This is a genomic window from Pseudoalteromonas sp. S2755, from assembly GCF_005886535.1.
In the GTDB taxonomy this organism is placed as follows: Bacteria; Pseudomonadota; Gammaproteobacteria; order Enterobacterales; family Alteromonadaceae; genus Pseudoalteromonas.
The window spans coordinates 1-42,465 of record NZ_PNDS01000138.1 but is presented as its reverse complement, the minus strand read 5'-3'; the positions used below and the strand labels follow the sequence as shown (position 1 = coordinate 42,465).

Annotated in this window: 42 protein-coding genes and 1 other RNA gene; 27 read left to right on the top strand and 16 right to left on the bottom strand. The window is 43.9% G+C overall.

What is annotated here, in order from left to right:
• Positions 1-592: hypothetical protein (locus tag CWC03_RS23680; RefSeq protein WP_212748164.1), on the bottom strand; the 592-nt coding region annotated here is incomplete at its 3' end.
• Positions 593-948: 356 nt separating this feature from the next.
• Here CWC03_RS23680 and CWC03_RS19725 point away from each other — a divergent pair.
• From CWC03_RS19725 to CWC03_RS23905, 12 genes are all read left to right on the top strand, one after another.
• Complete coding sequence (locus CWC03_RS19725) at positions 949-1,791, top strand: major capsid protein P2 (protein WP_010606456.1); 843 nt, start codon at positions 949-951, stop codon at positions 1,789-1,791.
• Positions 1,791-2,096 (top strand): hypothetical protein, encoded by a 306-nt coding sequence (locus CWC03_RS19720; RefSeq protein WP_138583327.1) that lies wholly within the window; start codon positions 1,791-1,793, stop codon positions 2,094-2,096. The genes CWC03_RS19725 and CWC03_RS19720 overlap by 1 nt, the downstream gene beginning before the upstream one ends.
• A 2-nt stretch (positions 2,097-2,098) precedes the next feature.
• Positions 2,099-2,245 carry a hypothetical protein gene (locus tag CWC03_RS23540; RefSeq protein WP_157782808.1) on the top strand — a complete coding sequence of 49 codons (147 nt, stop codon included), beginning with the start codon at positions 2,099-2,101 and terminating at the stop codon, positions 2,243-2,245.
• Entirely contained in the window at positions 2,245-2,448 is a 204-nt protein-coding gene (locus tag CWC03_RS19715) for a hypothetical protein (RefSeq protein WP_138583326.1), read from the top strand. The genes CWC03_RS23540 and CWC03_RS19715 overlap by 1 nt, the downstream gene beginning before the upstream one ends.
• Positions 2,417-2,809, top strand: a complete 393-nt coding sequence (locus CWC03_RS19710; RefSeq protein ID WP_249314087.1) for a hypothetical protein — start codon at positions 2,417-2,419, stop codon at positions 2,807-2,809. Before CWC03_RS19715 ends, CWC03_RS19710 begins: the two co-directional genes overlap by 32 nt.
• Complete coding sequence (locus tag CWC03_RS19705; protein ID WP_138583325.1) at positions 2,799-3,746, top strand: hypothetical protein; 948 nt, start codon at positions 2,799-2,801, stop codon at positions 3,744-3,746. The genes CWC03_RS19710 and CWC03_RS19705 overlap by 11 nt, the downstream gene beginning before the upstream one ends.
• 2 nt (positions 3,747-3,748) lie before the next feature.
• Positions 3,749-4,345 (top strand): hypothetical protein, encoded by a 597-nt coding sequence (locus tag CWC03_RS19700; RefSeq protein ID WP_138583324.1) that lies wholly within the window; start codon positions 3,749-3,751, stop codon positions 4,343-4,345.
• Entirely contained in the window at positions 4,342-4,662 is a 321-nt protein-coding gene (locus CWC03_RS19695; protein ID WP_138583323.1) for a hypothetical protein, read from the top strand. The genes CWC03_RS19700 and CWC03_RS19695 overlap by 4 nt, the downstream gene beginning before the upstream one ends.
• Positions 4,659-5,486 (top strand): hypothetical protein, encoded by an 828-nt coding sequence (locus CWC03_RS19690; RefSeq protein ID WP_138583322.1) that lies wholly within the window; start codon positions 4,659-4,661, stop codon positions 5,484-5,486. Before CWC03_RS19695 ends, CWC03_RS19690 begins: the two co-directional genes overlap by 4 nt.
• Before the next feature lie 12 nt (positions 5,487-5,498).
• A complete protein-coding gene (locus tag CWC03_RS19685; RefSeq protein ID WP_138583321.1) occupies positions 5,499-5,822 on the top strand; it encodes a hypothetical protein in 324 nt (107 codons plus the stop codon).
• A 66-nt stretch (positions 5,823-5,888) separates the two neighbouring features.
• Complete coding sequence (locus CWC03_RS19680) at positions 5,889-6,299, top strand: hypothetical protein (protein ID WP_138583328.1); 411 nt, start codon at positions 5,889-5,891, stop codon at positions 6,297-6,299.
• 113 nt (positions 6,300-6,412) lie between these two features.
• Positions 6,413-6,547 carry a hypothetical protein gene (locus tag CWC03_RS23905; RefSeq protein ID WP_274517155.1) on the top strand — a complete coding sequence of 45 codons (135 nt, stop codon included), beginning with the start codon at positions 6,413-6,415 and terminating at the stop codon, positions 6,545-6,547.
• A 175-nt stretch (positions 6,548-6,722) separates the two neighbouring features.
• On the opposite strand, the gene ssrA is transcribed toward CWC03_RS23905, so the two are convergent.
• The 3 genes from ssrA to CWC03_RS19665 all read right to left on the bottom strand — a co-directional run bounded on the left by ssrA (position 6,723) and on the right by CWC03_RS19665 (position 9,235).
• Positions 6,723-7,079, bottom strand: a transfer-messenger RNA (tmRNA) gene (gene ssrA / locus CWC03_RS19675).
• A 209-nt stretch (positions 7,080-7,288) separates the two neighbouring features.
• On the bottom strand, positions 7,289-7,756 hold the full coding sequence (locus tag CWC03_RS19670; RefSeq protein WP_138583320.1) for a hypothetical protein: 468 nt from the start codon (positions 7,754-7,756) through the stop codon (positions 7,289-7,291).
• Positions 7,757-8,083: 327 nt separating this feature from the next.
• On the bottom strand, positions 8,084-9,235 hold the full coding sequence (locus tag CWC03_RS19665; protein WP_138583319.1) for a Card1-like endonuclease domain-containing protein: 1,152 nt from the start codon (positions 9,233-9,235) through the stop codon (positions 8,084-8,086).
• 331 nt (positions 9,236-9,566) lie between these two features.
• Between CWC03_RS19665 and CWC03_RS19660 the strand changes: the two genes are divergently transcribed.
• Positions 9,567-11,219, top strand: coding sequence for a flagellar assembly protein A (locus tag CWC03_RS19660; protein WP_138583318.1), 1,653 nt, complete (start codon positions 9,567-9,569; stop codon positions 11,217-11,219).
• A 46-nt stretch (positions 11,220-11,265) separates the two neighbouring features.
• Here the strand turns inward: CWC03_RS19660 and rnt are convergent, their stop codons facing one another.
• Positions 11,266-11,940, bottom strand: coding sequence for a ribonuclease T (gene rnt / locus CWC03_RS19655; RefSeq protein ID WP_138583317.1), 675 nt, complete (start codon positions 11,938-11,940; stop codon positions 11,266-11,268).
• A gap of 164 nt (positions 11,941-12,104) precedes the next feature.
• On the opposite strand from rnt, the gene CWC03_RS19650 reads away from it, so the two are divergent.
• Entirely contained in the window at positions 12,105-13,010 is a 906-nt protein-coding gene (locus tag CWC03_RS19650) for a flagellar protein MotY (RefSeq protein ID WP_138583316.1), read from the top strand.
• Between the two features lie 93 nt (positions 13,011-13,103).
• On the opposite strand, the gene CWC03_RS19645 is transcribed toward CWC03_RS19650, so the two are convergent.
• The gene (locus CWC03_RS19645) at positions 13,104-13,577 is read right to left on the bottom strand and encodes a DUF4352 domain-containing protein (RefSeq protein ID WP_039492389.1); all 474 of its coding nucleotides are present in this window, start codon (positions 13,575-13,577) and stop codon (positions 13,104-13,106) included.
• Positions 13,578-13,680: 103 nt separating this feature from the next.
• Between CWC03_RS19645 and CWC03_RS19640 the strand changes: the two genes are divergently transcribed.
• Together CWC03_RS19640 and CWC03_RS19635 are read left to right on the top strand one after the other, a co-directional pair.
• The gene (locus tag CWC03_RS19640; protein WP_138583315.1) at positions 13,681-13,998 is read left to right on the top strand and encodes an Mpo1-like protein; all 318 of its coding nucleotides are present in this window, start codon (positions 13,681-13,683) and stop codon (positions 13,996-13,998) included.
• Positions 13,999-14,021: 23 nt separating this feature from the next.
• Positions 14,022-15,128 carry an amidohydrolase family protein gene (locus tag CWC03_RS19635; protein WP_138583314.1) on the top strand — a complete coding sequence of 369 codons (1,107 nt, stop codon included), beginning with the start codon at positions 14,022-14,024 and terminating at the stop codon, positions 15,126-15,128.
• Here CWC03_RS19635 and CWC03_RS19630 read toward each other — a convergent pair.
• The gene (locus tag CWC03_RS19630; protein ID WP_138583313.1) at positions 15,112-19,317 is read right to left on the bottom strand and encodes a DEAD/DEAH box helicase; all 4,206 of its coding nucleotides are present in this window, start codon (positions 19,315-19,317) and stop codon (positions 15,112-15,114) included. The genes CWC03_RS19635 and CWC03_RS19630 overlap by 17 nt on opposite strands.
• A 208-nt stretch (positions 19,318-19,525) precedes the next feature.
• Positions 19,526-20,782 carry an aromatic amino acid transport family protein gene (locus CWC03_RS19625; RefSeq protein ID WP_138583312.1) on the bottom strand — a complete coding sequence of 419 codons (1,257 nt, stop codon included), beginning with the start codon at positions 20,780-20,782 and terminating at the stop codon, positions 19,526-19,528.
• Positions 20,783-21,060: 278 nt separating this feature from the next.
• On the opposite strand from CWC03_RS19625, the gene CWC03_RS19620 reads away from it, so the two are divergent.
• Entirely contained in the window at positions 21,061-21,822 is a 762-nt protein-coding gene (locus tag CWC03_RS19620) for a peptidylprolyl isomerase (protein WP_138583311.1), read from the top strand.
• Positions 21,823-21,947: 125 nt separating this feature from the next.
• On the opposite strand, the gene CWC03_RS19615 is transcribed toward CWC03_RS19620, so the two are convergent.
• Complete coding sequence (locus CWC03_RS19615) at positions 21,948-22,178, bottom strand: hypothetical protein (protein WP_039492375.1); 231 nt, start codon at positions 22,176-22,178, stop codon at positions 21,948-21,950.
• A gap of 152 nt (positions 22,179-22,330) precedes the next feature.
• Positions 22,331-23,926, bottom strand: a complete 1,596-nt coding sequence (locus tag CWC03_RS19610; RefSeq protein ID WP_138583310.1) for an ABC-F family ATPase — start codon at positions 23,924-23,926, stop codon at positions 22,331-22,333.
• A 247-nt stretch (positions 23,927-24,173) separates the two neighbouring features.
• On the opposite strand from CWC03_RS19610, the gene CWC03_RS19605 reads away from it, so the two are divergent.
• Positions 24,174-26,240, top strand: coding sequence for a T6SS phospholipase effector Tle1-like catalytic domain-containing protein (locus CWC03_RS19605; RefSeq protein ID WP_138583309.1), 2,067 nt, complete (start codon positions 24,174-24,176; stop codon positions 26,238-26,240).
• On the top strand, positions 26,237-26,764 hold the full coding sequence (locus tag CWC03_RS19600; protein WP_138521845.1) for a hypothetical protein: 528 nt from the start codon (positions 26,237-26,239) through the stop codon (positions 26,762-26,764). The genes CWC03_RS19605 and CWC03_RS19600 overlap by 4 nt, the downstream gene beginning before the upstream one ends.
• Positions 26,765-26,863: 99 nt before the next feature.
• Here CWC03_RS19600 and CWC03_RS19595 read toward each other — a convergent pair whose 3' ends face one another.
• From CWC03_RS19595 to CWC03_RS19585, 3 genes are read right to left on the bottom strand one after another with little or no spacing between them, the layout of a single operon-like run.
• Positions 26,864-27,478 carry a lysophospholipid acyltransferase family protein gene (locus CWC03_RS19595; RefSeq protein ID WP_205125738.1) on the bottom strand — a complete coding sequence of 205 codons (615 nt, stop codon included), beginning with the start codon at positions 27,476-27,478 and terminating at the stop codon, positions 26,864-26,866.
• A gap of 39 nt (positions 27,479-27,517) precedes the next feature.
• On the bottom strand, positions 27,518-28,450 hold the full coding sequence (locus CWC03_RS19590) for a phosphatidate cytidylyltransferase (protein WP_128727800.1): 933 nt from the start codon (positions 28,448-28,450) through the stop codon (positions 27,518-27,520).
• Positions 28,443-29,105: a CDP-alcohol phosphatidyltransferase family protein gene (locus tag CWC03_RS19585; protein ID WP_128727799.1), complete on the bottom strand. Its 663-nt coding sequence runs from the start codon at positions 29,103-29,105 to the stop codon at positions 28,443-28,445. Before CWC03_RS19585 ends, CWC03_RS19590 begins: the two co-directional genes overlap by 8 nt.
• Positions 29,106-29,380: 275 nt before the next feature.
• Between CWC03_RS19585 and CWC03_RS19580 the strand changes: the two genes are divergently transcribed.
• Positions 29,381-31,540 (top strand): S46 family peptidase, encoded by a 2,160-nt coding sequence (locus tag CWC03_RS19580; protein ID WP_138583308.1) that lies wholly within the window; start codon positions 29,381-29,383, stop codon positions 31,538-31,540.
• 165 nt (positions 31,541-31,705) lie between these two features.
• Here the strand turns inward: CWC03_RS19580 and CWC03_RS19575 are convergent, their stop codons facing one another.
• Together CWC03_RS19575 and soxR are read right to left on the bottom strand one after the other, a co-directional pair.
• A complete protein-coding gene (locus CWC03_RS19575) occupies positions 31,706-33,490 on the bottom strand; it encodes a DUF885 domain-containing protein (RefSeq protein WP_138583307.1) in 1,785 nt (594 codons plus the stop codon).
• Between the two features lie 13 nt (positions 33,491-33,503).
• The gene (gene soxR / locus CWC03_RS19570) at positions 33,504-34,010 is read right to left on the bottom strand and encodes a redox-sensitive transcriptional activator SoxR (RefSeq protein ID WP_138583306.1); all 507 of its coding nucleotides are present in this window, start codon (positions 34,008-34,010) and stop codon (positions 33,504-33,506) included.
• 81 nt (positions 34,011-34,091) lie between these two features.
• Between soxR and CWC03_RS19565 the strand changes: the two genes are divergently transcribed.
• Positions 34,092-34,547 carry a flavodoxin family protein gene (locus tag CWC03_RS19565; RefSeq protein ID WP_138583305.1) on the top strand — a complete coding sequence of 152 codons (456 nt, stop codon included), beginning with the start codon at positions 34,092-34,094 and terminating at the stop codon, positions 34,545-34,547.
• A 198-nt stretch (positions 34,548-34,745) separates the two neighbouring features.
• Here the strand turns inward: CWC03_RS19565 and CWC03_RS19560 are convergent, their stop codons facing one another.
• Positions 34,746-36,380 carry a methyl-accepting chemotaxis protein gene (locus tag CWC03_RS19560; RefSeq protein ID WP_138583304.1) on the bottom strand — a complete coding sequence of 545 codons (1,635 nt, stop codon included), beginning with the start codon at positions 36,378-36,380 and terminating at the stop codon, positions 34,746-34,748.
• Between the two features lie 392 nt (positions 36,381-36,772).
• Here CWC03_RS19560 and CWC03_RS19555 point away from each other — a divergent pair, with 392 nt between their 5' ends.
• The 6 genes from CWC03_RS19555 (at position 36,773) to cyoE (ending at position 42,287) form a co-directional block, all read left to right on the top strand.
• The gene (locus CWC03_RS19555) at positions 36,773-37,183 is read left to right on the top strand and encodes a hypothetical protein (RefSeq protein ID WP_138583303.1); all 411 of its coding nucleotides are present in this window, start codon (positions 36,773-36,775) and stop codon (positions 37,181-37,183) included.
• Between the two features lie 383 nt (positions 37,184-37,566).
• Positions 37,567-38,427 (top strand): ubiquinol oxidase subunit II, encoded by an 861-nt coding sequence (cyoA, locus tag CWC03_RS19550; protein ID WP_502705376.1) that lies wholly within the window; start codon positions 37,567-37,569, stop codon positions 38,425-38,427.
• A 2-nt stretch (positions 38,428-38,429) separates the two neighbouring features.
• On the top strand, positions 38,430-40,412 hold the full coding sequence (cyoB, locus tag CWC03_RS19545) for a cytochrome o ubiquinol oxidase subunit I (protein WP_138583301.1): 1,983 nt from the start codon (positions 38,430-38,432) through the stop codon (positions 40,410-40,412).
• Positions 40,413-40,415: 3 nt separating this feature from the next.
• Entirely contained in the window at positions 40,416-41,036 is a 621-nt protein-coding gene (cyoC, locus tag CWC03_RS19540) for a cytochrome o ubiquinol oxidase subunit III (protein WP_138583300.1), read from the top strand.
• Positions 41,036-41,395 (top strand): cytochrome o ubiquinol oxidase subunit IV, encoded by a 360-nt coding sequence (gene cyoD, locus CWC03_RS19535; protein ID WP_017218861.1) that lies wholly within the window; start codon positions 41,036-41,038, stop codon positions 41,393-41,395. The genes cyoC and cyoD overlap by 1 nt, the downstream gene beginning before the upstream one ends.
• A 13-nt stretch (positions 41,396-41,408) precedes the next feature.
• A complete protein-coding gene (cyoE, locus tag CWC03_RS19530; RefSeq protein ID WP_138583299.1) occupies positions 41,409-42,287 on the top strand; it encodes a heme o synthase in 879 nt (292 codons plus the stop codon).
• Positions 42,288-42,465: the final 178 nt, after the last annotated feature.

The window sequence follows — 42,465 nt, the reverse complement described above, 5'->3', positions numbered from 1 at the left end:
CAAATGCTTCAACTTCTTCAAGTTCTTCAGCTTCTTCAAGTTCTTCAGCTTCTTCAAGTTCTTCAGCTTCTTCAGCTTCTTCAGCTTCTTCAGCTTCTTCAATGTCTTCAACTTCTGTTGGCGCGGCAGAGCTTTCCTGTAATTTAGCTGCTTCTGACTTTAAACGTTTATTTTCATCTAGCGCCAAATCTAAATCTCTCTCAAGTTCTCTGTTTTTGTATTTCAGAGCATTACTTTCTTCAAGAGCTTTGTCTAACTCATCACTTGGTACGTAATCTCGCCAGCCAACTCGTTTAAAGAACCAAGCTAATACTAAATCCCAAAAACGTTTACATAGTTCTGCAAAGTTATTAAGTGAGTGACCAAAAACAACCACAAGAAATGTCATGATCAGAGGCCACCAAAAATAAAGTTCAAGACCTGTGTATTGAAATCGTTCTAGTTTTAAACTGAATTTAAGCGGTTCAAACATAAACCAACCGAATGCCTTCCAGTTCCAAACAACGAACAACCAAGAAAAGGTAAAAAGAAATGGATTTGATACTCGCTCTTTGAGCGAATCCACGAACCCTTGTGTATCAAAAGCAGACATTTGATTCCTTCATAAATGTAAATTTCTGTTAATTTAACCTAATAGGTTACCCCTGCCAACTCCCCATTGACGCTAACCGAAACGCTTCTCTACGTTAAAAAGCACATTCACCACAACGAGAGAACACTTAACCATGAATCAAATATATCTAGCAGTAAGTACGGGCTCTGCGGTTGTGGCGTTTGTACTCGTAAAACTTCTATCAGGAAAGCAACAACCAAAGGGACATGAACCAAATGAATAAAGCGATGAAAGGACACTTGATTACTGCTGGTATTGCGGCGGTTATCGCAGCGGCAGTGGTATGGGCATCAAACAACGTTGATGCAGTTGAAGACGTAATTGGGTAATTCATCATGAGTGTAATTAAGCATTTTAGACCGTCGGTATTGCAGTTGCCATCGCCAACGGGCAGCAACTACAGTGAAGAGTGGACAATCAAGCTTCAGGCGGGTTTAACCTATCATTCGATTGAGTTAGAAACCAACCTAAAGCACGTTGAGACCATTAAAAAAATCACGCTGGATATTGGCGGTACACCTATCGTGCAAGTGACTAACAAAATGTTGGATTTACTAGACACGATGTATGAAAAGTTCAAACAAACAGGACGTTTTGTATTGGACTTTAGCCAACACGAGTACCGTACACATGGCGGTATCTTTATGACTGAGCTGGTTACGTTGCTAACTGATGACGTCACCCTAAAAATTGAAGTTGGCACTAAAGGCGCTAGTGACCCAACGTCACCCGTGATTATGGGTAAGGCGTTCGTGACGGACACTAACCAGTTAGGCCGTATCTTTAAACCAACACGATACGAGTTAACGCAACATGCGGCGGCGGCGGGTGAGCACTCTTGGACAATGCCAAACACGGGTCCTAATCGTTGGGTGCAAAAAATGGTGTTTGACGAGTCAGAAGTCAAAATCACCAAAGTGCGCGTTAAGCGTGGTGGCCGAACAGTTGAAACGCTAACCCGTGAAGACATCGACTATCAATTGCAGCGCTACAAAGGCGTGAAGCCTCAAGCAGGTTATCTGCTGTTGGATTTCACACTATTTCGCTTTGGCTCTGCCAACGCAATGCCAACACTCGGCCTTAACTTTGAATTTGAAGTGGACAGCAACGGCGCGATTAAAACCTATGTTCAAGGTTTTGACCAAGTAAAGCCGTTTCCCGTTCCTAAGGGGGCGTAATGTCTAATTTTTTGCCTGAGTTCCTATCAGACGGATTTGAGAGCGTATCAGGCTGGTATAACGAGTATGTTGATCCACACCTAGGCAAAATTGACGAGTTACTTGGGATTGGTCGCACAGCATACGAGCAAGAAGCCGCGAAAGACCCTGAGGTGTTGAAGCGAGCTGAGCCAGTCAAAGGTCGAAATAAGGATGGTTCGACAGTGGTCGCGCAACCAAGCGTACAAATGCCGTTTAGCCAAAACACCATGATCTTTGGTGGTATTGGTGCGGCAATTATATTGGTCTTACTACTAAGGAAATAGTTATGCCTGTATTTGTTTGGCCGCTTGTAACAGGGATTGGTGGTTTAATCGTGGGTAGCTCAATGGGCAGTTTGATGCGCTCCGTGGTTAAAATCGCCACCGTTGCAGGGCTGGCCTATGGTGCATTTTTGTTATGGGGGCAAGGCTAATGCTTCCCCTGCCACAAAACTTTACCAATACGGGGCAAATGCCGATTAATGGCGGTCATGCTACGTCGGGGAACGGTGACTCTGTTTATAACAATCACACCCGATTTGGTGGCATGACCTACAACAAAGGCGTCCCACAGTGGGCAATTTTTGCGGCCGTTGGTGTGGCGCTTGTACTGGTATTTGGCCGTGCAAAGCGTTGAGCTAACTGATTCGGTTTTACGTGTTCTGCGCCCCGCGCTTTTTAATGCGATAGGGACAATTAAACGCGAGATACGACAAGGAATATCACAACTTCACCAAATAGGGCAATTGTACGTGGTGACGCGCAAGGAAGCGCAAGAGTTGGTGATAGTCGCAGTCGCGGGGCGCAACCTTTTACATGCAGTACCATCGCTTATTCGCTATGCGCAACAGCAGCAATGCGGCTCAATACGGTGGCATACACGTAACCCTGAATACATTCGGCACGGATTTGCCAATTTACCAGCACAGCTGGTTGAAAAACGAAGAGGGATTTTTCATGACGAATACGTTTATAGGTTGGTGTTAAATGGGCGGTAAATCCAAAAGTAGTCAAAGCACTTCAACCAATCAAACCTCTACCAGTGTCGTCAACGATGGTCAGTTTGCAGGGGCGAGCAATGTTGATGCAAGTCGTACGGATATACGTAATGACTACGACATAGACAACTCAGTTCGCAATGACTTTGATATTGATAACTCAGTGCGTCAAGACATAGATAATTCAGTCGAGCAGCGCTGGAGCGATTCATTTAACACTGACAATTCAGTCACAAATGAAATTCAGCAAGATATTGATAACTCAGTCACCAACGAATACGACCAATCACAGGAATATAGCGACTCATTCAACACTGACAACTCTGTTCACAATAACGGTGAATTTGCGGGTAACAGTGGCGTTGTCAATATTCTTGATGGTGGCGCGATAGATAGGGCGTTTGATACCGCAGACATTGCTATTCAGCAAATGGCAGGACTAAACGCAGACCTAGCGGATGTGTACAGCAAAGCGCTGAGCGGGACAACCGAACTCAGCATTGAGCATTTAGCACAAGTGACAGGCCAAAGCATTGGCGCAGTGACCGACCTAAGTGCTGATTTAGCAGACACATTATCTCAAGGCTATAACAATGGTCTTGCGACAGTGAGTGAGCTATCTAGCGATGTGATAACAGCCAATCAAGAGCTGGTAGCGGCAATGTCGGGTGATTTAACGGCGGTGCATCAGTCCAATATTGAGCATTTGACGGGGACGCAATCAAGCGTGACCGAGTTCCTAACCAAGTCGCAAAACGAGAATGTGAAAGCAAACTCGTTGGCTCTGGATAGAGTGGCTGCGCTTGCAAAAAGCACATCGTTGCAGGGGCAGGATTTAGTCGCGCAATCGGCTAGCAGCATGATTAAGTATATCTCAGTCGCGCTGGGCTTAACGGTTGCCGTTGTTGCAGTGGCACTGATAGCAGGGAAGAAGTAACGATGGCAAAAATAACCATAGCAGCTAACTCGGCTCGTTCGGTAAGTACCGCGGCGCGTTGGTTATCCATTATCAATGCGTCAGACACCTTTGCAATTGAGTGTAATGCATTTACGGACGTAGTGGGCGCGGTTGGCCGTCAATACGACCTAGATAAAATCTCTACGGTCACATTCATCAATGAAAGTGATGAGTTGCTGCACATAGAATATGAAGTGGCAAATCTTCGGATCACTTCAACGGCATCTAACAACGTCAAAATCACGAATGCACTGACCATTGCCCGAGTGCTGGACACATTAAACGTGCGTGCGGTCAATGTGTCGGCCACTCGGTTTAATTCATTGGATGACATCATTGTTGAACCCCATAGCCGCAAGCGGTTGGTCGTAGACAATGAGTTACGCCATGAGCTGATAATCAAAAATATCAGCGTACACAATGAAACCGTTCGTGTTGGCGGTAGTGATTGCGGGGCAACCAATGGCTTGCCAGTTGTTAAAGGCGGCACGCTTGCACTCACTAATGGCGCTGAGGTTTACGCCTATAACACTGGTGATAGTCAGGCCAAACTTAGCATAGTTGAGGTGTTGCAATGAGCTACTTAGTTGAGCCAATGAATACCGATGTGCTTGCACAAATACTTATGCAGATTGACCCCGCGCAAACTGATGCGGTGACACTTATGCACGGTATTGCCAATTCACAAACGGCACTCGCAACGGCGGTAACTGGACTACTCACCCGCGAGCTGCAAACGTGGCGTGATAACAATGTACTGACCAATATTGTGAGCCAAAATGCAGCACAAAACCTAACACTAGGCGCTGACTTGAATACAGCAACGGAAACACTAGTCGAACTCTCAACCGTTCGATTAGAACAGATTAACGAACAAATTAAGGATGATGTATGAGTGATTTGCAAAACATGGCTGATTTAGTCAGCACCGGCAATCAACTACTAGACGACATTCGTGGCGGTGCAATCTCGCGCATGGCGCACGAACACCAAACACAACAAGCTGAGTTCAAGAGTGAGCATGATGCAAAAAGCGCTCAGTTCCAAGCCGAACACAATGCAATAGTGCAACAACAAACAGCTGCGGGTAATGCAAAAATTGCCGAGATTGATAGCTATATTGCGAATGGACGTGATAGGCAATCTCACGTGCGCTTATCAAAAAATCAAGTATTAAGCGGCGTCGAAGTGCCAAACTTTTGGTCTTTAGGCGTCACAAAGCGGACAACCCTTTTAGAGCGCGTCGCGTCAGGTGTACTACCAGAGAACAGAACACCGTTAGCACGAGAGTTTTTGTCGGCGATAAACTGCGATAGACAGCATTTTGGAACTGCTTTCAATATATGGGAAATTGAGATTTACCCGCATCATGTGGGTGGAGCAAATCAGGGGTATGGCATTTGGCAACATATTAAAATGAGTGGAGCAGTTACAGTCGCTGCGATAGTTAAGCATATTTCTGGAACAGTGCCGACAGGGTTTTATTGTGAGGGGTTAGCTGCTAATGAACCTGCAAAGTTGTGTGGTACTGCATTTGGTGTTTCAACAAATAGAAATCACTACTTGCACATACACCCGATTGTAGATGGCATTGGCAAAGATATTTCAGAAACAACGGTAATTCAAATTGCATTACCTGCTGCGGTAACTGGTTTTGTAGATTTGTCTAAAGGTGCATGGGGACAGTTCCCGTACATCGGTGACAGTGCATTTGATTAAGCAAGGAAAGTTATGGATATTCAAATTAATAAAAGCGGTAGTTGGATTACAGTAGAGAGCAATGTTGATGTTTCAACACCAAATATTGCACTCACACAATTTGTCAGTGAAATGTACGGCACGACAGATTTCCGAGTGCAGCTTACTGAATCAGAAATACTCAAAGCCCGAGCAGTTAGCTACCGTAATGAGTCAGACAACGCATTACTTGAGCTGCTATGCGACGAGGTGTTGCCTCAGTTGTCTTCACAGCTAACAGCCGAAACGGCAGATAAACTAAACACATGTTTAGCCGCTCGACTTGAAATCAAACAGCGTTACCCAAAACCCGCTTAGGCATAGACCATGCCTAAGCATCTAATCGCAATAGGATTTGCAGTAGTAGCAATAGGGATATTCTTAATGGAACAACCAAACTTAAACGTTCGGAACAATAACCCGCTCAATATCCGTGAAAATGGCACGGATTGGGAGGGGAAAGTAGGGCATAGCGGTGGGTTTGTGAAATTCACCTCTCCTGAGTATGGGTTTCGGGCTGCTTACCGCACGCTGATGACATACCGAAATCACCACGGTTTAGACACCATTGAGGGCATTGTCAGCAGATGGGCGCCAGATAACGAAAACCACACAGAGGGTTATATCAACTACATTCGTGAAAAAATGAACCTTCAACCAACAATCACGAACTTCTGGAGCGATACCGTACCACTCGAGCGCTATGCAGAACTCATGTTACACATGGCCAACATGGAAGGTGCAAAAGGCGCGTTTACAATTGAACAGGCTCGACGCGGAATTGTATTGGCATGAATGGAAAATGGCTGATCACAACTGTCTGTGGTGCGGTGTTAGGTGCGTTTGTTGTCTATCAGATAAAGAAGCGCACAAAGGGAATTTTAGACGACAATTAATAAGGAAATGTCATGACAGAGAAAGTGAAAAAAGCTGCAACATCGAAAACGTGCACAGCTATTGTTAGTGCAGTGGGTGGTGCTCTGGCAGTAACTAACCCAGAGATTGCCGCAGTGCTAAAAGCAGTGTTACCACTGTTCTTCTAAACTGAAGTACTTGACTGGAAGCCGCTATATGCGGTTTTTTTTGTGCATTATTCTCGGGGGCACACTGGGGACATTCCACGCCCAGATCTACCCCATATTGAACCAATTACCAAACCATAGATAAACAAAAACCCCATCAAAAACAGTGTTTTGATGGGGTTTCAGTGTCGCTATTTGGTGGAGCTGGGGGGATTTGAACCCCCGTCCGGAAAGCGTCGACCTTCGGTCCTACATGTTTAGTATCGTCTTTTGGTTAACCTTTAAATCTCGGACGAACACGATAAGTAAAGGCGAGGCCGCTTAGTTTTAGCCCTTCAACCCCGGCCAGGGTTTCCGTAGCGATCTTGTGTAGGGTGACACTCCAGAACCAGATCCACAAGAATATCATGGAGGAGTGCTAGCGGGCTATTATGCCGCTAGAGCGTAGTTATCGTCGTTTGCGATTACTTTAAATACGGCTTTTTTACGAGGCCAGCCGCACCTCGACATGCACCTTAGGCTTCTTGAATCCCGTCGAATCCTAATCAGCCCCTGAATAAATTCAGTACTGTTAGTGTCTATACATCTAACAACTAACTATGTCTCGCATTATACATAGGATTAATGTCATTACAATGGCTTATCATGCCATTTGCTGATGATTTCACGAAGCAGAGGCGTGTTTGATTAATTACTCGCCGATTGCTGAACAAGACCGTAAGCATTGATTATATGTATAACGGGTTGGCTTGATTTGTGCGGCTAGGCACTTGCGAAGAATCGTCCTTTGTCACCATATTGATAGTTCTCTAAAGTATTGAGCAGCTTTTCAGAGAATTGAATTTCTGTTTCTGAGCGGCCACTCCGACGAGCCTCTCTTAACCTGGTCTTTTGCATGGCGATAACGTCGATTTTTTCATTCTCGGCTCGTGAAATATCGGCAGGAGAGGGGATTCCACTCCCCTGGTTTAGGCCTTGCTTAACAGCAAAATAATGTAAAGAAAGCGAAGCATGTTGCCCTAAATCCAATATTCCTTCGTCATATAGTGCTTTAGATGCCACAGCCAGCTCTTTCATGGTCATATGGGTAAAGTCGAATTGTACCTCGTTGATGTGGCTAGTTGTTGCCTCTGATGCTGGCAAAACGCTTCCCTTCGCTTCATTTTCGATTGATTGCGCGCGTCGTGCCTGAACCTGATTATATAGCATTGCTTGGTGTTGAACTTTCATTTAGCAAATCCTTCTGAAATACGTATAACAACTTCAGCAAGCTTTATGCCCAAAAGTGGCTCAATAAGTTTAAACCTTCTAGTCAAGGAGTGCATTTTCACTTGTCCCGATATGAACCATGAAGGTTGAAACGCTATTTCGTTGTTTAAGGAGTTGGAGGCATTGATATCTGACGAACTCAGCTCTAAAGTCATGTTGTAGGATTGTGCTAAAAGGAAAGTGATTTATTGTACGGCGACAGAAAGCGGAGCACTCGCTACCGCTTTTATGTGTTTGTAGGGTTGATAAACGCAGCGCCAAAAACGCTGGGTATGTTGCCTTTTGTGTTTACGCTCCGCGCAACCAGTTGCGTAGCCTATCTTTAAGTTGGCTAAGGTCGTCTTCGCAGATCAGGCCAATTTCTAGCGCTTTGGCGCGCAGTCTTTCCGAGGTTCTAATACCTTGATAGCTCACTAGTAAGCCTCTTGCTTGTACGCCGCCAAATAATTCGCTGAGTGAGTCGAGTTTATAAATCACTTGGTTGCCTTCCCCTTTACTAAACTTTTTGGTTTTGCATTCAATGAGGTGAAGCTTATTGTTGGCGAGCGCTACAATGTCTAGCTCGTTATTGACATAGCCTTGTCCCACGCGACGTTTAATCGCAACGCCTTGGGCGACATCTTGTAAAATGGTGAGTTCTTTTTTTAGGCTGAGGAGGGTGGCGTAAACATATTCTTCTAGCCAGCCACCGTTGGCAAAAAAGCGAGCGCCTTCATTAGCAAACTTTAATTTGTCGTCTTGCCTTGTGGCGACGTTAGCATCTTCTAAATCGTCAATGAGTGTTTGCAAACTTGGGCTATTCATTTGGCTGCGACTCAAAGGCTCACTGATAAGTCCATTATCTTCGCTGCTGGCAGCGAGGTAGTTGAGCTGGGCGAGGGCATGGCTATAATCCGTTTGACTGGTTGCCCATTTTGCGCCGAGCTGGCGATAGCGAATATCAACGATACCCTCATTTGCAATTTCGGTGATATCGCCGTCGATGAGGTTAAAAAAGTCACGTATCTTTAATTTATCGGCAAGGATGGTGTTGGCGCGCTCTGTTGGTACAAGCCAGTGAAGTTCGTCGCGCTCGGGCTCAATGATAAAACACTCTATTGGATAGGCGCGGATCACCTCATACATCGAGAGCAAGTGTTGGCGGTCACCGCAACTGGCATTAAACACAAATTGGGTATCTGGTTGTTCGCTAATGAGAGTGTCAATAAGTTGGTGGAAGCTGTCGATTAAGGTGTCGCTATCTCGGCTGGTAGGAATAAGGGCATGATGTACTTTCACCCCTCTTGGCCCCAGCACTCTTTTAATATCTTCAAGATTTTGTTGTTGTTGAGATTCTATTAAATAGAGTATTTCATCTGAGTCGATATTGTGGTCGAGTACCGGCGTAAGTGAATTGATAAAGTTGGTGTCGATAAAACTAAGGTGTACGTGCTTTGTCATGGCTGTCCCTAAAATTTATGTCCGTCGTAAAAGATGAAACTACCCTATAAAACGGCAAGTGTAAAACGGAGTAATACTTAGTTATGAATTTGACGCTACTAAGCGCGAAACCCTAAAGTTTGTCTAAAGCTTTGCATTGTAAAGCCGATAAATCTAAGGAAAATAATAAGTTGTACTTTTGATGCACAGAACGATTTACATTCATTTATATTTTGTAGCAGTTCAGGTGATGTTAAGCTTAACAATTTGGCGAAGTTATGCTCAAATGAGTTCGCTGCATTAAAAATAACAACATAACAATAAGATCGTGCATACTTTTCAGGGTTGATGAATGTCATTATTTCGTTTTGATGAGGATGAGGGCTATGTCTACTTACTCTCTCATCCAGTGGAATCCGGGTTTCCGGCGAGCTCGTCTCAACTAATTGAGATGATAGAGGAATCGCCATATGCGGATTTTGAAATCATTCATGCCAATATCGGCCAACTGTTTACAGCAAGTGAGGCGCCTGAGCAGGACTCGCTGATTGTGGCTCGTGCTATCGATGCGTCTATTTCTGTGCGTATTGAAGAAGGCAATATGCTTGCTGAAGCGAGAGTAACCACTGCCCGTGGCGGTAAGTTGGTTTGTATGAATAAGGCCAAACAAGCATTAAAACAAGCGGGTATTAAAAAAGGTGTCAGTGGCAAAGCCCTCGATAATCTGCTCGGTCAGCAGTTAGAACTCCCTCCTGGACACACTTACAATGGTATTGTTGCGCATGGTCAACGAGCCAAAGATGGCAATGACGCACGGTTTGTACGCCTGTGTATGACAGCGCAGGACAGAGTGCTCAGCCCGCAAGAGTCGAGCGGTGGTAAAGTCGATATGCGTAATTTAGGCGCTATCATCACCGTAAAGCCGGGCAGCCCATTAATGAAAAAAGTCCCACCAACTGAAGGCGAGCCGGGCTATACCGTGTTTGGTGACGTGATTGACCCTAAACCAGGCAAAGACGCGCCACTTGAAGTGTCAGAAGGCACCAAGCTTGACCCCAATGACAAAAACTTACTTATTGCCGATTCAAAAGGTGTGCCTGTAGCCGTTCCTCGTGGTATGCGCGTTGATGATGTACTGTGCTACGAAAACATTGATGTGACGACTGGGCATGTTGAGTTTGATGGTAGTGTGATTGTAAGTGGTGATATCAAAGATGGGATGCGCGTTAAGGCTTCAGGAGATATTACCGTTATTGGTTTTGTGGAGTCGGCTATTCTTGAAAGCGGTAGCGCGGTTACGGTTATGCTTGGTACGATAGGCCGTAAGCGCACTGAAGGTGAACCTTTTTCATGTTCAATTAAAGCAAAGCGCAGTGTTTCGTTAGGTTATGCGCAGTACTGCCGAATTGAAAGCGAACAAGATATCCTCATTGAACGTCAAGCTTTGCATTGTGACTTGGCTTCCAAGCGTTTAATCAAAGTAGGTAAAGGTGAAACCCCCAGAGGCAAACTGATTGGCGGAAATGTATTGGATGCCATGCGTATAGAAACGGGTGAACTTGGGGCGCCTTCAGGCACAAGAACGCGTATTTCATTAGCCCAAGACTGGGATAGTTTGCATGATAAGTACCGCGAATTAGTGGAGCTGGAAAAGGTGCTGGCGTCCAAAGTCATTGATATTAAACAAGCCATGAATAAAGCACAGGCGTCGCCGCAATCTCAAAAACGAGATGCGTATCTTGCCAAGTTGCAGCACAGCGAAGCGCAGATAAATAAGCATTATGGCCGTAATCAGCGTAACATCGGTTTAATACAGCAAAAAATACATCGATTAGCACGCTTGAGTCGAGTCACTGTTAATGAGCTGATGCATCCCGGAACTGAAGTAAAAATAGCGAAAGACACTAAACTGTTTTCACGAATTTACCCGCCTAATTTCGTTAAATTGCATGAAGGTAAGATCATGCAACAGTTTACGACGGCCAAAACCGCAGAAATAGCTTAAAAACGAGCACTTATAAAAATGCCAGCTGGATTTGCTGGCATTTTTATTATTCGGTGTCGGTTGTTGAATCAGGTTCTGACTCGGCTTCAGGCTCTGGTAACGGCCAGCCACCTAATGCTTGCCACTTATTGACTATGTAGCAAAAGAGCTCTGCGGTGCGCTCTGTGTCGTAAAGTGCGCTGTGTGCTTGACTGTTATCGAACTCGATACCCGCTGCACGACATGCCTTTGCAAGCACCGTTTGGCCTAGAGCAAGCCCTGCAAGTGAAGTGGTATCAAAGCTGACAAATGGGTGAAAAGGCGTACGCTTTATCTTGTTACGCTCAATAGCTGCATTTAAAAAACCGTGATCAAAAGCGGCATTATGGGCAACGACAACGGAGCGCTGACAGCCTGCGGCTTTTTGGGCTTTACGCACGGCTTTGCAAATTTCTTTCAGCACTTCATCTTCTGCAACTGCGCCTCTAAGTGGTGAAAATGGATCAATGCCATTAAATTCAATCGCAGCTTGCTCAATATTTGCGCCTTCAAAAGGCGCAACATGAAAGTGTACTGTCTGATCTAAGCTTAACACCCCGTCATCGTCCATTTTTAACATACTGACGGCAATTTCTAGTAGGGCGTCAGTATCTTTATTAAAGCCAGCGGTTTCCACGTCGATAACTACAGGAAAGAAGCCGCGAAAGCGTTTTGAAAATAGCGTTTGCTCGGTATCAGACATAATCTTCTTGGTTTGTGAAATTTAGCGGCCTATTATACTGATACCTCGACAAGAAGCGAGCAGCTTGAGAGCGCTTAGTATGGTACATTTATTGCTTAACTCTTAATAGCGCGAATTGGTAGAGACAAGCTCTAGTTTTTGGCGTGTTGAGCGCGTGTAGATTAATGGTTGATGTTGTGAGGTGTGGGGTGAGCAAGTTATATAAATCAGTAGGTTGGGTTGGTATATCGTTATGCGCTATGACCTTTAATAGCGAGGCTGCAATGCGGCAATACGCTGCCGAAGCTGATTCATCACATTGGAATGTTGACCAAAACAATCGTTTGAGTTGTGCGCTTAATCATGAAGTCCCGTATTACGGTGAAGCTATATTTTCAAGTAATGCCAGTAAAAATAAAGACTTAACCTTTAACCTCGATATGATGGTACGCCCAGAAAGTTACGATTTTGCAGGACTTGAATCGGTGCCACCGCTTTGGCGAGCCGGCAAACCGGCAAGAAGTATCGGTCAAATGAAATTACTGAAAAAATTTGACGGTGAACTTGAAAATGACATCGCGTGGCAGTTGCTGACTGAGCTTGAAAAGGGCTACTTTCCCACTTTTTATTATAAAGATTGGCACAACGACATAGATAAAATCTCAGTTTCTTTGTCATCAGTGAACTTTAAACAGGCGTATTGGGCGTTCTTACAATGTCGCGATAACTTGTTGCCATACAGCTTTGAAGACATCGCTTTTACGGTGATGAATTACAAGAAAAATTCCAGCGAACTGACAAAGTCGTCACGCAAACGCTTAGATATGATCGGCGAATACCTTAAAAATGACCCGAAAATTGAGCAAATTTATATTTCGGCCTATAGCGATAGTTACGGTGGCCGTGATACCAACCTGAGATTGTCAAAGAAACGTGCGGAGGCGATTAAATCCTATATGGCGAGCTTAGGGGTTGAAGAGAATAAGATTATGACTGACGGCTTTGGCGAAAAACGGCATATTGATACCAACGACAACGCCATTGGTCGCGGTAAGAACCGTCGAGTCGTGATCCAAATTTCGAGACCTTGATGTTGGGGTTTTTGTTGTTGGTTGTGGGTTGTTGGGTTAAGTTGTCGGCTTAAAAGCCGACCTACAAGCCGAGACACGGTGCTGATATCGGTTTTATTCCAATACCGTACTACATGACGCTTTTAATGCATCGGCATGACTGAGCTGATTGTGATAGGTGATGGTAATGGGCTGTGCAGTGTTTATCTCATAAGCCAGTGCTAAATCTAATTCTACGCTTTTACTTTGCCCGGCATTTAGGGTCATAAACTCATTAGCTGAGGGCGCGAGTCGTTTCGCCATTGGTCCTTGATAATTAAGCGACTTACCATTTTGTGTCACCTCTAAAAATTGGCTCCACCAGCCTTCAAAAGGGGTATGCCAAATTAGAAACTTTTCATCATTATGGCCTGCGTTGGTAAAAGTGAAATTAATGGGGTAGGTCATACCTGAGTCGGAGCCCTTGCTTACACTGCATTGAATGTTACTCTGTGCATTCATCGTTGCCTCTGATTTTGTAGTTGGGGCGGTGTCGTTGCAAGCTTGGAGCAGCATCGCAGCGGTGATCATCATTAGGGGTTTCAACATACTGTTTTTGAGCCTGTTGCCACGCTCATTCCTTTTTTATTTTCAACGTAAATACTTTGCACTATGCTGAGTATTACAGTCGAATAACGAATCGCATACTCTCATGACTAAAAATAATAACAAAGAGTTCAATTCTTTTGCATCGTTTTACCCTTATTACCTTGCGGAGCACAAAAACAAAACTTGTCGTCGTTTGCACTTTATCGGCTCAACCTTAGTGCTTTTGATTTTGCTCATTGCGCTGGTTTTTGCACATTGGTCTTTATTATGGTTGTTGCCAATCGCAGGTTATGGTTTTGCTTGGGTAGGGCATTTCTTTTTTGAGAAAAATAAGCCTGCGACATTTCAATATCCGCTGTATAGCTTGATGGGTGACTGGGTCATGTACAAGGACATTATCCGTGGTAAAGTACCTTGGTAAAGGAGACTCAGTAGATAATAAAAATGAATGTAAAACAAAGTGTTATTGCTATTAGCTGTGCCGTTTTACTGGCTGGTTGCCAAAGTGTGGCAGCCACTGGCACACGCACGCTAGCAACTTTTAGTGTAGATAATACCCAGTGTTACGACCGCAAGGCGCAATCTAGTTATTTTGCCGTTGATTCCCATCACCATTTTCAGCCATTTCGGGGAGATGCGGTGCCGTTTGATAAGCTCGTTACTTGGGCAGAGCGTGCGGGAGTGGTGTTTGTCAACGTTTATGGCATTGGTCAAACCTACGAGCGAAAGCCTGATTGCTTTGGTGAGCGTGGCTGCTACAGTCAGTTGATTTCACCCAGCATTCAAAATGACTTTAAAAATGCGAGCAATTATCTTAAATATGGCGCAGATAACGTGCATATAACCTTGTCTATGACCTTTGCTGACTTACACAAACCAGAGACTATTTTGCCAAAAATGGCACTACTCGAAGACGAGTTTGGTGACTTATTTCGTTGGATGGGAGAAGTGAATTTAGTCAAAGCGGCGCATTTTGGTAACGGCCATCAAGCGGTAGAAAAAGAGACTATCGCCAAGTGGCAGCCATTTATGGCTGTGCTAAAAGAAAAGCGTATTCCGCTTGCTCTGCACGCTGACTTAGGCGGTAACAACACGCCACTTAAATACTTACCTTTGCTTGAGGAAGTGCTAAAGCGCTACCCAGAAAACGATATTATTTGGATGCACATGGGAGTATCAAAAGAGCTAAGCCAAATTGATCCGGAGCTACACATAAACACCATGGAGCGGTTATTCTCCCAATATAAAAACCTAAAGGCCGATCTGTCATGGCGAATTTTGTACGACTATTATTTTAGCGACCCGAAAATTCAGGGGCAGTATGTTGAATTTATTAATGCCCATGCTGAGCGCTTCTTGCCGGGCAGTGATTTCGTCGCCAGTAAAAATAAACGCTTTTTCGATTATTTAGAGGAAGTTGATATCAATAGCCGAATTCTTGCCTCTCTTGACGACAATGCTTTTCGCCGGATCGCCTTAGGTCAAAACTATTTTTCGCTGTTAGATTTACCTTATCGCGCGCCAGAGATTTGTATTACAGCGTCTCCTTGAGCATGGATAGCACATCGTTTACGTCTAGCTTCATCACTTTATCGGTATTCGCGAGCAATTGATCCGCGAGGTCTTTTTTATGGTGATGGAGCTCGACAATTTGTTCTTCAATCGTGCCTTTGGCAATTAAGCGATAAATAGTAACGGGGCGTGTTTGTCCCATTCTATGTGCGCGGTCTGACGCTTGCTCTTCAACCGCAGGATTCCACCAAGGATCCATGTGAATAACATAATCTGCAGCGGTAAGGTTCAAACCAGAGCCTCCGGCTTTGAGGCTTATTAAAAATACCTCGCCTTCACCTTTTTGAAAGGCATTCACGGCCTGCTGACGTGCTTTGCTTGGGGTGCTGCCATCTAAATACTGAAAACGGATCCCGCGTTTTTCCAAGCGAGCTTTGATAAGTTGCAAATGGCCTACAAACTGACTGAATATAAGTGCCTTGTGATTGTTCTCTTGCAGCTCGGTCAGAAGCTCATCCAATGCCGCTAATTTCGAGCTGGTTATCTGACTTTCTGCCATTAACAGTTTTGGATGACAACAGGCTTGGCGCAAGCGGGTTAGCGCTGCCAGCATTTTAAAGCGCTGTTCGTTGGCACTGTCTTGCTGTGTTGACTGTGAAATTTCGTCAATGGCGTTTTGGCGTAGCGCTTCGTAAAAGGTTTGTTCTTCTTGGCTCAATTGAATTGGTACATTGATCTCAGTGCGTGGTGGCAATTCAGTTAATACCTGATGCTTCATACGGCGCAGAATAAAAGGCTGGATCAGGTGTTTGAGGCCTTTACGGGCGCGGTGTGCTGCGAGCTTATCTTCATTGGCGTTTTCAATGGGAGCGGAAAACTTTTCGCTAAAGCGTTTGAGGTTACCGAGCAACCCTGGGTTTACAAAACGAAAGAGTGACCAAAGCTCTGTGAGGTTATTTTCTATTGGGGTCCCTGTGGTGATCAGCTTAAACTTGCCTTTGAGCGCGCATGCGGCTTGAGTACGTTTTGCTAAAGGATTTTTTAGCGCTTGGGCTTCATCGGCGACAATGGTTTCAAAAGCGATAGGCTTTAAGATATCAACTTCGCGCTGTAGTAGACCATAACTTAATATCACACAATCCAGTGGTTGCAAGTTGCTCAGCATCTCAGCTCTAGCATCAGAATGTGGATAGTCAGAGAAGAGTTTCACCGACAAGGTTGGAGCGAATTTTTGGATTTCTTGTTGCCAGTTGAAGCAGACCGAAGTTGGCGCGATGACAAGCGTTGGGCCGACATTGGCACGGGCCAATATTATCGCCAGCGCTTGGATGGTTTTACCCAACCCCATATCATCGGCAAGGCACGCACCTGCACCCCAATGGGCAAGTCGCATTGCCCAGTCAAATCCCGCCTGCTGATAGTCGCGCAGCTCGGCTTGTAATGTTGAAGGAAGCGTTGGAGTCAATGCGACGGCTTGCTGCATTTTTTCGTTTTGCTCTTCCCAGGCCGGCAAGGTTTTCATCCGCATTCCAGTGGTGGCTTCAGCAATTAAAGGCGCAGCTAGCGGGTGAAACTTTCCGCCTTCGGTCGCGTTATTGAGCTGGTCAAGTTGCGCTTTTAACTCACTTGAAAGGGCGAGTATTTGCTCACCGTCCAGCGCAATAAAGCGGCCATTGCTAGTGGCAACCATTTTCAGAAGCTGTTTAAGTTCGATAACTTGGTCATTACTTACTTGTAGCTCGCCGGTCATGTCGAACCATTCATTTTTCTTGCTCATGGCAAGTTGCAAATGTTGGCTTTCGAGCTTGCTACTGAGCTTAACCTTTTTGCCTTTAGGCCATCTGAGTTTTAGCGCCATAGGGCAAGGCTCTTGATTAATCACCAGCTCAAGTTCTTGCAGCACCTCTAGCGCTTCATCCATTTCGGCTAAACTTAAGCGATTATCCGTCATCTCCAAAAATAGCGGACAGTGCGTATCTAACTCATCCAATCTTTGCTGCTCAAGTAGCAAGTTTCGGGTGGTGGATAAGCGTTTACCATCAATTTCTGCGCTGACAGTGGCAATACCGTGCCCGGGATGAAAAATCGGCCCCTTTTCGCCAAAGGGCATAGCCACACAGTGAAAATCGAGGCCTTGATGATAAGGTTGAATGTTAATAACAAGTGCCGATTGCGCCTCGATACTATCCAGCCCAGTATCTATATCTGCTAAATCAGACTGTACATTGAGATAAGGTGCGATGGCTTTAATACTCGACAGCACCTTTTGTTTTGCACTGGCAGGCACAGTTAATCCGGATTCACCAATAATCTCGGCGACCTGTATATGTGATTGGTTAAACACAACAAACTCGTAGTGATGTTCAGCTTGCTGAATAAATGAGTAGGTTTGCGGTTGACCAAAATAGCTAGGTAAATTAGGAATAGAGAGTAGCAGATCGTCGCCATGTTGACGGATGTGTAATTCGGGAGATTTCTCGGCAATGGTAATGGCGTGTTTTAAGTCGTCTTCATGGTATAGGTTTGTGGCGCCGATAGCGGCTTTTAACGCGGGAATTCCAGCAAGGGCATAGTCCGCACGACTATTGTAGCCATAACCTGACTGTGGTGCGATGGCATCGATCAGCTTTTTATCAGACTGACTGATATAACTAAATTTCTCGGGGTGCTGTTTCAGTTGTTTGCAGGAAATTGGCTTACCTTTACCCCAGCCTGTTTTACCTTGCTTTTGCTCGCGTGCTAAAAACTCAATATCAAAGCGACCTTGCCTAATTTGCCAAATCAGGCGAAATTGCTCGTCAACTTCTTGGCTGGTATTTGCGTTCGGGTTTAGCGCAATAAGCTTATCCAGTGCCAAATCCCATGCCGTCTTTTTGGCAACGAGATGGCTAATATTCAGCTCGGGATTAAACGCAAGTGGGTATTGCTCACCGTGCATTGCCAGCATCAACTGCTTTGCAAGCCCGGTAAAAAGAGGTAAAGAGAGGCACTCAAACGTTGCGATGCAGTCGTCGAGACAGGCAAGCGCTTTGGCATCTAAGCTTTGATTACACCAGAAGTGTGCAAAGCAGTCGAGTAAGCGACCTAAGTAATAGTCAAAAACATGAGATTTCTTCAAGCTTGAATAATTTAAGTGGGCGCTGCTGTAGGTACTGTTTTGCGACAAGCTCTCTGCGCAGTATAACAGCACGTTATTGGCAAAGAAGTTGTTATAAGGTGCTTTGCTGTCTTGGCTTTCAAACTCAAGCTGTTGCGAGAGGGTGTCAAATAATGCGGCATCATGGCTATTGGCTTGTTGCAATAATGCCAACTTATGAAACAAACCCAGTGTTCTACCTAGGTACTGTTTTTTACGTTTGGTGATTTTGTCTTTGGCTTTTAGTGCTTGTTCAAAACAAACGATAAGGTTGTCGTGTTGTTGTAAAAAAGCAATGCTTGCCATAATTTGTGCACTATAAGCGGTTTGGATATTGGCTACCAACGCCTGAGCCTTATCCAATTGCAGGGTATAGATTTGATATTCTGCTAATAAACAGGTCAGTAACGGGTTTTGTGTCTTTGCTTGAACCTGTGTGAGTATTTCAAGTGCATAACTGATGCTGTGACCACCTTGTAGTAAGGTATAGAGCAAAGTTGCAAAAGCTTGATATTGCAAGTCATCAGAAAGCGCCGAAAATCCTTCAACTGAAAAAGGATAAAAATACAGTGGTAATAGCACTTGATTGGTCTTATGACACACCGCCTGTGGGTCTTTCGCCAGTCCTAAATGATTGCGGGCTTTTGGTAGTTGATTGATAAATAAAAAGTCTCGAATTAGTCGCTGTTCATCGGCAAATTGGCGCTCCCATTCATAAGCATTCAGTACAGGGATAAACTCTTCTGCGGCGTTAAGGATTGCTAAAAACTGGCCGTCAGCCATGACCCGATGGCTTAAACTGGTCGCGAGTTTTAGGTTTATTTGCACTCCATCTTCGTTAAAAGTCACTAACCCGTCTGAGCGCCACTTCATAAGTTGGCTATGACTTACACCTTGTTCAAAGTCATTTTCGGGGATGATCTCTTTTGCCACGAGCGTTTGAACTAGGCGTTTGAGCTTGATTGCTGAAACTGGTTTATAGACGACCGCCAGCACACTCAACAGCGTTTGCTCGTGCACAGGTAAGTTATGCACTTGATTGATTAGCGCTGTGATTTCTTCGTTAATTGCTGGTGGAAAGTCAAAATTCATCGTTTGGTCGTAGTATTCAATTTAAGACACTGAAAACTACCATAATTTAGTCTGAACTGCCATGAAGAGAAACAAAGTCAAAGTTCATTTTTCGGTTATGGTGGTTCATTCAATACACTGAAAACTAGTACTATATTTAGTCTGAACTGCCATGAGGATAAGCAACAAGAAAGATAGAGAGGTGAGGGAGGCGATGCCTCCCTTTTCGTTAGCCTAGCATGTTATAGAGTAATGCAGAAACCGCCAGCAAGCCGACGAATAGCACAAAATAAGTGCCAATGTGGCTTTTGTATTTTTGTAATGCCGGTACTTTAAACACGGCAATGGTTGGCATGATAAACAAGATCATCGCAATGATCGGGCCTGAGATAGCCCCCATCATGTCCAAAATACTTGGGTTTAATACGGCGCATACCCAAATAGCAACAAACATAAATACCACGCCTAGCTTGTCAGCAAGCTTATAGCTCATGCTCGTTTGCTTGGTTGCAAGGCCGTTAAAGCTTTCACGTGCACCAAGGAAATGGCCTAGGAAAGACGAAGTAATCGCGATAAATGCCACAAGCGGGCCAAGCATTTCAATAAACGGATTATTATACACGTTAGCTAAATAGGATAAAACAGACACGTTCGCCGATTTTGCTTCTTCCATTTGCTCTGGTGTTAAAGAGAATACGCAGGAGAATACGAATAGCAAAACAAACACTATCAACATAATGGAGGTCGTACGAAGGATCGCTTCTGATTTTTGAACTGCCTCGCTTTTGTAGTGACGACGCTGCACGTTGGCAAAGCTAGAAATGGCGGCTGCATGGCTAAATGAAAATACTACGATAGGAACGGATAGCCAAAGTAACTCGGTTAAGCTCGCAACATCAGGCGTGCTTACCACTGGCATTTGCCAGTTAGGCACTAAATAGAGTGACAAAAACAGTAATACCCCAACCAGCGGGTAAACCAAAATAGCAAAAGCGCGCAGGAGCAGCTTTTCGCCGCCTAGCATAATGGCAATCATCCCGGCAACGAGCACACCAGAGAGTAAAATACGAGACGGTGACTCAAAGCCAAGTTGATTGACGATAAAGCTGTCGACGGTATTGGTTAGGCCAACACCATAAATAAGCAAAATAGGGAAAATAGAGAAAAAGTAAAGTAAGGAAATTAAACGGCCAGCACCTGCGCCGAAATGTTCTTCTACTACATCCGTAAAATCAGCATTTTTTTGCTTTGATGAAAGGACGAACCGGGCTAATCCTCGGTGTGCTAAATAGGTCATAGGGAAGGCAAGCACGGTCATGATAACGAGTGGCCAAAAGCCGCCAATACCAATGTTAATTGGCAAGAATAAAATACCTGCTCCGACCGCAGTGCCAAATAAGCTCAATACCCAATGTGTGTCGTGTTGTGTCCAGCGCCCATTGTCGACGGTATTCATCTCCATCGCTGCTTCAGAGGAATTACTCATATACTTGTTGTCCTGGATTTAGAATTATAATCGGGCGCATCATATAAAAAATGACGAAGTGTTGCATGTATAAACCGTCTACTCCGAGGAGTTATGCGGTGAAATTCGTTTGTTTGACTAAAACTTGCTCAAGATGTGGTGGGTTCCTAACCGGTTTTTGTAAATCTAAGTCTGCAAATGTTCTTAATTGTTACCACTGACAATGAATTGCTAGCCGACTTATAAATAAATTTTTATTCTAGTTTGCAAAGAGAATTAAAATAACCAAGTGGAAAAGTATGTTCAAGCTAAACTCTCTATTGCTCGCTTCAACCTTGTTAGGAAGCTTTGCTGCTAATGCAACGATTGTCGAATTTCAAACTTCTCATGGTAGCTTTCAGGTCAATCTATTTGATGAAAGTACGCCTAAAACCGTGGAAAACTTTTTGAAATACGTAGATAACGGGCGTTATTCTGATACGGTAATTCACCGCGTTATTCCAGATTTTGTTGTGCAAGGTGGTGGCTTCAAATATGAAGGAGATGTGCCTCTTGATGCCATCGCTACTTACGATGCTGTAAAAAATGAACCTAAATGGTCTAACGTAAAAGGCACTATTGCAATGGCAAAGGTAGCAAATAGACCTGATAGTGCGACAAGCCAATGGTTCTTTAATTTGGTAGATAATAGTAAAAATTTGGACGTTGACAACGGTGGCTTCACGGTCTTCGGTCAGGTGACTGGCAGTGGCATGGAAATATTAGAAGCGATAGCAAAAATTCCTCGTTGTGGTAATGTGCCATTAGTTAACTTCACTGATGAACAGTGTAAAGATAGCAATAGTGAGCCGGGAGCAGCTAACTTTGTAACCATAAACGCAATTACTGTGCTGGATGATGACCCCAAATCAGCTCAAGGCTTAAGTCCAAAAGCAAATACCTTGATTGATCAAGTGCCTGATAAGCCTTCAACTGACTCTGATTCATCTGGCGGTTCAATGTTTGCCGGCCTTATGTTGTTGGCTGGTATTTTCGGATTTAGACGTAGATTTCATAGGTAACCAAATCACTTTGGTTGCAGATGCTAACGATAGCATCACAGTCCCTAGTTAACCTGATCTCAGGTTAATAACTTGGAAGCGCACTTCGGTGCGCTTATTTCTTTGTTATTAAGTTATTGTTTTCGTTATTCGTCTTCGCCGAACAGTGCAATCGCTTTTGTCGTTAAACTATACTGATCACGGCCATCCGCTTGGATAAGCCCTTCATTGAGGTGAGTGGTTACAACATCTTCGAGTAGTTGTTGATCCACATGCGGGAGTGAAAAAGTGTGGTGATTGATATCGCACGATTCTGGAAAGCTTGCTTTCAGCTTAGACAGCAACATTATCGAATACATATTCTGTAAACGTTCCATAGCCGACCCTTTTATTATTCCAATTTTTGCGAGAACAATCCTAACAGCAAAATTGCGGGTTTGTCTATTTTTTGTGCTGGTTTATGAGGGAGCAAAGATCCGATGTGCTTGAGAAAATACAAAGGGCCAATGTGGCCCTTTACAGTCTAATCTTATACAGCTTCAGCCGCTTTCTTCGCGAGGTATTCGTCGTACGTACCATGGAAGTCGGTGATCTTACCGTCTTTAATTTCCCAAATGCGCGTTGCAAGTGATGAGACAAACTGGCGGTCGTGGGATACGAAGAATAACGTACCTTCGTATTGCTCAAGTGCCAAGTTGAGAGACTCGATTGATTCCATATCCATGTGGTTTGTTGGTTCGTCCATTAGTAGGATATTTGGCTTATGCATCATGATTTTACCAAATAGCATACGGCCTTGTTCACCACCTGAGATCACCTTAACTGACTTTTTGATGTCGTTTTGAGAGAACAGCATACGGCCAAGGAAGCCGCGTACGACTTGCTCATCATCGCCTGGCTGTTGCCACTGTTCCATCCATTGGAAAAGATCCAGATCTTTTTCAAATTCGTCAGCATGATCTTGCGCATAGTAACCAATATTGGCGTTTTCTGACCATTTATACTCACCTGCTTGCGGCGCTTTACGCCCCGCTAAGGTGTTGAGTAGTGTCGTTTTACCGGCACCATTTTCACCGATGATGGCAACTTTCTCGCCAACTTCAACAAGGCCATTTAGGTCAGAGAATAGGGTGTCGTCATAACCTTGTGATAGCGAGGTAAGCTCAAGTGCGTTACGGAATAGCGGCTTTTCCTGCTCAAAGCGAATAAATGGATTTTGACGACTTGACGCTTTAACTTCTTCCAGCTGAATTTTGTCAATTTGCTTAGCACGAGATGTGGCTTGTTTTGCTTTTGATGCGTTTGCAGAGAAACGCGAAACAAACTGTTGTAGCTCGGCAATTTGCGCCTTTTTCTTCGCGTTATCTGAAAGCAGGCGCTCGCGAGCTTGTGTTGCCGCAAACATGTACTCATCGTAATTACCAGAGTAGATTCGCAGTTCACCATAGTCGATGTCCGCCATGTGTGTACACACTGAGTTTAGGAAGTGACGGTCGTGAGAGATGATGATCATAGTACAATCACGTTGATTCAATACGTCTTCCAACCACTTGATAGTATAGATATCCAAGTTGTTGGTTGGTTCGTCTAGGAGCATGATATCTGGCTCTGCAAATAATACCTGTGCAAGTAGTACACGCAGTTTCCAGCCAGGAGCAACTTCTGACATCAAGCCATAATGTTGCTCGGTTGGAATACCCACACCGAGGAGTAATTCACCGGCTTTTGCTTCTGCGGAATAGCCATCCATTTCAGCAAATTGCGTTTCAAGATCGGCAACACGCATGCCGTCTTCTTCGCTCATTTCAGGTAATGAGTAAATGCGATCGCGCTCTTGCTTGATTTCCCACAGCTCTTTATGACCCATGATCACTGTGTCTACAACCGTATATTGCTCGTAGGCAAATTGATCCTGATTTAGCTTAGCGATGCGCTCGTTTGGATCGTAGTTTACGTTACCTGCACTTGGCTCTAGCTCTTTGCTTAGGATTTTCATAAAGGTGGATTTACCGCAGCCGTTAGCGCCTATTAGGCCATAGCGGTTGCCGTCACCAAACTTAACGGAAATATTCTCAAACAGTGGTTTTGCACCAAACTGCATAGTGATGTTGTTACACGAAAGCATAAATTTGACTCATTACTGACAATTGCGGCGATCCTATCATTTATGGGTGACAAATGATGTAAAAAGTTTGGCTAACTCACACATTACTTTTGCGGCTGATATAGCAAAGACCTAGGCGTTGAAAACTTATCGCCATAAGATGTTTTGTTTACGATTTTATTAAATTTTATTTACCAATTGAGTGGTTAAATGTTAGCCTGTTTTAATGCGAAAGGATGATATAAAAAACTAACTCTGGTGAACAAGGATGAAAATAGTTGAAGAAAAACATAATTGGTTGATTGACCAACAAATCGATGAGCTGGAAGTTTTACCACCCCATACCACAACAGCTCATTTACCGTCAGAAATTAGAACGCAGCTAAAGCCTCATGCCAGTGATTGGATAGTATTGCGACAAAGACATAATTGGCACCATGTTAAGCGTGACGAGTTTACTCGCGTTTTTATAAAGACTAAAAAGGGCTTACAAAGTGTAAAGTCTGGTAGCGTTGCCGATTCTAGAGAGCAACTAATCATCGTTAAACGCAGGTCCTATTTCAAAGCCGAGAATAGAAACAACGCCTTTGCAAGCAATGGTGGGGTTGATCCTAATCAGCCCATTGGCGGATATCAATCAGACCAATTAACATCTTTCGATCAGGTATTGGCCTCTATTAACGTTGATAAATCACCTGAGGTGGCTGAAAAGCGCATATTAGTGTCGCTGGAGGGGGAGTTGGCGGTGAGTTTTGTGATCCAAGGCGCTGATACCCCCACGTTGTCGAGAGCCTCTGAAGGGGCAACGCAAACGCCTCTCGTATTCGGAAAGTTGAGTGAAGATGGCAGCTATAGCCTAAAAGCAAAAATCCTGGGGGTGCCGGAGCAGGTGCTTTTTAATAATGTGCCATATGCTGACTTACTTGATATAGAAAAAGTAAAAGCACTTAAGATTGGCGCTGAGGGCGGAGTGCAGCTGATTAAACACAATGTTTCAGGCGAGGGCAATGTACACCTACATTTTATTAGCGAGCCTCCGAGCATCGGGATCTTCTTTGATGGTACAGGCAACAATAAATACAACGATATTTTGGACCCCTTTGATGATAAAGAGCCGACGAATATCGCTAAGCTCCATGAGTTGTATAAAATGGATGATAAATTTCATTTTAAACACTATGTCGAAGGCGTAGGCACTAAGGCAGGAGAAGATAATAGTACAATTGATTTAGCCGTTGCCTACTCATTTGATGAAAGGTTGATAGAGGCGATTGATTTAATCGAAACTTTCGTTAAGAGTAAAAGCTCCATTAGCTTATGCAACACGATTTTACTTGATTGCTTTGGATTCAGCCGTGGCGCAGCGGCAGCAAGAGCGTTTGTTAATCTGATCAATGAAATGAGAGTAAAGCAAGATACCAAGTTAGCGAATAAAGAGGTGGTATTTCGCTTTGTTGGAATTTTCGATACTGTCGCTTCGATAGGAGGGGATGGGGATAATTATCATGGTGAACTGTATGCTAAAGATGAGTTAGAGAAGGCAGCTAGACTCGATCTTAATCAAGCCAGTGCAGGGGCTGTGTATCACTTAACGGCTTGGGACGAGCGGCGTGATAAATTCCCACTAAGCTCATTAAAAAATAAAGATGGTAGCTTGTTTTCTAACCATAAAGAAGATTATCTGCCAGGCGTTCATTCTGATATTGGAGGCGGGTATGCCCCTATCAGTATTGATATTGAATATCCTTTAAAGCGCATTCGTGGCATTCCAGGTGAGCCACAGCATGAAGCAAAAGTACAACAGGCAAAATTAGCAATTGAACAGAGATATCAGTGGCCAGGTATTGACGTAGATATGGTCTATCGCTTTAAAAGACTAAGATATGGCGCTAGTCGCTCGGGAAGAGACAAGGATATTTACACCACATATCGGCCCGTTTGGAGGCGTAAAATAGATAATACCCTTGCCCATTATGGACTTCACCAAATGTATAACGAGGCGGTGCAACATGGCGTTCCGCTAAAAGAAATGGCGCGTCTTCAAAGTATCTACCCCTATGAACTTAGCAACGAGGTCGCAACTTTGGTACCAAAAGCGCTTAAAGCTGGGCCAACAAGCCAAGCTTGGCAGAAGTTATACGAGCATTATATTCATATTAGTTCTCGGTTTACGGGATTTACGGATAAACTGGCTCACGGTGAGGAAACAAAAGCAAAGTACGTGAATGAAAATGGACAAAGGGAAATGTTTTACAATAATGCAAAAGCGCTACCGCAGGTGCAAGTGTGGAAAGCGTATAAAAATGGAAATAAATCAATTTGGAGAAAAGGATGATCAATAAGCTCTATACCGTTTTAATGGCAGTAATGCTGCTTTGTAGCTGCTCTTCAAGTACAGAATTGGTTAAGTTGCGGATAGGTGTATCTGCCTATGAAAATAGTGACCTAATGGTTAAGCTAGTGTTTGACGACAAGTTTTCTCCACCAGCAGGCTCAATAGGTTGTTGTTGGGGTAATGCTAATGCAAATAGTACGTTTTGGGGAGCTGAAATCCCGCATAAAGTGAAAGCACAATGGTGGGATTATAAACAAGGAAGGCATTACAACGCTGAGTTCAGTGTACAACGTGATAAAGCATACAAAATCGCAAAAAACCTGCCTAGTATTACCTTCCACACGGGAGAGGTAAAGGAAGATCTTGTCCCTCAGATTATCTTTGGTTTTGGTGAAAAGGGTGAGGTAAAAATGTGGATCTCTAATGCTCCATTTGATGGCGTGAAAGGGCGGATTTTAGAAGAAATTGGTTCAGCACAGGCGACTTGGGAGCCTTTTGAATTAACCGATGAGATGTTTAATTAGCTAAGAAAAATGTCCACTATTTATGCAGATAACAGTAAAGTAGGAGAGTACGGCAGCGAACCGTTTTTTGGATATTAGGCTTACAAGAGGAGAGTTTTATCACTCTTCGTCTACCCGATATGTTAAACAAAGTGATCGCATCGAGTTAAATTGTAGTTCGATTTCTTGCACTAGTGCGCTCGCGTGGCTTGTGCAAGAAAGTGGCTCGCCGACAATGACGTCGCAATTAAATGGCACAAATAAAGCTTCTCCTTTGGGTAAAGAGCGGCCAAGTCCATGCATCATAATGGGGTAAACGAGCACCGGCTTACAATCGCGAGTGAGATGAAAAATACCTTTCTTTAACTGCGTCATTTTTTCAGGTTCACCACGAGACCCTTCAGGAAAAAAAATCAAGATTTCACCTTGCTTTAACGCTTTATGGCATTGTTCAAAGAGCTGTGTTTTGCGTGTAACTTGCTTGCGATTTAGAGGAATGATCCCAATAACATTGAGTGCAAACCAAGCGATATATCTGTTGGCGAGAAAATAATCTGCAGCGGCTACGGGGCGTATCTTATGTATCATCCTTAATGGAAACAAGCTCATTAATACTAGGGTATCCAAATGGCTATTATGGTTTGGCGCGAGGATAGCAGGCCCATGTGTTGGTAGCTTATTGCGATTAACAACGTTGAGCCCTAGTAAAATTAAAACCACTGGCTTAATAATCATCCCAAAAAACAGTATCTTTAAAACGCGTGCAAGCATAGTTTAATAGTGCAGATAGTAAAGGTAATGGAAGAATAGTGGTGAAGTGTAGAGTAGGCTGTCCATCCTATCTAAAATGCCACCATGGCCGGGGATCATGACCCCTGTGTCTTTAATTTGTAAATCTCGTTTAACACTTGAAATAACTAAATCACCAAAAAAACCAGTAACAGCTATTAGGAGCCCTGCGCCTGCGCCTTGTAAGGTCGATAGTGGCGTGAGTGCAGGGGCAACAAAACAAGACAATGTGGCAGTAGTACAGGCGCCACCAATAAAACCTTGCCATGTTTTGTTGGGGCTCACTTTTGGGATGATTTTATGCTTACCAAACAGTTTTCCCCAAACATATTGGCAAACGTCGTTAAATTGAGTAGTAAACAGTAAATACAATACCAGACCAATGGCACCCGCCTCACTGTTTTTGACCGGCAAAACTAACAAGTAGCCAAGGTGACTAATAGAGAAAACACACAACATGACGGCCCAGTTAAGGATCCCAGCTGACTTTATGAATCCTTTTGTATCACCGATGAGCACCATTCTAATAGGGATAAATAGAAAGATATAAACAGGAATAAAGATAATAAACATGCCATACCACTGAGTTGCAACCCAATAATATTGCAGTGGGATACTCAAATATAGCCAAAAAATAGCGCGCCTATCGGTTTGCCGTCCTGGCACTATGGACAAAAACTCTTTTAATGCGAGAAAACTTAAAAAGCCAATAAAAGCAAGTGCGAAATGTATGTTGGAGGCTAATACGACAAAAAAAGCGCCAATTATCCACCACCAAGATTGGATCCTGAGTTTTAATTCTTGATGATCCGTATCTCGTTGTATTCGGCTAATAACTAAATAAGCAAGCGTTGCGGTGATTAAGATGAGTCCTACCAACGCCATGGCATACAAAGAATGATCAGGGACGTTAAACATCGCGTTTGCCCTCAAGGTATTGATAGGCAAGGATAGCTCGTTTAAATAACGTGATGAATGAACCGACGCTAATGATAAGTAATGACGTATATAACACAGCCCCTTGTTGCCAGAATAGAGGCTCTATAGTTGTAAAAAGGCATGCAAATGTAAGTAAAGCCATTCGGTGTTGTTTCGCCATAGGCCCACAAAAATTGGCAGGAGCCCCTGTACTCGTTGCTAAGGTTCTGACGTAAGCGGTCATAATTGCAAGCGTTGCCGCACACCAAGCAATATCGATTGCGTAACTAAATTGAGGGACTGCATAGCCCACAGCAACAATGATGAAAGCATCAGCAAATCTGTCTGGCATATCGTTAAAAAGTTCACCAGATGCGGTACTTTTCCCACCTTCCACAGCGACCATACCATCGAACAAATTACACAGTAAGCGAAATTGAATGCATATGGCGGCAAGTAGAGGCAAAAGCCAAATGAGTAGTCCAGAAGACAGTGGTAACAAAACAAGAGAGATTGCTGAGCAGGCTGCAAACAGCACGCTGAGTAGTGAAATAGTGTTAGGAGTGATATTTTTATTGCTAAGCCATTTGGCGACGCGCTGAGCATATGTGCTTGAGCGTACCTTGAGTGGACGCCGACTTGATTTGTCTTCCATGATTTCCTTTTCCTTAGAATACGCATTCTTCAGCTCTTTTGAAGAAGGGATGATCTTTGTCGTTGTGCCGAGCCAGTATAAATGATCTGTGATAGGTCAACAAGGTACTACATATTGGGTTTAGCTTTAACACTTGAGATGATGTAAAGCGGAGAGACTGAAGAAGAATATTTACATTGTTTTATTAAATTCCACCGAAATAAATTGCTATTTGGCACTATCTTGGGTCACATTACTGATCGCAATTAAAATAATATAACATTTAGGATTGGAATATGCGTATTAAAGCTATCTCCGCGGCCATGGTGTTGGCCTTTTCTCAGTACGTTGCTGCCGATGAAGGCATGTGGCAACCACATCAACTACCTGAACTTGAATCTATTTTAAAGTCTAAAGGACTGGAAATTGATGCTAAGTCAATTTCTAAACTCACTGAATTCCCGATGAATGCGGTGATTAGCTTAGGTGGCTGTACGGCGTCATTTGTCTCTCCTAAAGGTTTAGTGGTGACAAATCATCACTGTGCATACGGCTCTATTCAATACAACTCAACAACAGATAATAATATTCTTGAGAATGGCTTTTTAGCAAAACAGCCAAGTGAAGATCTACCAGCGGCACCGGGCTCACGGGTTTATGTGACAAAAGAAGTGTCGAACGTAACGGATAAAGTTAATGCCGGTACTGATTCGCTTACCGGTAAAGCACGTTTTGATGCCATTGACAGTAAGCGCAAACAGCTTGTTGCTGAGTGTGAGCAAGATGAAAGCTATCGCTGTAATGTTTATACCTTTCATGGTGGATTGGAATATTACCTCATTAAATCTTTAGAGATAAAAGACGTCCGTCTGGCATATACACCAGCGATGGGCGTGGGCAAATATGGTGGCGATATAGATAACTGGATGTGGCCTCGTCACACCGGCGACTTTGCTTTTTACCGTGCATATGTGGGTAAAGATGGTAAGCCAGCTGAGTTTTCTAAGGATAACGTACCTTATAACCCTGAGTCGTTTTTGAGTGTGAGTGCAAAAGGCGTGCAAGAGGGCGACTTTGTGATGGTGACGGGTTATCCGGGTCGTACCAACCGCTATCGTATTGCTTCTGAAGTGGATTATGTATTTAACACGGTTTACCCCATGGTACGTAAACATAACTCAAAGTATGTGGCACTAATTGAAGAAAATGCACCTGAAGGGTCGCAAGCTCGTATCGCCTATGAAAGCACCATTGCGGGTTACAACAACTACATCAAAAACTTTGGCTCTATGATTGAGAGCTTCAAAAAAGGCAGTATGTATAGCCGCAAGCAGCAATTTGAGCGCGATCTTAGCACTTGGATTAATGCTGATGCAGACCGTAAAGCAAAGTATGGTGCTGTACTAAACGAATTGAGCGAGTTGGTTGCTCAATCTCAAGTTCATTATGAGCGTGATATGATGGTTGGCTATATCCATCGCTCACAAATGATGTCTACTGCGCGTAAGCTTTATCGCTTGGCGGTTGAAAAACAAAAGCCTGATGCTGAGCGTGAGAGTGGTTATCAAGAACGTGATATGCCAAAAATCAAAGCGGGGCTACAGCGTATGACGCGCCGTTATGATGAAACAGTTGATAAAGCGATTATGCTTTACTTTATGGAGCTTTATGCAGCCTTGCCAAAAGAAGCGCGTTTAGCTGAAGTCGATAAGCAGCTTCAACTTGAAAACGGCTTCAATAAAGCAAAGCACCAAGCGCTGCTAGATGAGATGTATGCTAACTCTAAGCTTGCTGATGAAAAAGCCCGTCTTTGGATGTTAGATTTAGAGCTTGAGCAGTTAAATCAAAGCTCTGATCCATTCATTCAATATGCAAAAGCGATTTTTGCAGTGATGAAGCAAATCGAAGATGAAGAAAAAGAATTGGCTGGTAAGCAGCAATCTGCACGTCCTGCTTTGATGGAAGCTATTATTGCTTACAACAAATCTCAAAATAAGCCAGTTTACGCGGATGCTAACAGCACACTCCGTGTCACTTACGGTACGGTAGGTGGCTATTCACCGCAAGATGGCTTAGTGGCAACGCCATTTACCTCGCTTGAAGGACTGTTGGCGAAAAATACTGATGTTGAACCATTTAACGCGCCTAAAAAGCAGCAGCAGTTGATCCGTGAAAAAGTATATGGTCAATATACAGGGGGCATGAATACCGTACCGGTGAATTTCCTTTCTAATGTGGATACCACAGGTGGTAACTCGGGCTCGCCAACTTTAAACGGGAAAGCGGAGTTAGTAGGTTTACTGTTTGACGGTGTATATGAAAGCATTATTGGTGACTGGGATTACGATAAAAACCTAAATCGCTCAATCCATGTTGATTCGCGTTACATGTTATGGGTAATGGACAAGGTTGATAATGCGCAAAACCTGTTAGATGAAATGAAGATAGTAAAGTAGGTCGACCTTTAGGTCGACAATCCCCCCCAACCCAACGTTTAAAGGGTAGCCTTTGGGTTTATAGGGTTCCCTCTAGATTAAAACGTTAGTCGGCCTAAAGGCCGACCTACGGGTGATATCAATTTTTCAAAAAATAATGCCGGCCATAAGGCTGGCATTATTATGTTACTTTGCCATTAACTGGCGGATATATTTCACCGGAGCACTGCCAAAGCTTAAGAATTCTTCATGGAATGCTTTCAAGTCAAATTCTTTTCCAAGCTTTTGCTTTTGTGTTTCACGGAAGTCGTAAATTTCGCGATAACCAGAGTAATAGCTGGTTAGTTGTACTTGGCTCAAGGTTGCACGGCGCCATTTACCTTCGGCTTCTGCACGCTCTTGGAAAGCCCCATTCATCAGCAGATCTAAGCCTTCTTCTTTGCTTATTCCTTTTACTTGGATACCGTAATCTAGGATGGTGTTACAGATCACGCGTAGATTCCACTTGTAGTACATTAACCACATTTCAGGCTCAAAGTTACCATAGCCTTCTTCTAGCATCATGCGCTCAGTGTAGACCGCCCATCCTTCAATCATCGCGCCATTGCTTAAGATACTCTTCACCAAAGACGGAGATTCGTTAGAGTAAACCAATTGAGTGTAATGACCTGGCACGGCTTCGTGAATATTTAGGATCTGCAGGATCCAGTGGTTGTATTCACGTAGATACGATTCAGCTTGCTCGTCGTCCATTGAGTCCAGTGGAGACACGTTATAATAGGTGTTCTCTTTTTTGTCGTATGGTCCCGGAGCACTGATTGAAGCACCAGCAAAGCCACGCATATATTCAGGCGTCTCGCGAACAACTAGTGGCTTTTCAGGGTCTAGCGTGATGAGATCCTTTTCCATCACAAACTTTTCAAGCTCTGGTATTTGCGCCTTGATTTCGCTCACAAAGTTTTCACGTTTTACGTGTTTGACTGAAAGGTGCTTGATAAGCGTGGCAATCGCATCAATGTCAGATTCTGGGCGTGGCTTGTCAGCAAAGTACTTTGGCCAGAGTTGATCAACAATCTTAACCATTTCATTAGTAACACGGGCTTTGTCGGCCATTGCTTTTTCATACATTTGCTTTGCGGTATAGCCAGACTGAATATCAAAGGCAAATTTTTGTTCGTAGAGCTTCTCACCAATTCTAAATGAGCGCGCGTTACCGCTTTCACTTAACTCTTTTTCAAGATTGGTAAGGTAAGAAACATATCCATTGATGGCTGATTTCGCGGCAGCGAAGCGCTGTTTGAATAGGGCTTTTTCCTCGGCTGTTAATAATGAAGTCGCGAGCTTATCAAGCAACTCGTCGTTTAATACACTAAATGCGCCTTGGTTTTGTGCTATCGCAAGCTGAGTATATTCAAGCGTTGGATTGTTAATATTGTTTTGTGCAGCTTCATAATAGGCTGGCACATATTGAAGACGTGCTAAAACGAGCTTGAGCTTTTCGTCATCCGTTTTAAAGCGGCTATTGAGTATGGTCGCAAAGCCATAAGAAACATTGTAGTTTGATGGATTCCACTGCCAGCTTTTGAAGGTTTCAATATGCCAGATATCGCGTTTTAGGCGATTTTCAATCAAGTGATAATCGATTTTTTGACTATTGCTTAAGTTAGCAAGGTCGAACTGCTGCAGCTTGGCTAATTGCGCCTTAGAAAACGCGACGCTGGCGTCTCGTGCCGCTTGGGTTGGTATAGTGATAATATCGTCGTACTTGCCAAAGCCTGCCCAGAGTGACGCTTCTGGGTACTGTTTCCATAAGTCATTGATAAATTGCTGAGAAAAGTCAGCGAATTGTGCATTTGCTGCTACTGTTTGCTGTGGCTCTGAAGGCGTCGTCTCGACAGACGAAGGAGAAAGTGAGCAGCCAGTCAGGCCCATTGCTATGGCTAGCGCCATGCACAAGGCAGTCTTTTTCATTATTGTGTCCTATTTAATGGTTTTCGCTATCATAACAAGATTTTGCTTTATTTGCTTTGTCTGGCTCATCCAACCACACCGCACCGTTAGCCTCTTTGGCAACGATGTCATTAGGGTTGTAGATAGGGCATGATTTCATCGATAAACAGCCACAGCCAATGCAGCCATTGACATAGTCTCTTAAACGTTGCATGTAAGCGATTTTTTCATCCAGCTTTGCTTGCCAGGCTGTAGAAAGTTTGGCCCAGTCCGCTCTGGTTGGTGTTCTTGAATCGGGTAGGGTATCAAGGGTTTCTTTTATCTCCCCTAGAGTTATCCCCATTTTTTGACCCGCTTTAATAATGGCAATTCGGCGCAACACATCCTTTTTATAACGGCGCTGATTACCGTTATTGCGCCAACTGCGAATAAGCCCTTTGTTCTCATAAAAATGCAGTGCTGACACCGCAACATCGGCTCTTTGAGCTACTTTGCCGACACTGAGGTTCGGTTCGTCTCGTAATAATTTTTCAGTTTTCATAAATTAATGCTTTACCTTAACTTAAGGTGAGGTTTTAAGGTAGCACCCAATTTATTATTAATGCAACTGGAATTGAACATTATGAAAACAGTCGTTATTTACTCAAGCTCAAACCCCAATGGAAATACCTACCAATCTGCAAAGGCACTAGCAGCAGAAAAAAGGGCTGAACTCATCTATTTAGACCGTTATAAAATTGGTGAGTACTGTTACAAACACTCTCACAGCGATGATGACTTTGTTAACCTGTTTAGGTGGGTGCTCGGTTTTGAGCACATCATTTTTGCATCTCCCGTTTATTGGTATGCAGTAACACCCAGAATGAAGGCATTTATCGACAGAATAACCGACTTTATGGACATAGAAGCGCTAAAGCCAGAATTAAGAACATTGCGCGAAAAGCAGTTTTCGATTTTATCAACTTCATGCCAAGAGAAAGCACCGGCACCATTTACTGAGATGTTGGTGGGGACCTTTGAGTATTTGGGTATGAAATTACAAGAGCAGCGTCATGTTCATTACCCTTATGCTGATTAACTGCGGTAGATTTTGTTGGGGGGTTGTGTGGCGAAATTTTTTAAAGATCGCTGCGTGAAGCAGCTCCTACTCCGAAGTAAATCTAGTCTGGAGGAGATTTACTCGACGAGCAGTTTTTGACTGGCGCGCTAAAACCCCTTGCTACCCTACATTTCTCAGCGGAAGTACGCACTTCCGCGTCTGCGAACAGGTGTAAGTTCACACCTTGAATTCACTTACCATTTGTGAGAGTCGTTGTGACATTTCGCTTAATTGCTGGCTCGATGCTTGGGTATGTTCAGCGCCAAGAGCGGTTTGGCTCGCCACTGTTGCGATGCTACTGATGTTGTCAGTCATGTCATTAAGATCTTCGGATTGCTTTTCACTCCAGGTGGCGATATTAACGTTAATATCATTCACGGTTGCAATGGAGAGGTTGATTTGCTCTAGTGCGTGTTTGCATTCTTGGCTCACTTTGAGGCTTTGCTCGGATGCTGCACGGCAGCTTTGCATTTCTTCAACGGTTGTGGCGACGCCATTGTGCAGTTTATCAATGATCGCTTGAATATCATCGGTAGATTGTTGCGTACGCTGTGCCAGCGTTCTTACCTCGTCGGCCACCACGGCAAAACCGCGACCTTGCTCTCCCGCTCTTGCAGCCTCGATGGCTGCATTTAATGCTAATAAATTAGTTTGATCTGCCACTTTTTTAATGACATCAAGTACTGCACCAATCTCGGTTGATGAGCGTTGTAGTTCGAGCACGGCTTGTTGCGCTGAGTCGACGCTACGAGAGGCATGCGCTATGACAGCCACATTTTCGTCTACATGCGCCAGCCCTTGGGTCGTCAGTGTGGTTGTCTCTGTTACTTTATCAAGCGCACGCTTTGACTCATTATTGACAGCTTGTGCCACTTGATTAAGCGATTGCATGCGGTTTTGCACTGATTCTGTTTCACTGTTTTGTTGTCCAATACCAGCTTGGATCTGCTCGGTAATACAGGATAATTCCTCTGCTTGGGAAGCCAAAGAATGGGTGTTTTCGTTGATATCATGCAGTACATTACGAAAATGTGAGTTCATTTTATTAAATGCGATAGCCATTTGGGCAAGCTCGTCTTTACCGTGGCTTTTCAGTGCAATGGTGAGGTCTTTTTGCGCTGAAATGAGTCCCATCGTGCGGGTGAGCTTATCCAGTGGCTTGGTAATATTTTTGCTGATCAAGCTTGAGAGGAAAATAAGTAATATCGCATAGCCGAGCGTTTCAGCAGTCATCAACATGAGTCGGTCATAAAACTGTTCTTCAACGTCTTGAAGGTAAATGCCTGTCCCAATTGCCCAGTTATAGTGCCCTAAGTTAACAATATAAGAAAGCTTGCTCTCAAGCTCCTTTGTCCCCGGCTTTGGCCATTCATATCGGGCAAAGCCTTGTTGATTTTGATTCGCAATGACGACGAACTGGCTGAATGCCTCGCGAATAAAACGTTCATGATGGTGAGTCATTGAGGTGCCATTGAGTAGTGGCTTAATGGGATGCGTTACCATATTCCCTTTTAAGTCAAATAAGAAGAAGTAACCTGCGTCACCATAGCGTGCAGCATCAATGAGCTTTTTTATTTTTTCTTGTCTTTGTTGTGGGGGGACAGAGGTGTCAGTGGCAACCATATTAAGTTGTGCAACAGTAGTTTCCATTAGGTTTTTTGCATTAATGTGTCTTTCTTGCGTTAAGCTGTCTCGTAAAACGAGTGCTGATGAGAGTTGCACAAGGGCAATGATCACGACAGACAAAAGCAGACTGAGTCTGAGTTTATTGGATACTTTCATCAAACCTAGGAGTTTATTCAGCTGCTTCATGAGTTCCTCTAATAATAAAGAATTAGTTAATATGACAGCGATGTCAGTTGGCGAGGATCATACTTAGAACGAACCAAAAATAAATAGCATGAACGAAAGATGAATGAGGTGTTAAGCCGTGCAGATGGCTATCTAGTTGATAGTTAATAAAAATGTTAATATTTACGTTTTGTAAATGATTGTGAATGAGAATTATTGCTAATAAGCGCGTTTAAGAACTTTGTCTTATGGAAGGAAGAAAGTGAGAAGTAGATTAAGAAAGTTTGATATAGATCATTGCAGATATCGCTTGAATCGAATTGCTACTTTGTTATACTCGCCGTGAATTTTCAGTTTGGACTGAAAGTTCTGAACTAATCAACTCTATCAAGATAAAAACATCAGGATAATCTGTGCCACTGTTAAGCTATGCTCGACATACTGCAACTACGGACGATACAACCTATCAAGGTTGTGCGATGACGCGTGTGCAGTTATTCGGTCGTATTTTCAGTGTGCTAAGCGCGTTGATGATGTTTAACACGGCATTATTATTCACTGGCATGCTTGGTGATGTAGCTGAATTAGAAGCTCTTTTTGCAGATAATTCACTACCTGACTCTGTGTTGGTGATGCTCGGAGAGTTTTTGGCTCAACCTATCTTGTCATTGCAATTATTGATAGGTCTTTATTGGTTAGTTTTCCATACTATTTTGCCTACACGCGCGGGCATCGTGCTTCGCAAAATGGCATTCGCCTCTACAGAGGCTATTCACCCTCAACCGGTGCCTAGCGCACATGGTTGTCGTGCTCCTCCTTTTTGATACCGCTGTCTGTTTGCGTAATTGCAATATTTTAATCCAATGTGTTTGATTTAAGCGATTTGGATCAGCAGTCAGCAATTCAGTTTCAATTACATTAATCGGCTACTTACAGTCCTTTTAGGGCGAATTGTAAGCTTAGCAAATGTGATTGTCCGTTTACTGTGTCGATTATTTGGTAAATGGTTAGTGACTGGTATCAAAGAAGCGTTTCCCTTCACTAATGCATTTTCCCTGATGGATACAGTGCAATTCGAACTTGTGCAGCATAGCTTGCACAAATAGATACTCAGCGTGCTTGATAAATAAGTCGCAGCTTATCGTTGAAGGGTAATCAATTGAATAAACGTAGTGTTGTGAATTATGCGTTCGCTTCATTGGGGCTTATGCTCACCGGCTGTAGTGGTGGCATTTTAGATCCCAAGGGGCAAATTGGCGTGGATGAGAAGTCCTTGATCATCATTGCCACTGTACTGATGTTACTCGTTGTAGTACCAGTTATTATTCTTACCTTATACTTTGCGTGGAAGTACCGAGACGGTCGTGACCACGAGATTTATGCACCGAAATGGGCTCACTCTAACAAAATAGAAGCCGTGGTTTGGACCATTCCGATTGTGATTATTATTGTACTTGGGGTGATCACTTGGCGCTCTACACAATCACTTGATCCGTACAAGCCGTTGGAAGGTAAGGGTGAACACCTCACTGTTCAGGTGGTATCGCTAAACTGGAAGTGGTTATTTATCTATCCAGAGCAAGGCATTGCCACAGTGAATGAGCTGGTGTTTCCAGCGAATGTACCAGTGGAGTATAAAATCACTTCCGAAAGCACCATGAACTCTTTCTTTATTCCACAGCTTGGTAGCCAAATCTACTCAATGGCTGGAATGGAAACACAGCTTCACTTGATTGCCAACGAGCCGGGTACGTTCAAAGGCTTTTCTGCTAACTACAGTGGGGCGGGTTTTTCTGGAATGAATTTCAAAGCCATTGCCACCAAAGACAAAGCAGATTTTGATAACTGGGTTGTCGATGTCAAAGCAAACGGCGACGCCTTAACCGCAGATCGCTACACGCAGCTGGCTGAGCCTTCAGAATATCACCCCGTTGAGTATTTTGGCTCGGTAGAGCAGGGCTTATTTCACACCATAATTATGAAGTACATGCAGGGTCATGGCGAAATGAACTATTACGCCAAACCAGAGCATGCTGCACATTCACATCACGGCAAGGCTGAGGAGTAATTATGTCGTTGTTTGGTAAATTATCCATCGAGGCAATCCCCTATCACGAACCCATCATTATGGTGACGTTAGCCGTGGTGGCGACTGTTGGTCTAATCGTGGCGGCAATGGTCACAAAATACAAAAAATGGGGCGTGCTGTGGCACGATTGGATCACTTCAATCGATCATAAACGCCTAGGCGTGATGTACATTATCTTGGCATTAATTATGTTAATGCGTGGTTTTGCCGACGCCATCATGATGCGTACACAGCTGGCCATGGCCACAAGCGGCGCTGCCGGTTACTTACCTCCTGAGCACTATGATCAGATCTTCACTGCGCACGGGGTGATCATGATCATCTTTATGGCGATGCCATTTATGATTGGTTTGATGAATATCATCTTGCCACTGCAAATTGGTGCTAGAGATGTTGCCTTTCCGTTTTTGAATAATCTCAGCTTTTGGTTGACAGCGGGTGGGGCTATTTTAATCAACTTATCTTTGGCATTTGGTGAGTTTGCAAAAACCGGTTGGGTGGCATATCCGCCCTTGTCTGAGTTGTCGTTTAGTCCCGGTGTTGGGGTTGATTACTATATTTGGGCACTACAAATATCCGGGCTTGGGACATTGCTCACTGCTGTGAATTTCTTGGTTACCGTATTTAAGATGCGTGCACCTGGTATGACGCTAATGAAAATGCCTATTTTTACTTGGACTTGTACTTGGGCAAATATCCTAGTTGCGGCGTCTTTCCCAATTCTTACTGCGGTGCTAGCGATGCTAACGCTTGACCGTTATATGGATTTCCACTTCTTCACCAATGAAGCCGGTGGTAATGCCATGATGTATATCAACCTGTTCTGGGCATGGGGTCACCCTGAAGTTTATATTTTGATTTTGCCTGCGTTTGGGATTTTCTCAGAAATTATTTCAACCTTTACAGGCAAACGCCTGTTTGGCTATAAGTCGATGGTGTATGCCAGCGGTGCGATTTCTATTTTGGGCTTTATTGTTTGGCTACATCACTTCTTTACTATGGGTTCAAGCGCCAATGTTAATGCTTTCTTTGGGGTCATGACGATGGTCATTGCGGTCCCGACGGGAGTAAAACTCTTTAACTGGTTATTTACCATGTATCGCGGTCGTTTGCGGATCACGGTGCCGGTCCTTTGGACGTTAGGGTTTATGGTGACCTTTACCGTTGGTGGGATGACTGGCGTACTGCTTGCAATTCCTGGCGCGGACTATGTGCTGCACAACAGTCTTTTCCTAATTGCACATTTCCATAACACCATTATCGGTGGGGCAGTGTTTGGTTATCTGGCGGGGTTTGCTTACTGGTTCCCTAAAGTAATGGGTTACAAGCTTGATGAGCGTTGGGGTAAAGCCTCATTCTGGTGCTGGCTGGTTGGCTTCTTTGTGGCCTTTATGCCGCTTTATGTGCTTGGCTTCTTGGGCATGACACGTCGCCTTAATCATACCAACACGCCAGAGTGGAACATTTGGCTATACATCGCGTGCATTGGTGCCTTTATCATTATGTTTGGGATAGTTTTCCAAGTGGTACAGCTAGTGGTGAGCTACAAAAATCGCGAGCAATTGCAAGACACCACAGGCGATCCGTGGAATGGGCATACGCTAGAATGGTCAACGGACTCTCCTCCGCAGTACTACAATTTCGCGAAAACCCCTGTGGTTGACGATATTGACGCTTGGACAGAAATGAAAGAGCAGGGACAGGCATATCAAAAGCCTGCACATTATCAGCCTATTCACATGCCAAAAAATACCCCGGCTGGAGTGCTTATCAGCGCGTCATTGACCGTGTTTTGCTTTGCCATGATTTGGCATATTTGGTGGTTAGCGGCGGTGGGTTTTGTCAGTGCTATCGCGGTATTTATTAAGCGTTGTTACACCAGCGACGTTGATTATTATGTACAGGTTGACGAGATTGAGCAGATTGAGTCTGCCCACCTTTCTCGCGCATTACAGGAGGGTTAATTCATGAGTGCAATTACTCCCGCTACGCTGCATGCGTTAGAAGATGCTCACGAGCATGCAGATCATGATACAGGTTCAAATACCGTATTCGGTTTTTGGCTATATCTGATGACGGATTGTTTGTTGTTTGCTTCCTTCTTTGCCACTTACGCTGTGTTGTACATGAACACGGCAGGTGGGGTGTCTGGCAAAGATATCTTTGAGCTGGGTTTTGTTGCGGTTGAAACCGCAGCCTTACTGTTAAGTAGTATTACCTTTGGGTTTGCCATGATAGCGGCAAACAAACAGAAAAAGTCGCAAACCTTATCTTGGCTTGCGGTGACATTTGCCTTTGGTGCGGTGTTTATTGGCATGGAAGTGTATGAATTCCATCACTTAATAGTACGCGGTCATGGACCGCAAAATAGTGCTTTTTTGACTTCTTTCTTCTCATTGGTGGGTCTGCACGGCATGCACGTGACGGCAGGCTTGATTTGGATGACTGTGATGATGATTGAAGTGACACGTCGTGGTCTTAAGCCACAAACGGTAACGCGTTTGAGCTGCTTAAGCTTGTTCTGGCACTTTTTAGATATCGTGTGGATCTGTGTATTTACCGTTGTTTATTTAATGGGGGCAATGTAATGAGCCATAGTGAATCTCAAGCGTTAGCACAGATGGATGTTCATGAGCATGAACACGACAGCCACGGTAGTGTGAAGTCGTATCTAATTGGTTTTGTGCTATCCGTTATTTTGACAGCCATTCCTTTTGCTGCCGTGATGAGTGGCAGCTTGTCATCTAGCACGACATTTTGGACGTTAGTGACAACGGCGTTAGTGCAAATTTGGGTGCACCTGAAGTATTTTTTACACCTGAATTTTGTTACGGAAGAAGGTAAGGCAAGCACGCTTTCCTTTATCTTTAGTGCGTTGATTATTGTGATGGTAGTGGGGCTGTCGGTCTGGATCATCTACGAATCGAACGCCATGATGATGTATTAACAGGAGAGTACTCATGCTGCGTCGTTATTTTCAGGTGACAAAACCTGGGATCATTATGGGTAACTTGATTTCAGTCGCAGGAGGCTTTTTATTGGCCTCTCGAGGTGAAGTTGATTGGCTGCTATTTGCCTTGACTCTACTGGGGCTATCTTTAGTCGTTGCGTCAGGTTGTGTAGTTAACAATGTCATCGACAGGGATATCGATGCGGCAATGGCTCGCACTAAAACTCGCGTGACAGTAACCGGGGAAATTTCCTCAGTTGCTGCACTGTCACATAGTCTGGTACTCGGATTATCTGGCTTTGGGCTCTTAGCCTATTTCACCAATTGGATTGCGCTGGGTTTTGCCGCATTTGGGTTTTTTATTTATGTCGGTATTTACAGCTTATATATGAAACGAAACTCAGTGTATGGCACGGTGGTTGGTAGCCTGTCAGGGGCAGTGCCTCCCGTGGTTGGTTACTGCGCAGTAAGCGGGGTGTTTGACTCTGGCGCTGCCATTTTATTATTGATGTTTTGTCTTTGGCAAATGCCGCATTCTTATGCCATTGCGATTTTCCGTTTTGACGATTACCGGGCCGCGAATATTCCGGTGTTGCCAGTCGCGCAAGGTATTGAAAAAGCCAAGCATCACATTGTTTTGTATATCGCCATTTATGCACTCGTGGTGATGTTACTACCGCTTAGCGGTTATACCGGCATAGCATTTATGGCGGTGGCCTGTACAACCAGTTTTTGGTGGTTATTGATGGCGTTAAAAGGATACCAAAGAGACTTAGATTTACATGGTTGGGCGAGGCAAGTATTTGCATTCTCAATAGTTAATATCACAGTCCTAAGTATCGCGATGGCGATTGATAATCACAGCACAGTTTCTGCGATGCTGTACTGATCGCAGATTATCCCAAAGTAACTAAAATCCAAAGGCCCACGGGGCCTTTTTTCGTTCTTATCTTAGTTTATACCAATTTGACTTAATACTTGCTCAATTTGAAGGAGTAAATCTGACGCTAACAGCGTTAAAAATTCCTCATTTAGAACAACTAAATAGCAAAATTTTTGCCTTGCCA

What these genes read in the sequence shown, in the direction of transcription:
- CWC03_RS19685 (WP_138583321.1), top strand. Translation starts at nt 5,499, where the DNA reads ATGGATATTCAAATTAATAAAAGCGGTAGTTGGATTACAGTAGAGAGC.
- CWC03_RS19645 (WP_039492389.1), bottom strand. Translation starts at nt 13,577, where the DNA reads ATGTTGAAACCCCTAATGATGATCACCGCTGCGATGCTGCTCCAAGCT.
- CWC03_RS19725 (WP_010606456.1), top strand. Translation starts at nt 949, where the DNA reads ATGAGTGTAATTAAGCATTTTAGACCGTCGGTATTGCAGTTGCCATCG.
- CWC03_RS19605 (WP_138583309.1), top strand. Translation starts at nt 24,174, where the DNA reads ATGAAAATAGTTGAAGAAAAACATAATTGGTTGATTGACCAACAAATC.
- CWC03_RS19610 (WP_138583310.1), bottom strand. Translation starts at nt 23,926, where the DNA reads ATGCTTTCGTGTAACAACATCACTATGCAGTTTGGTGCAAAACCACTG.
- CWC03_RS19560 (WP_138583304.1), bottom strand. Translation starts at nt 36,380, where the DNA reads ATGAAGCAGCTGAATAAACTCCTAGGTTTGATGAAAGTATCCAATAAA.
- CWC03_RS19595 (WP_205125738.1), bottom strand. Translation starts at nt 27,478, where the DNA reads ATGATTATTAAGCCAGTGGTTTTAATTTTACTAGGGCTCAACGTTGTT.
- CWC03_RS19665 (WP_138583319.1), bottom strand. Translation starts at nt 9,235, where the DNA reads ATGACAAAGCACGTACACCTTAGTTTTATCGACACCAACTTTATCAAT.
- cyoE (WP_138583299.1), top strand. Translation starts at nt 41,409, where the DNA reads ATGCTGCGTCGTTATTTTCAGGTGACAAAACCTGGGATCATTATGGGT.
- CWC03_RS19715 (WP_138583326.1), top strand. Translation starts at nt 2,245, where the DNA reads ATGCTTCCCCTGCCACAAAACTTTACCAATACGGGGCAAATGCCGATT.
- cyoD (WP_017218861.1), top strand. Translation starts at nt 41,036, where the DNA reads ATGAGCCATAGTGAATCTCAAGCGTTAGCACAGATGGATGTTCATGAG.
- CWC03_RS19620 (WP_138583311.1), top strand. Translation starts at nt 21,061, where the DNA reads ATGTTCAAGCTAAACTCTCTATTGCTCGCTTCAACCTTGTTAGGAAGC.
- CWC03_RS19565 (WP_138583305.1), top strand. Translation starts at nt 34,092, where the DNA reads ATGAAAACAGTCGTTATTTACTCAAGCTCAAACCCCAATGGAAATACC.
- CWC03_RS19680 (WP_138583328.1), top strand. Translation starts at nt 5,889, where the DNA reads ATGGAACAACCAAACTTAAACGTTCGGAACAATAACCCGCTCAATATC.
- CWC03_RS19700 (WP_138583324.1), top strand. Translation starts at nt 3,749, where the DNA reads ATGGCAAAAATAACCATAGCAGCTAACTCGGCTCGTTCGGTAAGTACC.
- CWC03_RS19670 (WP_138583320.1), bottom strand. Translation starts at nt 7,756, where the DNA reads ATGAAAGTTCAACACCAAGCAATGCTATATAATCAGGTTCAGGCACGA.
- CWC03_RS19720 (WP_138583327.1), top strand. Translation starts at nt 1,791, where the DNA reads ATGTCTAATTTTTTGCCTGAGTTCCTATCAGACGGATTTGAGAGCGTA.
- CWC03_RS19575 (WP_138583307.1), bottom strand. Translation starts at nt 33,490, where the DNA reads ATGAAAAAGACTGCCTTGTGCATGGCGCTAGCCATAGCAATGGGCCTG.
- CWC03_RS19590 (WP_128727800.1), bottom strand. Translation starts at nt 28,450, where the DNA reads ATGTTTAACGTCCCTGATCATTCTTTGTATGCCATGGCGTTGGTAGGA.
- CWC03_RS19690 (WP_138583322.1), top strand. Translation starts at nt 4,659, where the DNA reads ATGAGTGATTTGCAAAACATGGCTGATTTAGTCAGCACCGGCAATCAA.
- CWC03_RS19580 (WP_138583308.1), top strand. Translation starts at nt 29,381, where the DNA reads ATGCGTATTAAAGCTATCTCCGCGGCCATGGTGTTGGCCTTTTCTCAG.
- CWC03_RS19635 (WP_138583314.1), top strand. Translation starts at nt 14,022, where the DNA reads ATGAATGTAAAACAAAGTGTTATTGCTATTAGCTGTGCCGTTTTACTG.
- cyoB (WP_138583301.1), top strand. Translation starts at nt 38,430, where the DNA reads ATGTCGTTGTTTGGTAAATTATCCATCGAGGCAATCCCCTATCACGAA.
- CWC03_RS23905 (WP_274517155.1), top strand. Translation starts at nt 6,413, where the DNA reads ATGACAGAGAAAGTGAAAAAAGCTGCAACATCGAAAACGTGCACAGCT.
- CWC03_RS19650 (WP_138583316.1), top strand. Translation starts at nt 12,105, where the DNA reads ATGGTTGATGTTGTGAGGTGTGGGGTGAGCAAGTTATATAAATCAGTA.
- CWC03_RS19630 (WP_138583313.1), bottom strand. Translation starts at nt 19,317, where the DNA reads ATGAATTTTGACTTTCCACCAGCAATTAACGAAGAAATCACAGCGCTA.
- cyoA (WP_502705376.1), top strand. Translation starts at nt 37,567, where the DNA reads ATGCTCACCGGCTGTAGTGGTGGCATTTTAGATCCCAAGGGGCAAATT.
- cyoC (WP_138583300.1), top strand. Translation starts at nt 40,416, where the DNA reads ATGAGTGCAATTACTCCCGCTACGCTGCATGCGTTAGAAGATGCTCAC.
- CWC03_RS19615 (WP_039492375.1), bottom strand. Translation starts at nt 22,178, where the DNA reads ATGGAACGTTTACAGAATATGTATTCGATAATGTTGCTGTCTAAGCTG.
- CWC03_RS19600 (WP_138521845.1), top strand. Translation starts at nt 26,237, where the DNA reads ATGATCAATAAGCTCTATACCGTTTTAATGGCAGTAATGCTGCTTTGT.
- CWC03_RS19695 (WP_138583323.1), top strand. Translation starts at nt 4,342, where the DNA reads ATGAGCTACTTAGTTGAGCCAATGAATACCGATGTGCTTGCACAAATA.
- soxR (WP_138583306.1), bottom strand. Translation starts at nt 34,010, where the DNA reads ATGAAAACTGAAAAATTATTACGAGACGAACCGAACCTCAGTGTCGGC.
- CWC03_RS19585 (WP_128727799.1), bottom strand. Translation starts at nt 29,105, where the DNA reads ATGGAAGACAAATCAAGTCGGCGTCCACTCAAGGTACGCTCAAGCACA.
- CWC03_RS19660 (WP_138583318.1), top strand. Translation starts at nt 9,567, where the DNA reads ATGTCATTATTTCGTTTTGATGAGGATGAGGGCTATGTCTACTTACTC.
- rnt (WP_138583317.1), bottom strand. Translation starts at nt 11,940, where the DNA reads ATGTCTGATACCGAGCAAACGCTATTTTCAAAACGCTTTCGCGGCTTC.
- CWC03_RS23540 (WP_157782808.1), top strand. Translation starts at nt 2,099, where the DNA reads ATGCCTGTATTTGTTTGGCCGCTTGTAACAGGGATTGGTGGTTTAATC.
- CWC03_RS19705 (WP_138583325.1), top strand. Translation starts at nt 2,799, where the DNA reads ATGGGCGGTAAATCCAAAAGTAGTCAAAGCACTTCAACCAATCAAACC.
- CWC03_RS19640 (WP_138583315.1), top strand. Translation starts at nt 13,681, where the DNA reads ATGACTAAAAATAATAACAAAGAGTTCAATTCTTTTGCATCGTTTTAC.
- CWC03_RS19625 (WP_138583312.1), bottom strand. Translation starts at nt 20,782, where the DNA reads ATGAGTAATTCCTCTGAAGCAGCGATGGAGATGAATACCGTCGACAAT.